Consider the following 57,671-nt stretch of genomic DNA (forward strand, 5'->3'; position numbering starts at 1 on the left):
ATTTTGAGACAGGTACCCTTACGCCAAATCAATTTAGAGACGGAATCCGTAAAGAAGCGGGAGATAATTTAATTTCAGATGAACAAATTGATGCTGCATGGAACAGTTTATTAATCGGTGTTCCTCCGGGAATTCACGAATTACTTTTAAGGGTCAAAGAAAAATATCGCACTTTTCTATTGAGTAATAACAATGAAATTCATTATCTATGGATCATGGACTATTTAAAAAGAGAGTTTAAAATGGAGTCAATTGATCATCTTTTTGAAAAGGCCTATTTCTCTCAGCAAATGTATTTGCGTAAACCGAATGTAGAGATCTTCGAACAAGTCATCAGAGAGAACAATTTGGTGCCCGCAGAGACGTTATTTATAGACGATAGTCCTCAACATATAGAAGGGGCAAAGAAAGCAGGATTGAACGCTTTATTAATGACCGCGCATCCCCAGCACCTCGAAAATTTTTTACAGGAAAACCATATTATCTAAATTTCATGCCAGATACCCGATTCAAATCATTAAAAGAATTTTATCCGTTCTATTTAACCGAACACCGGAACCTCACCAGCAGAATACTTCATTTTATTGGGACAGGTCTGGTTGGCCTTCTGTTGATAGGTGCTATACTTTTTCATGAAATGAAATTTTTGATTGCTGTTCCTTTTGTTGGTTACGGCTTTGCCTGGATTGGGCATTATTTTTTTGAGAAGAACAAACCCGCTACCTTTAAATACCCCGTCTATAGTCTGGCCAGTGATTTTATCCTTTTTTGGGATTTGTTATCAGGAAAGCAGCCATTTAGAGTAAAGGGCTAAAGCAAGGAAAAAATAAATCGTATAAAATTTATTATTTTTACTTCGAGAGCGTTAATATTGCGGAGGTAAATCAATTTGATTTCCTCCGTTTATTTTTTTGAGGATGCCTTATGACTGTAACTGTATTGCCAATTTTAGAACCTGATTCCCTTAAAACAGCCCCACTGGCCAAAGTGATGAACGAAAGACTTCAGCGTCTTGCTGTAGAATTGCAGGACACGCATTTAAAGAAGCTTCATTCTGTTGAGCCACTTTCCGAAGATATTGTGATTTACATCGGTTATACGGGCAAATATAATGTTCGTTGGAGGATCGTAAATGATGTTGCCCCGGAGATTGAGATAGAGGTGGCTAGAAAATGTGCTGACTTGGGGTACGTACTCTGGAAAACAAATACCATATTTTCGAAAAGTGATCCTTCCAAATAGCCGGATCAATACATTTGGATTTATTTTTATTTTAAAAAACAAAAGCCCTGTTTATTTGTTCATGTAAATGAGAGCGTTAATTAGGTAAGCGGGGTATTTCTACGGAGATATCCCGCTTCCGTTTTTCATAGAGGTTTACATGCCGAAAATGTGTATCATCACTGGTCAGTCTCTCCGGATAATGTAATGATGCCCATCACAGATAATTCATTCAAGACAACAGGGTCAGGAGGATTATCTGTGATTAAACAGGTAAATTGAGAAAGTGACACGGATTGTACATAAGCATTTCTTTCTATTTTGGAGGAGTCACATAGCAAATAGATCTGGTCTGCATTGAAGCAGAATGCCTTTGTTATCGAGGCCTCAAGTTCTGTATTGGAAGTCAGCCCTTTTTTGATTGAAAAGCCACCTGTTCCTATAAATGCTTTTGGAGCATGGTAATGATGAATATTTATTATTTGAAAATGCAATGGCCATGATTTCAAGCGGAGAAATTCAAGATGGCAAAACAATTATGCTGTTGCAATATCTTTCTTTGTCAAAACTCATGAATTAAAATGATGGATTGGTCTTATATTTGGCGAAAAAAAATTATGATAGCTCATCACGTTTTATTCTGGCTTAAAGCCGACACGACAGAAGATCAAAAGAAAGCATTTCGCAAAGGCCTGGAAACATTAAAGGATATAGAAGTTATAAAAAACTTTCATATTGGTACTCCAGCCGCGATTGAGCGTGCAGTAGTGGATATTACTTATACCTTTTCTTTGACTTTGTTTTTTGAAGACCTTGCAGGCCATGATGTTTACCAGGTACACGATCTGCACAAGGCTTTTCTTGATGAATTCCGTATTCTCTTTGATAGAGTAGTGATTTACGACGCAGAAGGATAGTGTTTTACCTGAAATTCTGTTAATGTTTGGATTGCCTTAACAAACATTAACAGGATTTAACACTATTTAACGAAGGTGCTTTAGATTAAAATGAATATTTGCATATTAATTTTTACTATAGTTAACCTTTAAATCTTCAATGATGAAAACCTTTACCAACATCAACTTTAAGAGATCACTATTGGTCTTTTCCTTTTCTCTACTTTTTGCAATAATTTGGAGTTCCTGTAAAAAGAGTGATAGCACAGATACAACTACTATAAGCTATCTTAGCGTGGTAAACGGATCACCTTCTACGGGTACATTTAATGTTTATGCAAATGACGTAATAATGAACAAAGCAGCCTTGCCAATGGGGGGAAGTGTTCTTCCTTATGTACAGTTGGTATCTGGCAGCAATACATTGAGATTTACGACAGCAAGCAGTTCGGATAATTTGTTAAGCAAATCAATTTCCTTGTCGGGAAGCACGGCCTATACTTATTTTTTAATCGGGCAGTCCGGACAGCTTGATGGTGTATTGGCTACAGATGTAATGACAACCGTTTCAACGGATAAGGCCTTTGTTCGCTTTGTGAATTTATCCCCCGATGCACCATCTTTAAACCTGGCTGTTACAGGGGGAAGTGTAGTGATCAATAACCAATTCTATAAGCAAGTGAGTTCTTTTGTAGCAGTGGATCCAAAAACGTACTCTTTTGATATCCAGGACCAGTCTACAGGAAATGTAAAGACAACATTGACTGGGGCTACATTTGTTGCAGGTAAGTATTATACTGTAATGGCACTTGGAATGATGGCACCAGGCGCTGCTGAAAATCCGCTGAACGCTCAGGTAATGACAAATCAATAAAAATAAAAGCCTTGACGGGGATTGAGTTCTGGCCCTGTCAAGGCTTCTGATTTTATAGATTAATGGATATTGCTATTGAACATTATTCAATGTAATATCGAAATCAAGTACAGAGTTGGCTGGGATCGATCCCTTGGTCACATTTCCATAGGCAAAATAAGAAGGGATAATCAGGCGTATCTTTCCATCTTTTTGGATTTTCTGAATACCAAACTGCCATCCGGCAATAACATTTCCCAAAGTAAAAGTTGCTGGTGTTTTTCCTGTAGTCGTGTCGAACACGGTGCCATTTAGTAATCTGCCCGTATAATCGGCAGTGATTTGAGTACTGGCAGAATAAGTAACACTTCCGCTTCCGGGAGCAATAACCTGATAAAAAATTCCTGATCCTTCATCTTTTTTCATTTCCGTAAGGTTATTGGCTTTCACAAAAGCTCTTATCGCAGTGGTATCTGCTTTGAATTGTGCTATTATTTGTGTCTGATCAACTTCTGGAACATCATTGTTACTTTTAGAACATGCAGCAAGGCATCCTGCCAGGCAAAGCATTAATAAACATTGTTTTATACTTCTTCTCATCATAAGACAAATGTAAAGATTAGAAATAATTCTTTTGTAGCCGAACCACCATCTAATTTGTAACTTTATTTTTAACTTACCCTTCTTAAATGAAACCCAAATCCTTATGAACTTAAAAAAAGCAAGCCGAACCTGCTTATTTAAACTCACTTTAACCATTGCTCCATTACTGTTTTCCAATTTTAGCGAGGCTAAAGTTGTGCTTCCTTCAGTGTTTAGTAACAATATGGTACTTCAGCAGAAGACCAGTGCGGCCATCTGGGGAAAAGCAAAACCGGGTGTTAAAATAACCGTTACTCCCAGCTGGAATCTGGAAAGATACAGTGGTGTTGCAGATGCCGATGGAAACTGGAAAATAAAGGTAGTAACGCCATCTTACGGAGGTCCATATACTTTGCGGATTTCTGATGGTGAACCTGTTGTTTTAAAAAACATACTTATTGGGGATGTATGGGTTTGTTCGGGGCAATCCAATATGGAAATGCCGCTGGCAGGCTGGGGTAAGGTACATAATTATGTACAGGAGATAGCCCTGGCCAATTATCCGTCTATACGTTTGTTGCAGGTTGAACACCTCACTGCTAACCAGATGAAGGATGATGCCAGTGTGACCAACGGAGGATGGACCGTATGTAGCCCGGCTACAGTGACGGAGTTTTCTTCAACGGCTTATTTTTTTGCCAGGGAGATTTATCAAAGAACAAAAATACCAATTGGGTTGCTTCATACTTCCTGGGGTGGTACTGTTGCTGAAGCCTGGATGAGCAGTTCTTCATTAAAAAGAATACCTGCTTTTGCGTCGGCTGTTGAAGAGATTGAAAGAACTCCTGGTGAAGATAAAAATTATGCTGACAAATTGCTGAACTGGCAGAAGGTTGTTCTGGATAAAGATTTGGGTTATCACGACCAAAAGCCTATTTGGAGTGCCGAAGACGCAGATATTTCTTCCTGGGCGGAGCTTAAAGTTCCTGGTTTGTGGGAAAATGAATTAAAAGATATAGATGGTGTTGTCTGGCTAACCAGAAAAATCACTCTTCCGGAGAATTGGGCTGGTAAATCACTGAAAGTAAATATCGGACCTGTTGATGATGATGAAATCACCTGGTTTAACGGATCGGAAATCGGAAGAACGCAGGGCTATAATCAGCCGCGGGTTTATACAATTCCAGGAAATTTGGTTAAAGCCGGTGAAAATACGATTACGGTGAGGGTGTTTGATAGTGGAGGCGGGGGTGGAATGTACGGAGAAGAGAAGGATCTTCAGTTCACAGGTCCGGATGGAAAGAAAGTGGGCCTTTTCGGTTCATGGAAATACCGTGTCGGGCTTAATTTAAAAGATGTTCCACCTATGCCTGCATCTCAGGATTCACCAAACCGTCCTTCTGTACTTTACAATGCCATGATCCATCCTTTTCTGCCTTTTTCTATTCGCGGGGTGATCTGGTATCAGGGAGAAAGCAATGCAGATCGTGCTCATCAATATCAATCTCTTTTTCCTTCTTTGATCAGAGACTGGAGATCAAAATGGAAGGAAGGTGATTTTCCGTTTTATTTCGTCCAGCTGGCGGGTTTTATGAAAAGAGAAGAAGAACCAGTACCATCGAAATGGGCGGAACTTAGAGAGGCGCAACTCAAAACACTGTCTTTACCCAATACAGGAATGGCTGTTGCTATAGATATAGGGGATGCAAACGATATACATCCGAAAAATAAGCAGGAGGTTGGACGGCGCCTGGCGCTGATTGCTCTGGCAAGAAATTATCAAAAGAAAATCAGTTATTCCGGGCCACAGATGCAATCTTTTAAAATAGAAGTGGATAAGGTGCGGATTTCCTTTGCACATGCTGATGCCGGTTTAAAAGTGCAGGATGGAAAAGTGCTGAAAGGATTTGTTATTGCCGGGGCTGATCAGAAGTTTTACCGGGCTGAAGCGGTCATCGAAGGAAATACAGTCGTGGTGAGTAGCGATCAGGTGAAACAGCCTGTTGCCGTTCGTTATGCCTGGGAAAATAATCCGGATTGCAATTTGTATAATGGAGCCGGATTACCTGCGTCTCCGTTTAGAACGGATACCTGGAAAGGGATAACAGAGTAAACAAATAAGGGAAGCAATAATGCTTCCCTTATTTGTTTATAGGGCTAGAATTTGTACGTTAAGCCTGCGCCAAAGATCTGTTTGACTTGTAGGGCTTTTTTGGTGCCCGCTGGAGTTCCATCAGCATTGAACTCCTTAATCTCGGTCTTGTCATCGTAGATCAGTTGTACCCCTGCATTCACAGTGACAAACTTGTTTACCTTCATAAACAGGTTTGCAGTGTAGTCTGTGTATATATTGCCTGGTTTATCCAGATAATTCGAATAGAGTTTCAGGATATTTTCAAAACCAATGTTTTCCATGAGGTTTATTTTGTAATAAGCATCCAATGATGCGCCGAACTCATAGCGTATTTTTTTTCCCTCATCTACTCCATACGATGTAGCAAGTGCAGTGTCTCTTACAATAATGAGGCGGGAAGCAAAAGGAGAGATGTTGATTCTAAAATTATCAGATTTTTTATAAGCAAAACCTGGTCCGAAAGTCAGATAGCCAGGAGCGAGGAAATCGGAGATTTTCTTGTCAGGGCCTGTACTATTATACTGATATCCCTTTGAAAACTGCGTCTGGAAATTTGCATAAAAAGTATACAACCAGTATTGCGCGGCCTTATAGCCCAGTAAGCTATTTAAAATGATGCGGTCATCATTTTTACGCGTACCAATTCCTTGCTGTTTACTTAAACCGTAACCAAGAATGGCCTTGTTGTCCCAACTCCATTTGTCTTTCTTATAGTTAAAATCGTAATTAAAAACCAGATTGCCAGCAACTGAGTTCACACCTCCTGCCGACCAGTTGGAAAAAGAACTTTGATTGATCAAAAAGGTGTTTTCCCCGTGAATTGTCCACCTTTTGGTGGTATCAGCTTTGGGGGCTGTATCTTGTGCATAGCCAGTAATTCCTATGACTATCAGAAGAAGAGTAAGCGTAAAATTTTTCATGAGCCTGTTTTTTGATGAATAAATAGATTAACTTTTGATGATTGAATCCATCCGGATTTTGGTTAAAAAAAAATCCCGGTCATTAGACCGGGACTTATGCTATATAGCCAATAAGGTCCGAAAATGGCAACGGTTTTCCCATCGTCAGTTGTTGGAGTTACGTTGAAATTTGTTTCCATAGGTAAGATTAAATTAGATGTATATACTTCTAAAATAACCTTTTTTAAGCTAAAAAGAAAAATATTCTTGAAAAATCGGGCAATTTTATCGCCCTTTTAGGCAGGATTAAAATACCGCTGCACAGCCTCATGAATCACTTCCGGTAATGATTCCATACTTCTGTTCTTAACCTCAAACTGGCCCGAATTGAATTTTTGAATATAGGTGCCTTCTGTTTCGCTGAATTTCAAGAAGCCTTCTACAAAGAAGCGTTCTTCCAGTACAGAAGAGGAATCTAAGGATCTGAAAGTAAGATGTTGAATTTGTTTTGTTTCCTTATTGAACAGCAGCCAATGAAAAATCTGATCTACAGTGCTGCCTGCAGGCTGGTCAAGTCTTTTAATCTCGAGAATCGAAATCTCTTTAGAATCGAGGTAATAAAGTGTATCAAAAACAATTTGCATAGGTTTCTTGTGTGGCTGCAAATTTAATATTTATGTTTAAAGACCAAATTGATAAATTAAAAAAATATGACCAGAAATAGTTACCAGTCCATTTTATAGCAATCATATCCGCATGATCTCACCAGTCTTATAATTTCACAACGTTCCAGACCGTCGGTTTCAACCCTCAATACTCTTTCTTCATCAGTAAGATCCACAGACCAGTTTTGGATTTCTATTTGTTTGTCGAAGACCTTTTTCAACTGAGAAAGATCTTCGACAGACTCAATATTGGAAACAAAAATGAAAACGTTTATCATGGAGGGTTTCTTTTACCAGTACTTAATTCCAGTTAACCTGGCCATTTCAACTTGTGCGAGGCAAAGTTGATATTCATATTGCAATCTGGTCAGTTCTGCTTTTTGAACATTTGTACTGGCACTGGTTAATTCCAGGTTTGTGCCTATACCATTCTTGTACCTGCTTTGCGCAAGTTTTTGTGCTTCTTTGGCCTCTGTAACCTGACCTCCAGCATTCACCAGGCTGGAACGATTGCTATTGATATCAGTCAATATCTGTTTAATATTACTCTTAAAAGTATTATTCAGCGTCTCCTGTGCGAACCTGGTTTGCTTCAACTGGCTTTCTGATAGTCTTTCCTGTTTTTTTGCCCGGCCTCCCTGATAGATCGGGATATTTAGCGTTACACCTGCTGTATAATTGTATCTGAAGCGGTCAATATCTGGCGCATAACCGTTGGTATATCCAGTTCCTGCATTCAACGTCAGGGAAGGTTTTCCACCGGTTTTACTTAAAGCGAGTTCCGCTTCAGCCTGGGCAATTCTGTCTTTAAGGAGCTTAAATTCAGGATTGTAATTCCACGCATGTTCCAATGATTGTTCTGCTCCGTCTTCTAATCCTTGTATTGGAAAAGTAAAGCCAAGTGGAGCTTTATCCATCTTCGTTCCTGTAGTATATTCCATCAGGATATATTGTTTGTCCAATGAAGTCTGGAGATCAATTTTTCTATTGTTTTCCTGGTCGATACTGGACTGTATAGAGAGTACATCATATTTTAATGCATCCCCATTTTTGTATTTGACCTCGGTATCCTTTTTATTTCGCTCCAGAAAATCGATCACACTGTTCTGGATTTGTATGGCAGCTTTTAAGTAAGCAATCTGAAAATAGATGTTCGATACTTGTGCTGCCATCTGATTTTTATTATAATCCAAATTGTCTTTAGCGAGCATAAGGCCTGTCTTGGCCCGATCTACACCGGCCTTTACGACACCAAAATCCCAAAGCGTATAACTGCCATTTACAGAAGTCTTATAATTGTTTTTAGGCATGATCTGAAAGCTAAGAGATTGCGCCCCGGCTGGTATAGAGATTTCGGATACCGGATTAATGTAGTTGTAAGTTCCTGTCGCCTGGAAAGAGGGAAGGCCGGCAGCTTTCGCAAGCGTGATGCGCTGCTGTTCAACATCTATAGCCTGTCCAAGTTCTTTAAACTGAGGGAAATAATTGAAAGACTGGTTGATGAGAACAGATAGATCTCCTGCAGTTTGCTGTTGTGCATATACAGAGCTACAGCTGAAGGTGATAAGGAATATATTGAATAAACGTTTCATAGTATTTATGTAATAATAATTAATGTGCTGCTGCCGCTACTTTTGCTCTGGTCTCTGCATCCATGCTTTCATTCTTAAGCAAAAGCATAAAAGGAATAGTGCACACAAAGAAGACAGCTATTAAAAGAAAACCATCCAGATAAGCCTGCATTTGTGCCTGGTTAGATAATGCATGGTCTAAAACACCGTAGGCACCTTGTTTCGCTGCTATGGGATTTACCCCTTTTGCAACCATTCCCTGGGTAATTCCATTTAGACGCTCTGTGAGTAAGGGATTATTGTTCTGCAGATTGGAAACCAGATCGGAGCGGTGTGTAGCGAAACGATTGGTGGCATAGGTATTCATAATGGCAATCCCGAAGGCACCTCCCAACTGTCTGAACATGTTGTTTAAAGAAATCCCATAGGGCATGTCCTGTGGTTTTAACCCCACAACGGCCTGACTTAAAAGAGGTACGGTTAGGCAGCCTGTTCCAACACCCCTGAAAATTTGAGGTAAGCTGAACCACCATCTTCCTGATTCTGGTGTGGCAAGTGAAGAGGTATAACCATGAAGGATAAACAGAATAAAACCTGCGATGACGAAGTAAATGGGCTTTATACCTTTGCCAAGACCAGCTCCTATAAAAGGCATAGCAAAAATGGAGACTAATGCGCCTGGAACCATTGAAAGTCCGGCTTCTGTTGGCGTATAGCCCATTACCCGCTGTACCATGACTGGAAAAAGATATACAGACCCGAAAAGGCCGAAGCCACAGACAAAGGTGAGCACATTACTGCCAATCAGGTTTCTGTTTTTCATTACCCTCAGGTTAATTGCAGGTGTTTTGGTATGCAATTCCCACCAGATAAAAAAGCCAAGTCCAAGTATGGCGGCAAGCGTCAGGTATCTTATGGATTGCGCCTGAAACCAGTCGTCAGACTGTCCCTTTTCAAGTATATATTGAAGTGCACCCACGCCAATAGTTAAAGAAAGTATACCTATATAGTCGATGGGGATGGCTTTCTTATTGATATTGTATTCGTCAGGCTTTTTGTCAATGAATTTCCAGGTCAGCAATGCTGCTGCTATACCAATTGGAATGTTGATGTCAAAAATCAGAGCCCAGTGATAATTGTCTACAATATAGCCCCCCAGAATTGGACCAATGGTTGGGCCGATGACAATGCCCATTCCAAATATACCTCCGGCAATTCCTTTTTCCTCCGGTTTGAACTGATCAAAAAGGATACCTTGAGATACAGATAGCAGGGCACCACCACCTATGCCTTGAACAAATCTCCAAAGGACCAGCATCCATAATGAAGTAGAACTGCCACACATATAAGAAGAAAGAGTAAATATGACAATCGAAGCCAGATAGTAGTTTTTTCTACCAAAGTACCGGCTTAAGAAGCCGGTCAGCGGAATAATGATCACATTGGCAATAGCATACGCTGTTACCACCCAGGAGGCATCTTCCAGTGTAGCGCCCAATGTTCCACTGATGTTGTTCAAGGCAACATTGACAATAGAAGTGTCGATCAGTTCCATCATTGCAGCAGTAATGGTGGTGATGACAATAATGATTTTAATGTATTTTGACATCTGCTTCTACACTAAGTCCTGCTTTTAAAATTCCGGTAAAAGTTTCCGGGCGATCAATCTCGATAGTTACGGGAACTCTTTGAGTCACCTTTACAAAGTTTCCTGTAGAATTATCTGGTGGAAGCAGGGAGAATTTTGCACCGGTAGCATCACTGAAGCCAGATATTTTGCCGGAGATCTTATGATCAGGATATCCATCTACCTTAATGTCTACAGGCTGTCCAACTTTCATATGCTCTATCTGCGTTTCTTTAAAGTTGGCTACAATCCAGTATTTGTCATTACTGATTAAGCTGAACAAAGGCTGGCCACCTTGTACGTATTGTCCCTTTTTTAAATTTGTTTTACCCACTTTTCCGCTTGCTGGTGCAATGATCCGGGTATAAGAAAGATTAAGCTTGGCCTTTGCCAGCGCAGTTTCTTTAGCTGCAACGCTCGCTTTGGCTTTTTCAATCTGAGCTTGCGCAGTACTGGTTTGTGTGCCTGCCTGGGTTACTTTACTGCGACTGGAGATCAGTAATTTCTGAGCGGTTTGATAGGCCGATTCACTGTTTTCAAACTGACGCTGGGTAATAGAGCCTTCTTTAAATAAAGCCTCATCTCTTGCTACGTCTCTTTTTGCTTTTTGTAAGGCAACCTCCTCCACACTCACTCCAGCAGATGCAACTTCTTTGTTAGAACCAATAGTCGGAATTTGGGACTCAGCACTGCTTAGATCTGCTCTTGCGGCCAATAGATCTGCCTCAGCTTGCTGTACCGCAAGAATATATTCTGTATCATCAATTACAGCGAGCGTATCACCTTCTTTAACCTGCTGGTAATCTAAAAGAGAGAAATGATCAATGTAACCCGCAATGCGGCTCAGTACAGGGACTGAATTGGTTTCCACCTGTGCATTATCTGTGCTTTCAAAATTCAGAGCATGATTAACCTTGCTAAAAGTGAAATAGCAAACCACAATAGCCACCACACCTAAACCTGCAATTTTTGCTGTCTTAACAGCAGGAGATTGTTTTTTTTCTTCTTTTTCCATGACATTATTTAATGCTGCAAATGTAAACTAAGTTGACTATATTTGTCAACCAAGTTTACTACTTGAAAAGAAAAAGACATTCTGTTGACAATGAGTAATTGTTAAAAAAGTACTAATTTTACCTTTATGGAAAACCGATTGAATGAAAACGACAGAGTCCTGTTCAGAATAATTTACCTTCTAAGGCGATTGACGGATAGGTGGGCCTCTGTAAATTTATCCAGAGTAGCCGCTCAGGATTTTAATGTTACCTTTTTGCCTTACTTTATGAATATTGGTGACGAAGGTGTATCCAATCACGATCTGGTCAAAACGATTAAGGTGACTAAACAGGGGGTAAGTAAAACAGTTAAGGAACTGGAAAATCTCGGCCTTGTTTACACCGAAAAGAGCGATACAGATGCAAGATCCATTATGATTTATCTTACAGAAACAGGTAGAACGCTCTTTAATGTCATTAAAGAACACTCAGATGATCTCCATAACGAATACAGGAAACTCGTTGGAACTAAAAATTTCGAACTCATGGTCGATACGCTCGTAAAAATTATAGATTTTCACGAGCGTATCGAGAAAGAAGTGCTTTAAACTTTAAAACATCAGGCAAGATCTATTTCCCTGGCCAGGTAGACATCCTGGATGGTATGTAAAAAATCAACACCCTCGTTAAAAGGTCGTTGAAAAGCTCTTCGTCCCAAAATAAGACCTGTACCGCCAGCACGTTTATTAATTACAGCATTTTTAACAGAATCTGCCAGATCAGATGAACCTTTAGATTCGCCTCCTGAATTAATCAGGCCTGCACGGCCCATATAACAATTTGCTACCTGATATCTGCAAAGATCAATTGGATGATCCGTAGTTAATTTACTATATACCAAAGGGTCTGTTTTCGAGAAGTTTATCGTAGTGAAACCTCCGTTTACATCAGGCATCTTTTGTTTGATAATATCTGCTTGTATGGTTACGCCAATATGATTGGCCTGTGCTGTAATATCGGCTGCCGACTCATAGTTAACTCCATCTTTCTTGAAATCATTGTTACGGCAATAACACCAGAGTACGGTAACCATACCCAGGTCATGTGCCTCTTCAAATGCCCTGGCTACTTCTACAATCTGCCGGTCAGATTCAGCCGAGCCGAAATAGATTGTTGCACCTACAGCCGCCGCGCCCAGGTTCCAGGCATCCCGGACCGAACCAAACATAATCTGATCATATTTGGTGGGGTAGGTGAGCAACTCATTATGATTCAATTTCACCAGAAAGGGAATTTTGTGAGCGTATTTTCTGGCTACAGCCGCCAGATTTCCAAAAGTAGTTGCTACTGCATTGGAACCACCTTCTATAGCAAGCTTTACAATATTTTCCGGATCAAAATACATCGGATTTTTTGCAAAGGAGGCTCCCGCGGTATGTTCTATTCCCTGATCTACGGGGAGAATAGAAACGTACCCTGTTCCTGCCAGTCTTCCATGATTAAAAATAGAGGCCAGATTTCTAAGGACCTGTGGATTGCGGTTACTTTGTACAAAAACCCTGTCAATAAAATCAGGCGAGGGTTGGTGAAGTAGTTTTTTATCAAATGTGGCGCAGTGGTGATTTAAGAGCGTATCGGCATTGCTGCCTAATAATTCAACAATTTTCTGAAAAGCCATAACTGTGTTTTTTTAAGAAACGAACCGGGAGGCTTTTTTGTTCTTAAAAACAATTATTTATCATCTCGCCCTTATTTCTATGGCTTATTTATAAGTTAACATTGCCTTAATAAACTCAAAGATTTCGCCTGCTACTTTTGTCGCTAAAGAGTTTCTTAGGTTAAAGCATGGCGAAGACACTGAAAGATTTACCAGATCCTATTTTATTGAAAAAATACAGCGAGGGCAATACCAGTGCCTATAATGTACTTTTCAAGAAATACTTCGATGCTCTATATGGCTATGCATTAAAGAATGTAAAAGACCGTTGCGCTGCCGAAGAACTGGTGATGGATGTGATGTTAAGTCTCTGGAAGAAAAAAGGCGACATTCAAGTAGAACAAGACCTGAAAGCCTATCTTTTCCGTTGCATTAAAAATGCGATTTATAACCATTACCGGAAAAAGATTCTCCCTACAGTGTCGATGGAGTTTATACCTGAAAATCATGGTTTAACTTCAAAAGGAGCTGACTATGAATTGGACAGTAAAGAGCTGGAAAAGATCTATCGGGAGAAACTCAGTCAGTTGAGTCCCCAGCGCCGCAAGGTCTATGAAATGAGCAGGGAAGAAGATATGACTTATTCAGAAATTGCCAAGGATATGGATCTCTCGGTAAATACCGTAGAAAACTATATGGTGGCTTCGCTCAGTTTCTTTCGCAAGCATTTGAAAGAACATGCAGATTATACCCTGGTACTGATCTTTTCCTTATTTTTTCTGTAGCCTGATCCAGGCTCATATTCCCTTAAAAAAAAATATACTGTTTTTTTATTTCGAATAGGTGGTCTTCCGTAATAATTGTGTTTTACCTATTGAACAACAATTAGAATGCAGGCGGAGAATACCCATAAAACATTAATAAGAAAATACATTCATAACGATTGTACCCCAGCAGAACTGGAAAGTATAAAAGAGTTGATGAAGCTTCCACAAGCACAGCGTCTTTTTGACGAGGTACTTAATGAGAGCTGGTCAGGGTTTGAAGCGGAGCTGGATCTGGACCAGCCCCGTTTAAACCACAAGTTACAGGAGTTTTATAACCGTTTGCAAAAAGAAGAGGCGGAGCAGGTGCAGGTTGAAGTCCCCACAGGCTTTTTCGAGAAAAGAACTTATCTTCGGTTTGCAGCGGTGCTCGCGGCAGCTATACTGAGCCTGGGAACCTACGGGTTACTCCAGTTAAAAAAAACTCCTGCCAAAGAGCAGCTCGCTATTCATGAGATAGCAAACCCGATGGGGCAGCAATCCCGGATTGTTTTGCCCGACAGTTCAGAAGTTTTTCTTGGGGCGGGAAGTAAGCTGAAATTTCCAGAGCGCTTTACTTCCAATACACGGGAGATCAGTTTGGAAGGGGAGGCCTTCTTTCAGGTCACTAAAAATCCGCACAAACCTTTTATTATTCATACCGGAACAGTTCAAACTAAAGTATTGGGTACTTCTTTTAGAATTGAAGCTTTCCGCGGATTACCATTAACAGTTTCTGTTGCAACAGGTAAAGTAAGGGTAGATGATTATAAGGGCGTTGAAGTTCATTCGCTTGCAGTCCTGCTTCCCGGGCAGAGGGTTTCCTATGATTCTGGAAAAGCCAGGCAAGGAACAGTTGATGTAGAAGAGGTGAAGGGCTGGAAAGATGGCCGTTTGGTTTTCAGAGGGGCAAGCCTTAGAGAAATTACCAATACACTCGAACGCTGGTATAATGTAAAGTTTGACTATGGGGATTCCGGGAAATCAATGGAAAAGATCAGCGTGCTTTTACAAGCCAATGTTCCTCTCTCTAAAATTATGAAGGTTTTGAGTGTAACCGGTCACTTTAAATATAAAATAGATACAAATCATGTCCGCATTCATTAACAAGATAAGCACAGAAAGGATAAATATGTAGAGGTTCTTTACTAAACAAACGTTCCCCGCCAAAAGGCGGGGAACGAATTTAATGTTATAAACCGTGTGATTTCGACGTCCTCCGGTTTATCAATCAATTTTTAACAGATCAATCGCTTTGCAGCGAATTAACCAGTAATGTTCAAAAATATGCAAAAAGGATTAAATGTATGTCCTTCAATTCGATTTATTATGAAATGCTCTTTAATTCTCATTGCGGCCCAGCTTACTTGCATAAGTATGCTGCTGGCCAGTAATGTGAAGAGTCAGGATCTCGATCATAAAGTAGACTTGCGGCTGGAAAATGTCACTGTTGCACAAGGCCTGTCGGCCCTGGGTAAACAGAGCAATATCAAATTCTCCCTGAGGGAACAGTCCGTTCAAGCCGTAAAAAGGAATGTAACCCTGGTGGCCAGTCAGATCACCATAAGGGAAGCCATCCAAAAATTGCTGGCCAATACCAATCTCCAGTATAAGCTGGTGGAAGGCTATGTAGTGGTAGACAGTAAGCCGGTACCTATCCTGGTTACAGGTACAGTTATTGATGAGAAAACAGGAGAAACCCTGATTGGTGTTGGGGTAAGAGTTAAAGGTGCGGGTACTGCGGTGTCTACCGATATGAATGGTAAATTCCGCATTTCTGTACCAGAAGGTGGTGCTACATTGGTTTTCTCTTATATCGGTTATCAAAGCAGAGAACTTAAAGTAGATGCCGGAACAAAGGATCTGCGTGTCGTATTAAAAACTTCTGCTTTCCAATTAGGCGAAGTCACTGTACAAGCCAGAAGAAAAACCAATACAGAGGTAGCAGTACTTGACGAACGTAAAAAGTCTGCCGTCGTTCAGGATGCGATTTCTGCTGCTCAAATAGAACGTACCGCGAGTATTACGACTACGCAGGCACTACAGAGGGTATCAGGAGTTACGGTGACTGATGATAAATTTGTTGCTATTCGTGGCCTGGGAGACAGGAGTGTAATTGGCCAGTTAAATGGTGTACGCTTAGCTTCCTCTGATCCAGACCGAAGTTCTATTCCTTTTGACCTGGTTCCAGCTTCGCTTTTAGACAACGTAACCATTTATAAGACTGTTACGCCCGATAAACCGGCAGATGCCGCTGCGGGTATTGTGGAGTTAAAGACAAAGTCAGTACCAGACAGTATGGTGTTTAATGTAATCCTGCAATCGGGTTTTAATTCTAATATTGGAATAGGTGGTCAGTATAACAGCTTCTTTCATAGTGATATGGGCGTTTTTGGAACAAAGATCAATCAAAAAAATCTTTCTCCAGATTTCCTGAACCTGGCTACTCAATATAAAGGTGGGTTAAATCAGATCCAGAATATGATTTCTAATAGCGGGTATAGCCCCTCAGTGAAACAGGAAGTTGGTCGTATCAATAACATTATGCAGAGTTTTGATCCGGTATTGACCACCAGGTATAAACAAGCACCGCTGAATCAACTTTACTCCGCAACTTTTGGAAATAGTTATACTTTATTTAAAAAGCATAAACTCGGTGTTATTGCCGGCGGCAATTATTATCGTCGCACTACAGACATTGCGGGAGGCGATATCCAGCAATATAGCATTTACCAGGGTGTAGTAACCGGGAACCCACAAGTGAGCAGTCCAAGGAATATCCCAAACTATATTACGCCGAACAACCTTTATATGGGTCGCTATCAGACCTATAAAGAAAACACCGGTACCGAGACATTGAATTACGGGGTGTTAGGCGGTTTAACTTATCGTTTCGATGCGCGCAACGAGATCAGTATGCAGTATTTAGGCAGTTGGGGTGGAGAAACACAGGCCACCAATATGTATGGAGCTTACGAGTATACAGGTCTACCGGGTGAAGTAAAAAGTACCATTTATTCATTAAAACAGTCTTACCGGACATTGAATACGTTTAACCTCCAGGGGGAACATAAATTTCTGGCTTCAGAATATTCTCCAAAACTGAGTTACAATGTATCGAGTTCTAAAGCGGGTCAGAATGATCCGGATTACCGATTTGTAACGCTTGCCGATTATACACCACGTGGCGGCGCTTATGTAAATTACCCAGGAACGGGACCACAAAATTCGGTAGAGCAGGGATTTACCAAGCATTTATATGCTTTGTCATCAGGTTATGTGAATGGATTTGGCGCTTATGGGATTATCCAGGCAGAGCCCAATGGCCGCAGATACAGAAACCTGAAGGAAACCAATTACAATTATAAGGCAGATTTATCTATACCATTTAAATTTCTTGGTCAGAAACAGGAGTTAAAAACGGGAGTGAATTATCTAAACCGCGACCGTACCTTTACGGAGAACGTGTTGTTCCTGCCGGGATCTAATTTCTCGTCTAACGGCGCACTTCCATTATATACTGTATCTGGTAACCTGGACCGTTTGGTTGGGCCCGAGATTATAGGTATTCATGCCCCAACGGCAGGTGTGGGAGAAGGTGCAAGTCCAATTGGCGGATTTTTATACAATAGTCAAAAATCCCCGAACAACTATACAGGCTTTTTTGAAACCAAAGCAGGCTATGCCATGCTGGATTTGAAATTAACTAAAGATTTAAGGCTTACCGGTGGGCTGCGTTTTGAATCTACCAATATCCAGTCGGCGGTAGATACTTCTGGTGTGTTCCTGGATCCTGCACTAACTGCACCTGGAACCAATATACCACTTACCCTGACCAGTCCGAACTCTGTGTATAAAGTGAAATTTAAGCCCTATTATTCCTTAAATACGACCTATAATTTCAGAGACAATATGAATTTCAGGGCAGGGTATAATACCACGCTGGCCAGACCGGAACTCCGGGAAATTACCAATGTATTTGAATTTGATGCTTTTCAAATGGGATTAGTTGTGGGTAACCCGAACCTGGTTAATCAATACACACAAAACCTGGATTTCAGGTGGGAATGGTTTCCTAATAACGGAGAGGTTATTGCAGTTTCCCTTTTTGGTAAACGCATCAAAAACCAGCTATATAAGGTGTTTAGCTTACAAACCAGTGGTTTGGCAGCTACTTATCCGGAGTATCCGACAATCAGATTTGAGAACGATCCGAATACGGGTAAAGTATGGGGTGTAGAATTAGAAGTTGTTAAAGATCTGGGCAGGATCTGGGACCCGTTACGTAATTTTTATATGGGTGCAAACCTGCTGCTTGCACAAAGCGACATTAAAAAATCACCGGAAAGACTGGAAGCCAACCGTTCGTTAGACAGACATACGCCCGAAAACAGCCCTTTATTTGAACAAGCTCCATATTCAGTGAACGGATGGTTGAATTATGATAATAAGAGATCAGGAACCAGCTTGACCGGAACTTTTAACATGGTGGGGGAACGTTTGATCCAGATCAATTTAACCGGAGAACCAGACCTGTATACCCGGCCTGTACCAGTACTGGATTTTGTATTTAGCCAACGCTTGTCTAAGCGAATCATTTTTAAAGGTTACACCAAGAATATTTTAAACCCTGCCGTTCAAACGGTATATGCCAATCCTGGTACAGGAGGAAAATGGTATGGTAACCAATATCTAAACCGCAGTTATAAAAGGGGTGCAGAATTTATGATGGGGTTCACCTATAATTTGTATTAAAGATGAAGAAATTAAAGAAATTTATACAGCATTTACCTTTGAACCTGGGCTTTTGTATGCTGCTGGCATTCAGTGCCTGTAAAAAGGATAAACAGGATTTTAGATACGATAACCGTGATATTACAGATGCCCGCAAAAATTCTGCTGTACGGATAATTAACCTGGGTAAATTTAACCAGGTAATTATGAGTGGAGACACACTTACAAATTATGTGGTGCGCACCCTTGCAGAGCCTTTGAAAATTTATCCCGGAACCAAGTTTTTCCCAAGCGACGGCCGTTTAGGGACCACCTGGAACATCCCACAGGAATTATTGAAAAATGGAAAAGCGCATCTGCTGGCAGAAGATATTTCTGAGTATGGAGTTCAGGACAGGGTTAATTTTGATATTCAGGAAGACGGGCAGCAGCCTGTAGATTATTACGCGCTGGTTTCCAACCGTACAGGCGCGACCCCGGTCCAGCAATTTATTAAAGTTCCAAGGTCTGTGGCCTCTCCATCTGACCCTGCAAAATTTAAGATCAGGATACTGAACCTTTCGTCTACCGTAGCCATAAATGGAATGGAAAATCTGGTTGGTCCAATGACCCTGACCTGGGCAGACGGTACACCAATAAGTACTAAAACCAGTAATATTCCGCCTGGTCAATATTCAGAATACGTCGAATTACCTTATACGACGGCGCAACTTAAAGTATTGACTTCGGCAGGTATCCAGGTTCCAGGCGTATCTTCCGACCTGATCTTTCCAGCTACTTCAACCATTCCGGGCAACACAGGGTGGCCACCTGTAAATACCAATCTTACCTATACACCTTTTAAAAGCTACGCACCGGGCGGGATTTATACCATTGTGATATCTCCCTATTTCTTTAGAACGCCTTATTTAGCAGGTAATCCAGGTGAAGAGAGCAAAGATTATCAAAACGGTATGCGAATTATCAGCGACATCAGTGAGCCGCTTAACAATACTTATGCAAGGGTTCAGGCCATAAATGTATTGCCTGGCGTGGACGGGGTGAAGATAACGATGAACAGCAAAGCACTGGGCAGTGCACTTGCCTATACAAGCCATACAGAATACCAGGAGTATATTGCAGGTAATTACAACATCGAAGCAAAAGACGCAACAGGCACCGTATTGGCCAGTACACAGTTGAAACTGGATGCCAATACCAATTTTAGTTTGTGGCTTTATCCAGATGCAAACGGTAAAGCGTCAATTGTTGCGGTGCCGAATGATTTAAGTAATCTGATCCCGCGCACAGATGCGACTGACGACGGAACTTATGCAAGGTATAAACTGGATTATCCTTTTGGATTGCGTTTCCTTAATTTATGTCCGGATTTACCTTATTTAACATTTACAAGGGATAACGGACAGATATTTGTAGATAAATACAACACCAATCCGAATGCCTCCAATAACATCAGGCCTGGAATTTTCCCTATAGAATATCCTTATATACAGATTCTGCCAGAAGAAGCACCTTATCAGGTGATGGCTTACCGTTCTACACCAGCGGTGGTTCCGGGCAGCTGGGCAAGTGATATTCCGGTAATCAAAGGAAAAGACCTGGTTGCCCGACCAGAATTGTATGTGCGTGGCGGACTACCAAACCATGAGCCAGGCATTTATACCATTGCACTGGTGGGGAGTACCAAGCCCTCGTCAGCTGGTGGTCAAAAAGCTAAAATGATTATCCTGAAACATACCAAATAAAACAGATGATGTTAAGATCAAAAATTCAAAATATCCTATCGTATGCTTCCCTTGCTCTGCTTTTCTTTATGGCAGGTTGTTCGAAAGTAGAGTATAAAAAGATTGATGACCCGGCCTATTTAAGGGTTTTTAATAACCTTAACTATAAGATAGGAATTGACAATAAAGATGAATTGCTGCCATTTTTAACCATGCTGATCGATCCTGAAATGGGGCAGGATGGGATTCCAATAAATGCAGCAATCAAAGGTGATTTTCTGGACCAACGAGAGCCTTATGCACCTCCTTATCCATCACACGTGGGTAGTGGAACAACTAAAAATAATCCCGAATATCCGGGCCGGGAAAATGTTCTGGTTGGTCCGGTACTAAACGGTTACGACCTGAGCAGCTGGGCCCAGGTCCCATCAGGTAAACATCGCATTGTCTTTATGTTTCGTCCAAAAAATGAGATTCCTTTTTTTGCTCTGGAAACCAAACTTAAAAAGAATGTACTGATTGATACGACCATCGTACTGGACAGTAAAGAAGTGTATACTTTACATGTTTTGCAGAAAGATTACCAATCCAGGAAAAATGGAATTTATCTGAGAAAAGAGAACTTTCAAAAGCTACCGCTTTCCGACTCGCTTATCTATGTGAATTTTTACAATATGAGCTCTAAAGGTTATTGGGAGGCAGATAATGAAGCAAAAGGTGGTACAACTTATGGTATGGGAGCCTTGGGCAACGGGATCAGAGATGAAATGAACATCTTTTTATCCCTGTATAAAAATGCAAATCCGCTTCCTGCCGGAAGAATCCCGGGCTATGGGGGGAAATATCTGACTACTTTAAAACGCAACTCGGAGGTGCTTGAAGTGAGTCCATACTATAGTTTTCCTTTATTTGCCGATGGTACTTCTGATGGCATCCATACAGAGATGTGGCAGCGTTTCGATTTTTTTGCAAAGGGAATGGACCTCACCAATAATCCTTATGGTCAATATACGCCGCTTACCGACAACAACTGGGCTTCGGTAAACTGTTTTATGTCTGGTAAAACACCCCAGCCCGGGATGGAAAATTCAGTCAGTTTGCCCAATATGATTGTCAATATCCATTCCGGCAAATATAACCCACGTTCCTTCGCAACGGTAAATACCATTGAAATTGTAAATGGGCGTGCTTACCTCACCACTATTCAAAGAAAGTATGCACCTCCAATTTATTAAGGACCTAATTAAAAGCGCAAACAAATGAACATCAAAAGAATAGGTAATACGTGTCTTTTTCTCCTTTCCATGTTACTGGTATTGAGTTTCAATTCCTGTAAACACAACGATCTGGAAATTGACAAATTAAATGATAGTTTCAGGCCTGCGGCCGACTTTGTTAAAAATAATTATGACTTGTCGCTCTTTTCAGCTGCGGTTGAAAAAGCAGGGTTGACCCAAAAATTAAATGGTACAGGGCCTTTCACTGTACTTGCTCCCAACAATGATGCTTTTCATATTATGGGGATCAATAGACCATCAGACTTTGATAAGATGAACGCCGACACCCTGAAGTTTCTGGTAGAAAGGCATATCCTTGATCGCAGATTGCTGGTTAGGGATATTCCAGCGAACGGTATTGACGTTCGGTACCATACTCTTGCCGGAACGGAGCTATATACTTCCGTCTTTAGTGGCAGCAAGCCACCCATGATCTTTTTTAACGGATCTTATGCCACCAGACAAGATGTAACCATTGCCAACGGGAACCTGTTTGTTCTGCAACGGGTAATGAAGTCGACAGCTAAGACAACGGTACAAAGCTGGCTGGCTGCACATGCGCAGTACAGTATTTTTGTAAGTGCACTAAAGAAGTTCGGATATTGGGATGAGCTGGCCACTGATGGTCCATATACCGTTTTTGCGCCTAAAAATGAGGTTTTCGAAGCGGCCGGACTTACAGCAGAGGTGATTGAAGGCTTAAATCCGGACAGGTATATACGTGCCCGTTTATTTGGAAGCTATGTATTCCGTAAAAAACATTTCTTCATTTCAGATTTCTATGTCATTGCTCAGATTAATAATGATGGTGGGTATAACCGTCCGATTGAGGACGATACCTATTATATGGCGATAGGTGGATCTGCCGGTGCTTATTATCAAAATACGACTTACGGCATGGAGGTCAGGACAGCGAAAAATTATCCTTATGAAATTGTTTCCCGGGTTGGAGGGAGCGCTCAGATCGGTATAGATAATTTAACGGATAATGGGATTGTACAGGACCTGCAGGGGCTGTTGATTCTGCCAGAGCAAGCATTAAAAAATAATTAACAGGATCTAATTGCATTAAAAAGATGAATATAAAATTATATCAAGCTGGGAATGCCTTAAAACTACTTGCCATTTGCATGTTGTTTTTATCCTTGGTTTCCTGTAGGAAAAAGGAATTCCAACCTGAGGTGGAGGGCGCAAAGATTCCTACCCAGGACATAACAATTACATTAAAAGAAGCACTGGAAGCTTCTCCATACACCCTGTTTAAAGCGGCCTGGAAAAAAAGCAATATGAACAGCATTCTGGAAAAAAAGGGAAGCAAAGCTCAGTTTACACTGCTGGTACCCACAGATGCAGCATGCGTTGCCGGTGGGCTTACCCAGGAGTTCATCAATCAAACGCCTTCTGAGCTCCTGGACAGCATCTTGTTGTACCATACATTGATCGGCGCAGTAGACGCTAAAACTTTGAGTACAAGAGGTGAAAATACCATTGGTGTATCTTTACTGACCAATCCGTACCTCCGGGTTTTTGGGTATGAGAACCTTTATTTGTCGGACGTGTATGCCTACAGACAATACCTGAATGTTTTTGGTTCCGATCTATATATCAATAACAAAAAGAGAAGCAGTGCGGTACCGACCCAGGCAAAAGATGGTACACTATGGCCCATAGATCAGCTTTTGAAAAAGCCTACCAAAACCATCTACGAGGTTTTAAAAGAAGATGGCCGTTTTGGAATGTACGTTGGTATTATGGAGAAAACTGATGAGCTCTGGGACGAAGCCATAGAGGGCATGGCCGACCGCGCTAAATTCAAGATCGGACTATCCGTTTATTCTTATTCAGATCGCAGTCCTAATATTCGTTTTACCTCTATTTTTGCGCCAACAGATGAAGCTTTTCATCAGGCTGGCTTTAAAAATATAGATGACCTGATGACCTTGAACAGCCGGGCTCCATTGCCTTATTATGACTGGGATACCTACGAAGTGGTAGGCAGTGGTTATGTAACAGATACCCTGCTGACGATGCATCGTTGGGGAAGGTTATTTGAGCCATACAGCAATATCGCGGGAAAAGGACTTCCTATGCCAGATATTTTTTATGCAAACGATTTGAACAACCGTTTGCTTGGAGATTATACGCTAACCACTTCCAATGATGGCAATCTGCCGGTTTATAAAACGCCATTGGATTTCGGTCTTGATGCCAATGGACGTGTAACTGTTAAAGCCAAAGAATCACCTTATCCGGCAGCGGCAGTGATAGAAAAGGACATCAACACACTGATGGGGCCAATCCATGTGGTTGACCGTTTGATCCCACCAAAGGATTTTAAATATTAACCGCACAACTTTTAAGAAGAAAGATGAAGAATTTTAAGTATATACTCCTGCTCCTGACCATTATTGCATTTGGCTGTAAAAAGGAGACAGTGGATGATGTAAAAGACAATAGTAAGATCAGCGCCATTATTGCAGATAACTTTAACCTGTCTGTTTTCAATACGGCGCTGGTGCGCACTGGCCTGGCTAAACAGATCGATCAGGAAGGACCATTTACAGCCATTGCACCTTCGGATGAAGCTTTCAGGTTGGCAGGTTATCCAACTACCACCAGTATTCTCTCTGCGGTTCCGGCAAGAATTTCTGCTATTATGAATTACCACATTCTAAATGGAAGCTATGAGTTTAATAAACTTCCTTTTTTGTTCAATCAGGAAATCAAATCTGCCAACGGAGGAAAGCTTTTTGTTACCCACTGGGTTAAAGGACCAGATACGGTATTGACCATCAATGGTTCAAGAGTACTCTCGCAAAATATAAAAGCCTCTAATGGACTGATCCAGGTGGTTGACCGGGTGCTGGAACCCTATACCTATAGTTATGTAACAGATGCAATCGCATCCGACCGGAACCTAACCTTGTTTTATCAGGCATTACAGCGTGCAGGATTGATAGAGACCTTAAATGGAAAGGGCCCCTATACCGTATTTGCAGCAAATAATGCGGCTATGACAGCTTTTGGATTAAGTTCCGTTGAGGCTATTAATCAAATGGAACCTGCTGTGTTGCTGCGTTTAATGCGTTATCACATCATTGCCGACCGCAGGTTTGTATATGATTATATATTGAGTACCGGAACCTCAGGTAAAAGTGAGCAGTCCATGCTGGACGGCAATTCTGTTCAGGTAAAATTAAAGCCGGATCCACAGGTATCCGGTGCCTTTAACGGGATAGAGCTTTTGGGAACCGGGAATACTGCTATGGTGCAATTGGATCGGCGAGATCAGCTCACAGGAAACGGCGTAGTACACACCATTACCAGTATGTTGAAAATCACACAGTAATTAAGATTTTAGAGATGATAGTAAAGAATATACTTCACAAAATATTTTTATTCCTGGTTCTGCTTCTGCCGTTTGCAGTGATGGGACAGGAAACCAGCGGTACTTTGAATGGTACTGTATTTGATGCCACAGGACAACCTATGCCGGGTGCAACAGTAATTGCTGTTCACCAGCCTTCGGGTACACGTTATGCCACTTCAGCAGATCAGAAAGGACGTTATTATCTGCCCAATTTGCGTATAGGCGGACCTTATTCCGTGGAAGCGACGATGATCAGCATGAATACCGATAAAAAAGAAGGGATCACCATCCGTTTAGGGGCTTCTATCTTGTTGAACTTTGCGCTGAAAGACCAGGCACAGCAACTGGGTGAAGTGGTGATTAAGGCGACCAAAAGAGGAGCGCAGGCCAGTACCTTTGGTTCCGGCAAGAACATCAGTGCCGATCAGGTGCGCCATATGGCTACCGTGTCCAGAAGCATTACCGATATCACCAGGCTTGTACCCCAGGCTACCAAGGACAACAGTTTTGGCGGAACGAATTTCCGTTACAACAACGTGACCATAGATGGGGCAATCAATAACGATGCGATCGGCTTCAGCCCTTCTCTGGGCGGACAGTCTGGAACTTCAGGCATGGCCGGAAGCTCCACCCGAACCAACCCGATCTCGCTGGATGCGATAGAAGACATGCAGGTATATCTTGCGCCCTATGATGTGAAGATCGGCAATTTTACCGGGGGATCGGTAAATGCCGTTACCCGTAGCGGAACCAATACCCTAAGTGGATCTGTATATGGCTTTGGCCGTAACGCAGCCCTGACCAGCAAGGACCGCGTGGGTACGCTAGGGAAAATGAACAGCGATTTCTATGATTACCAGAGCGGCTTTCGCATTGGCTTTCCACTGATCAAAAATAAGTTGTTCTTCTTCAGTAATGAGGAGATAACCAAAAGACAGGACCCTGCACAGCTAAAAGCCGGAGAGGCGGAGACCGTGCAGATCCTGAGCCTTGCCGATGCCAATGCGATCAGTGCTTCGGGCCTGATGAATGCCGGCACCGCAGGAGACTTCAATACCTATTCCAAGTCCCATAAATTCTTTAACCGTTTGGACTGGAACATCAATGATCACCATCAGCTGGCTGTGCGGAACAATACGATTATTTCTGAGGCAACGCATATGGACCGCGACCAGCAGGATTTCCGCTTCAGCAGCATGGGCTTTTTACAGAAGAACAACCAGAGCTCTACGGTAGCGGAGCTGAAAAGCCGTTTTGAACATGGGCTTTCAGGCAATTTATTGGTGGGCTATACCCGTGTGAACGACACCAGGGACCCATTGGGAGATCCAAGCCTTCCGCAGGTACAGATTGCCGGGCGCACCCCCGGCACCACCATTTACTTGGGCACCGACCGCGAAGCGAGCATCTTTAACATGAAGCAGCGGACATTGGAGCTTACCGCGAATTTGAGCTGGAACCTGGGCAAACATACCCTGACCATGGGCACCCATAATGAGCTGTACAAGATCAATTACGGATTTGTAAATGCCTGGAACGGCAGGGTAGACTACCTGAGTATAGAAGACTATTTAAACAACAACCCTTACCGGGTACGGGGGGCGTATAATTACACCAACAACAACCGGGAAGATATCCTGGCCAACCCGGGAGCGGTGTTCAACGTGAACATGTACAGCGCCTATTTTCAGGATGAGATCAGGGTATCCGACAAACTGAAAGTAATCCCAGGTTTAAGGGCCGATATGACCGATCTTCCGGAAAAGCCTGAACTGAGTGATAAGGTGCAGAATGCCCTGGCCGATCCTTATTTTGGCAATACCTATAGTTATACCCCTTTAAGCCGGATCCAGAACAAATACCTGAACAAGGTGCAACTTTCTCCAAGAGTAGGTTTCCGTTACGACTGGTTTGGTGATCAGAGCCTGATTCTAAGAGGGGGTGCGGGATTATTTACCGGACGTATCCCGATGGCCTGGATTGCCTATGCTTTTTACAACACTGGCAACAGTTATGGAGGTTTCGATCAGAAGGCCGATCAGAAGCCCTTTGTTCCAGGGAGCGATCCATTGAAAGGCGGTGCCAATGGCATTGGTGATTTTATTGCCGCCAACGGCGCGGTTACCGATAACCGCAACAGCGGTAAGACCCAGGCCGACCTGATTGACAATGGTTTTGTGATGCCGCAAGTGTTGCGGACGAGCCTGGGAATTGACTACAGCACGGCCAGCCAGTGTAAATTTACCCTGGAAGGCATTTACACCAAGAACATCAAAGATGTGTTGTTCCAGCAGCTCAACGTACAAGACAACCCAACCTATTATGCTTACGACAAGAACCGCCAGCAGCCGGTTTACAGTGGAACAGTAGATCCCCGTTTTTCCAATACCTATTTGCTGAGCAATACGAGCAAAGGTTACCGGTACAGTTTAACCGGGAGTATCAGTAAAAGTATTGCAGAGGTGCTTCAAGCCTCGGTATCCTATACCTATGGGGCATCCAAAGACTTGTCCAATGGGGTAAGGAACTCCATGGAGTCCAACTGGCAGCTGAACCAGTCGCTGGTGCCCAATAACCCTGCACTGGCCAACAGTAATTTCGATATCCGCAACCGGATCGTGAGTACCATTAGCTATACCAAGGCCTGGAATAAAGCGAATAAAACCAATGTTTCGCTGTTCTTCAGCGCGCAATCGGGTAGTCCGTTTACCTATGGCATTGTGAACAACAGTGTACAAGGCTTACCTCAGCAGGTGAGTCTGGCTTATATTCCTCAAAGGGAAGAAGCGGTACGTTTCTTTAGAGACCGGATTAGCGGTGGGCAGACCATTACAGCGCTTCAACAAGCGGCTGATTTTAACAAACTGATTGATGGGGATACGTATTTAAGCAGCAGAAGAGGAAACTTCACTGAACGGAACAAGGGGCGTACCCCATGGAATGTACAAGCCGATCTGCATGTTTCCCATGATCTTTTTGTGAGCACAACGGGCAAACAATTCATTACCCTTACTGCGGATGTGATGAACCTGACGAATCTGATCAGCAAAAACTGGGGCATACAGTATTTCTCGCCTAACACCTTTAATTCTACTTCCAGTGTAGGTTTAAGCCCGGTCTTGTTTCCACCTCAACAAAATACAGGAGGATATCCGGTGTATGAATTTACCTCACCAGGAAAGCCTTACAGTATAGATTATTACGGTTCCAGGACGCAGGTGCAATTGGGTGCCAGATATACTTTTTAAATCATGGATATCAACTTATATAAAAAGAACAACATGAAGAATTTCTTAAATATTTCCAGGGTCTGTCGCATATGGAGTTTCTTTGGGCTCTTTCTGCTCCTGATTGCTGCCTGTAAAAAGGACAAAACAGATATCGTGAAGGAGCCTTTGAAAGTAACCGATTATTTTCCGAACAGCGGGAACCAGGGAACCCTGGTGACCATTCAGGGTACTGGATTTGGAAACAATACAGCTGAAGTTACAGCTGCTTTTTCCGGAACCACGGCCGATATTATCAGCGTTACCCCAAACGAAATTGTGGTCAGATCACCAAAAAACGGGAGTACAGGAGATGTTGTATTAAAAGTATCTGGTGAACAAGCTGTGGTGGGAAAATATAGTTATCAGGAATTGAGTGTGCAAAGCATCAGCCCTGCCAATGGATCTGCGGGTGCACATATTCAGATCACAGGGGCTGGTTTTGGCAGTATAACCGGGCCCGCGCAGGTTTTCATTAATGGAAAACAGGCTCTGGTTGTTAGTGCAAGCGACAACCAATTGGTTGCTGAAGTACCCGAGGCGGCCGGTACAGGACCAGTAACGGTGAAAGTAAACGGTAAAGAAGCCTCAGGTCAGACCTTTAAGTTCCAGTCGATTACCAGTATTAAACCACTAACGGGTGGAAAAGGAACAAAAGTCAGGATAAATGGTTCAGGCTTTGAAGAAGTTACGACGGGTAACTATGTTGATTTTAATGGAAAACAGGCTGTTGTACTCGAAGCGGCTGCCGATCATCTGATTGTTGCAGCTCCGGACGGCGTGGCAACCGGACCCTTATCTGTTTCCATCAACAATCAAAAAACAAGCGGACCGGTATTTACAGTAGTTCCTGTACCGGTAATCCAAACCGTAAGTCCGTTAAGCGGGCCGGCGGGTGCGGTGATGACCATTGTAGGTACAACTTTTAGTACCCTAAAAGAGGAAAACAAAGTCAGCATCAATGGCAAGGATGTCTCCGTAACTTCTGCCACATCTACCGTCATTATGCTAACCCTTCCCGGAGGAACAGGTAGTGGGAAGATTGTTTTAAGTGTGAACGATCAGGTGGTTCAGGGGCCGGATTTTAAAGACCAAAATCTGGGAATTGCAAAACTGAGCCCGGACAACGGATTAACTGGGACAGAAGTGACCATCACCGGGTCAGGCTTTAGCAGCAACCCTGCTTCCAATGTTGTAACCTTTAACGGAGTTGCAGCAGTGGTGAAAAGCGCCAGTGAAAATACCCTGGTGGTTACTGCTCCGCAAGGATTGAGTACAGGATTGGTAAAAGTTGTGAATGGCAGCCAAACGGCAATATCTCCAACCAATTTTAACCGCGCAGGTGTAATCACCTTGGCAGGTGGTCCGGGTAACAAAGATATTTCGGTTTCCAGATTTGGTGGCGGCCTGGTGGTTGATAAACAAGGCAATGTATACCTGCAGGAAATTGAAAACAACCGGATTAAAAAAATTACCCCTGATGGTGTGGTTTCTTTATTCGCAGGAAGTCCTTCTTCTCAGGCAGGTAACCAGAATGGACAGGGTTCTGCTGCACTATTTAGTTTCTCTTCAAGTTCAGGCATGGTCATGGACCCCGAAGGTAACTTGTTTGTAAGTGATTACGGAAATCAAAGCGTGCGTAAAGTTACTCCTCAGGGTGTGGTGAGCACCTTTGCAGTCAACCTCGGTAACTTTACAGGTAAGATTACCATCGATCAGGAAGGAAATATCTATGTACAGAAATCCTATCTGGGCGTATGGAAAATTGATAAGAATGGAGTAAAAACGAGTTTGGCCCAGGGAACCAGCGTGAAAGAAGATTCTCAGCCAGCGGTTGTAGGCTCTGACTTTTACTGGGTAGATTATGAGGGTATCCTGCTCAGCAGACAAAATATGTCTACGGGAGTAAACATCAGAGGATGGGCAGGTGGAAATTATGGCTTCCAGGATGGAATTGGAACACGTGCAATGTTTGCCGGGCTCAGAGGAATTGTTTACGATGGAAATGGCAACTTGTATCTATCAGATTACGGAAATAACGCCATCCGTAAGGTAAACATCGCCACTCAGGAAGTCACTACTGTATTTAAATCAGAGAGAGGTTATAAAAATGGAAGTCTGGCTGAAGCACAGATGAATTTTATTGCAGATATGACCATAGATAAGGATGGCAGTGTCTATATCCTTGATCTGAATAACAATGCGATCAGAAAAGTCTTTTTGAAATAATCCAGTTTAGTTTTTAATGCGCACTAACGGGCTGGTTAACAACCAGCCCGTTTTTTTATTAAACACAGCAGTTAAAAATTTTGATTAGCTTTATCTTAAAACCAGATGCCTATCAAAAGCGCTTCATTTTTATGTTTATTTCTCCTCTGTCTGTTCACCTCCGGGCAAGCACAGCCCTACGTGAAATTAACTACCTTTACCACTAACGAAGGGCTGCCAAGCAACCATATTTATGATATCGTTGAAGACAATAAGGGGTTTCTATGGCTGGCTACAGACAATGGAGTTTCCCGCTTTGACGGCAAATATTTCCAGAATTTTTCTGTCAAGAACGGACTACCTGGCAATGACGTTCTACAGGTGGTGAAAGATGGAAATGGAGTGATTTGGGTTAACAGTTATAAACAGGTGCCAGCTTATTTTGATGAGATCACCAATCGCTTTATCACGATTACGGCAAACAAGAACCTGAATGAAATCTCAAAAACCTTGTTTCTAACCAGCTCTATGGCAAATGGAGCTGTAAAGTTTTACAATACGGTTGGCTATGTTATTTTTAAAGATAAAAAAATAATCATTTGTGAACTCACAGGAAGTTATAAGAAAAATCTACTTATTCATGGAAAAGCAAAACCCATACCTATCCCAAGAGTGGTCAATGAGGAAATGGCAAACTGTATGTATACAGATAGGTTTTATAATTTATGGTTAGGGACTCTGGATAAAGGTCTAATTTATTTTAGCCGGAATGGCTTGAACTCTATTAAGATATCGGTGGGGCTGATCAACCCTAACTTTTTAAGTATCACCATCAACGATTATGGTGAACTGTTTGCCGGTAATTACTATGGTCAGGTTTTAAAAGTCAAAGGAAATTTGTTTGAAAAACATGATAACTCCAACGCAGGCACCGCCTGGATTAGGAAAATATTCAGCACATCAAAAGGAATTTTTACGGTGAAAGACAATGGCCTTGGTGTGAACTTTGGTCCGCTTGTCTCTGTAATGAACCAGTTTAAATCGCCAGCCTCGTTAAAAGCGGCAACAGCCTTGAATGACAGTATTATTGTTCTTGGCAGTATTTGTGGCCTGATCAGTTTAAATATCAATAGCTTAACCACAAAGCCACTTCAGAGTGAATACGATAGAACATTAAGTTTGGTGAGAATGAACCACAATGTGGTTTATTATATCGGATCAAAAGGGCTATATAAATATTTTTACAATAAGGATTCATCTGGTTATATCCCGCTCAGTGGGGTGCTGAAAGATGAAAAATTATCTGTTTTGACCTTCGCACCCGACAGTACACTTTGGGCATCAACTGTATCGGGAAATTTGTTGGTCTTTAAACAGGATAAGATCATTGCAACCATTCGAAATGATGGAAGTCTGCCGGAAAACATCACTGCTATGCTTGGATTTAAGAATAAAGTCTGGATTGGCAGTAAAACAGGCATTACTATTTTAGCGTATAAAACTATAAAAACAGGCCTTCAATATACGATCCGTAATTTGTCCAAAACAGATGGGCTGCCCTCTAACACCATTAATGAGTTTGCTTATAAAAACGATACTGTTTATGCGGCCACGGAAAATGGGATTGGGATTATTCCCGCAAATTATGGAAATCCGAGATTTGAAATTGCTCCGGAACTCATCGCTATAAAAATCAATCAGGTGGATGCACCAATTGAAAAAAAGTATATCCTGGAAAGCAACCGTAACAACATTGCGCTTCAGTTTGCAGGAATAGACCTGAGCGGTCATTTTAAAAATATTCAATACAGCGTAAATAACACTGCTAATTGGAACAATCTGACAGGAAATACCTTAAATATAGAATTGGCAAGTGGTAGTAATAAAATTTACATAAGGGCACTGGATGTTAACAACCAGGTTAGCCGTAAAACTCTTCTTCTTGATTTTTATATCAAAACGCCATTTTTTAAAACCATCTGGTTCTGGACTTTGGTTGCCGCTTGTCTCACTGCATTCGTATTCTGGTGGCTGAACCAGAGAAAACTTGCCCTCCAAAGAAGTGCTTTTGAAAGACATCTGGATCTGGAGTTGCAGCGAAAAAAAATGATCGCCGATCTTCACGATGATATTGGCGCAACGCTCAGCAGTCTGCAGCTGAACAGTGCGGTGGCCAATCAGTTGATCCATAAAGATGTTAAACGGACGAGGGTTATTTTAGATAAAATCGAAAATCAATCTAAAAACCTGGCTGATAAGATTGGTGACATTATCTGGAGCATGAAGCCAGGTAAAGATGAATTTATGACCCTCAGCAGCAGGATCAAAAATTTTGCAAACGATATCCTGAGTGCCACAGATATGAATTACAAGGTCAAGATCGATCCGGTAATAGATGATCTGGTAAAGGACATTACGGCACGTAAAAACATTGTACTGATTGCCAAAGAGGCCATTAATAACGCTGCTAAATACAGCAATGCCACTGAGGTAAGCGTGAACATGGACATCTTTAACAACCAGATCTTTATCACTGTAAAAGACAATGGAACTGGTTTCGATCCGCATTTGCAAAAAGGCAATGGGTTGGATAATATGCGTAAAAGAACAGAAGAATTATCTGGTCATTTTGAAATCTGTTCTGAAAAGAAATCCGGGACCTCAGTTTTGGTAAGAATACCTCTTATCCCTTAATTTAATTACATCAGATCAAAAATTTAGTTTTTACTTTTACCTTATGGCCATCCGGATTTTTATTTACGATGATAGTATTGACAGAAGGGACAGTCTCAAGGCACTGTTGAGCCTTAACGAAAACTTTAATGTAGTTGGAGAGGCATCTGATTGCACAAACGCAATAGGGGACATGGAACGTACGTATCCGGCAATTGTGCTTATGGATATCAATATGCCAGGTGTGAACGGACTGGAAGGCCTTAAAATGATCAAAAATAAGTATCCACAGATCAAAGTCCTGATGCAAACCGCCTATGATGACAGTGAGAAAATCTTTACCAGTATTAAAAACGGCGCCAGCGGCTATATTTTAAAGAACGATAAGCCACAGCGTATTCTGCAGGCCATTGAAGAAGTGATCGAAGGGGGGGCTGCAATGAATCCTGCTATCGCTCAGAAAGTGCTTGATTATTTTAAGCCCGTAGAGCGCAAGTCACCGTTAAGTCCAAAAGAAACAGAGGTCATATCTTTACTGGCAGAAGGCCTAAGTTATAAAATGGTGGCAGATAAAATGGGGGTAAGTTATACAACCATCAACACCCATACCAAGCGGATCTATGAAAAGTTACACATTTCTTCTTTAGGCGAGGCGATTGCCTATTATTATAAGAATCTAAAACAGTAGTAATTTATGGTTCCCTAGATTTAGGGATTTCTACAATAGATTAAATATTCAACTTCATGGTATCTACAAGCGGTTATCCAGGTAACTGCGCATTGTTAATTAAATCCATGATTATGAAAAAAACAATTACTCTACTCTTTTTATTGATCTGTACCACAAGGTGTGCTATGGCCCAGGTTCCTGGACAGCCTATTAAAGGCGTCATTGTAAAAGGCGGTAAAAATCCCGGTGGTAACATGCTGCTTTCGCTCGGGGCAGGTATAAACAACCCTGGTACCAAGATAAAGGAAAGTGCTTTTATCGGGAACGGTCTTGCAGTGAACGGAAATCTCTATGTTCCTTTATTTGCCAGGGATGGGAACCTGGCCGGTAAAACAGATCATTTTTTTACCCTGGGCATAAATGCCGGGGGCGAATATTTCCGCAGTAATAAAGATTACAGCACAAGCGGATACCTGCCTTATCAAATTACAGGACAAAGCAGTGCGCCTACCATTTCCGTTCAGGATAGCGGAAGCCCTAAAAAACAGGGGTTTAAGGCCGAAGCAGGCGTTCAAGCTAATTTTTCATTTGGGGCCATTACCATTTCTCCAATATTCAACGGCGGTTATATGAGGATTGATCAGAAAGCTTTTGAAATCAATCAAAGCAATTCTGTGAATGGAAAAACAGAGGTCTATCATTTGTATCGCCAGTCTGTTGCCAAAACAAGCGGTTTTGCGGTTACTCCCAAACTCCGGCTGGCTTATTTTCCAGGTCGGATCGGCATTTATATAGAGGGTAATTACACTTTAGGTCCCGATTTGAAAAATGAAACTTCGGTGTTCACCCCTCAGGGTACGGCCGATCTGAAAACAGGGAGTTATAGTATCGACCAAATGCTAAGCGGAACCAATCGTTCGGAGGTTAAAACCAATAAGTACAGCGGACTTGGACTGAATTTCGGGATCAGCTTACCATTAGGTAAAAGCATTCGTGAAAAAGGTGTTAAAAGGACGATAGCTGACCCACAGGGCAAAAGTATTAATGAAAAAGGGATTAAAAGGACAGAAATACAAAATAACGAGGTAGCAGGAGATGGGTTTCAGTTTTTAGCAGAAAGCCTTCCGGCCAGACCGTTAAACTCCAGACAGGATCTATGCATCAATTTGATCAGTCCCAAAAACGGAAGCTCCTATTCTTCCAAACAAGATCTCGAAATTAAAGCTGATCTTTTAAATCCCAGTGGGACAGTTAAATCAAGTATCGTGCTGTATAAAATTTCCAGCGATAAAGATTTCTGGTTTAAAGCGGGGGTAAAGGCCCGTGAAAAATACCGGGCGGCTGATTTTTTGCTCCCAAATAGTTATGTAGAAGAGATCAAAAGTACCGGTTTTTCACCGATAACAACAGATGCCGGTATCAAAGGAAATCAGGTTGCTCATATGATAGAAAAGGGGAAACTGACTGAAGGGAGCTATAAATTGGTGTTTAATCCCAATAACGGATGTGCGCAAGCCATCAGTAATTTTAGCATCAACTCCAGTAATTGTACACATGCTGTACGTCTCAAATCTGTGGATTGTATTGGCAATGCCGATGCTTCCGGAAATTCCAAATACAGGGTATGTGTTGATTATACCAATACCAGTAACCCCGGATGTACCAATTGTGAAATCCTGCTAAACCATGCCAATAATTATTCCGGCGGACCAGCAATTGCCAGTTTGGCCCCAGGTACCACGGTCAGTAATATTTCGGTCGTTCCATCTTCACTGCTGGCCGGACAATCTACCGTGATCTGCTTTGACGCTGCTATAACTTCAGGAAGCAATTTGGAATTTGCTGTTTTGGCAACCTGTAAAGATGGCTTGGAAACCTCTGCCTTTCCCAATCATGAAAACGAGCTTTTTAACGAAACGGTGAAGGCCTGTATCTGCGATATCTGCAGTGAAATTGAGTTTGAACTAAAAAAACAAACTACAGCTAGTTTATCAGGTAATAGTGTCAATATCACAGAGCCAGTGAGCGTTTATGCGCCAAATCCGGCCGTTGGACAGGTGGTTGCCATAAAAGCAGAAATCATCTCTTTTGAAAGATATGTTGGAGAAGAATGCATGAGCTGCGATAAAACGAGCAGTCAATGGGGCAACTTTAACACAGGGACCTATGCTGGTCTGAACGGGGCATTGGGAATAGCCAATAATGGCGTAACCGGCAACACCACCCATTCCATGTATTGGAATACGCCTTCCGGATCAGCTTTACCTGCCTCAGGGAGTTTTAATTTGAACGTCAGCCTCCCACCACTGAGCAATTTGAACTGCTGTTGTGATCAGGTCGTGATCACCATTAGGTATACATACAGTTTTAAGGACAAGCAAACGGGGATATGTAAGATGTGCAGTTTTATCAGGAAATATACCCTGAAAAAAGGCAATTGCCCGATTATAAAAAATCCAGGCACACCGATAAAAGTAGATGTACCGAATATTAAAAACTTTTAATTTTTTAATCAGATGAAACGATTGATATATAAAATACAGCTACTGATTGCCAGCCTATTCGTTTGTAACCTGGCTATGGCACAATTACCGCTTCAATTTGGGGATGGCGTGATTACGCACAGTCCCAATTCCTATGCGGCAACAGGTCCGACCACTACCCCAGCGGTTTTAAGGGTCGTGCATACTTCAAATACCACTACTGCACCTTTAGGTGCCACATGGGACTTACCCTCAAAACCAGCGAATGATTTTTATCCAAATTGGAACGTAAATAATTTAGGTTATGTTTTCGGGATCACGCTGGACCAACAGCCCAACCCTAATATTTATGTTTCTTCCACCCAGATCTACACCAATACCACCTTGAACAAAAGACAGGTATGGCGGTTGAATGGTACCAATGGCAGTCATTCACTAGTTTATGATTTCAACAATATTTCCGGCTCTGGAAACCTCACCAGCAGCCGGTCGCTTGGAAACTTAAAATACCTTAAGGCCGGGCTTCGGGAAAATATCTATGTTTCGGATTGGGAAACCGGAAGCATTCAGCGACTGACTGGAAATTCAAGTGGCGCAGCGATATGGGTCATCCAAAATGCATTCGTTCCTCTATTTGGAAAGCCGGCAAAAGACATCAACGAAATGCCTTATGGCCTTGCGGTCAGGAGAATGGCGTCAGGTGCTTATAAGCTTTATTACGCCAAGGTTTCCACCAACAGCAATTCAAATTCTATTGGGGGGTATGGTGGAAATGAGGTCTGGTCTGTTGACCTGGATCCAAATGGCGGGTTTATTTCCGGAACGGAAACCATGTCGATCACCCCAAATATCAATAGAAACCCAAGCAGCTGGGGAGGTTATACCCCTGGAGGTGGTTATAACGGAACGATATTGCCGGTCATCTCTGATATCGCCTTCACCAGAAATGGACAAAAGATGCTGGTCGGTCAGCAGCCATGGGGTGCATTTGCTCAGCTTGCGCCTCATAACGCCGATGTCCGTGAATTTTTAAACGCACCAATGTCTTCAAGCACCTGGATCAATTCAGGAAATCAGTTTCCAGCTGGAAACTTTATAGGGGTAGGAAATTATTGCAATTCAGTTGGCGGGGTAAGTTATTCTGATAACATTTTAAAGAAAGATGGGGTTTCTTTTGCCTGTGATACGACCGTTTGGTTTATGGCAGATTATATTAATGTTCAAAATACCACTTCTTCAACAGCAGGCAATACGGTTTATGGCCTGCAGGGGATGAATGCAAATGGGGGCGCGGCCAATAATCGAAACAATTCAATTTGGATAGATGCCGATGATTTGCTCGATTTTTACGACAAGATTTTTTTGGGGGATGTGGAGATCTATAAAAATCCAAAAGCTTGTGCAGAAGAATGCGCATGTGGAACGTGGAACTCTATTGGCCTCAATGCAAATCCAAAATGGTGGGTAAACGATGCCACTGCCGGACATCAGGCATCGCCTATTCCAACACTTACTTTTAACCAGGGACAAAGCACGGGTGTAATTTTACCCAATTTCAGTTGTTCTGGCAGCTGCAGCCCTACATTTACCTATCAGATCATCAGTATTGATGGTACATCTGCAGGCAGTTGGTCGGGGCCAAACCTGGATTTAGGGCAGGATAAAATCAGGAACCTGCGCTGCGGCAGTTATAGTATCGTGATTACTCCAACCTGTGGCGAAACAACTTGCCCGGGTGTTCGCATCAACCTGGTCATTGTTTGTCCGCCGCCTTGCCCGGGTTGTAACAGTGAAAGTTCTGTCAAATTAACTGGCACACCGGTAATCACTGCTGTAAGCAACCAAAGCAATCCAAACCCGGTAAGTACTTTGAGTGCCAGCTTAACCATCACCAACAGCGTTCCGGTAACGGAAATTCGTGTTCTTGTAGATGAATTCAGGATTTATTCCGCTTCGGGAAATGACAATTGTATTTTATGTAAAAACCAGCCCAAAACCTGGGGAAGTTTTCAATCTGGAATGTTAACTGGTGTGGCATTACAAACTGGCCTAAGTACTGCTTTGACAAATGATAGCCGAGAATTGGTGTTTACCAATGGGCCAGGCACCCTGTTTAACCTATCCTCTGGTAAAACTTTAAGTTTTACATTAGGTCTGCCAGGGGTAACAGGTTTGGATTGCTGTAATTTGAAAGCCGAGATCTGTATGAAGCTCACCATCCGGGATGCCAACTGCTGTGAGAAGGAGGTGGTGAAATGCATCACTATTAATCTGCAATAATCTTATGAATTTGTTTTTTTACCACAACAGGAGCGTCAAAACTCCTGTTGTTTTTGGCATTATTTTGCTGATGTGGACCATATCTGCACAGGCACAGACTTTTTCAAAACAAAATGTAAAGCTGTACGATTATTTCAATACGTTTTTTATTCAGGAAATCCCTGTTAAGGTAAACGGATTACCTTTAAAGGCAGACTCAGTTTATGGACTGGAGAAAGTGAAATTAACGCTGCACCACAAGCGGATCAGTGACCTCAAGATCCAGCTGCAGGCACCGAATGGTACTACGGTTTGGCTGACCAATAGAAATGGCGGCCTGGAAGGAAAGGATTATATAGAAACCTGTTTTAGGCAATACGGAAAAGATGGATTGGTCAATACCGGAAAACCTCCGTTTACTGGAGAGTATATTCCCGACGGGCAAATCACTTATCTAAATAATGGAAGTGATCCAAATGGAGAATGGAAGTTGCTGGTTGAAGATCTAAAATCCGGGGAGGAAGGTTTTCTGGATTCTATAGAGATTACCTTTAGTGATAAACCTGCATTTATGAGGCAAAAAAAGTACTGTTCCCTGGAAAACCCCGGTCAATGCAGCTGCGGGATAAAAGGGTGTGAATTGTTGCCTGATTTGGTAGTGGTGCCTTACTTTACCCAAAAGCAATATCAGGAATTTGCATTCGACGATCAGGTTTACCCCGGGCAGCTGAAAATTTCAGTGGCCATTGGCAATATTGGTATGGGGCCGTTAGAAGTTAGTCCGGATACCCTGTTAACCGGTGGCTGCTGTACAATCGATTCTTCGAAAACAAAGACCGATAAAAGATATCAGCTGCTCCAAAAGATCTATTCAAAATCAGGTTCTTCATTTACGTCCAGGACACAAAAAACGGGGACGATTTATTTCGAAAATAAGCCTGGTCACCAACACTATCACGTAGACGACTGGATAGAAATGCGGTTGATTAAAATCATCAAAGGCAAGCGGAAATTAATGTGTAAAGGTTCAAAAGTAAGTTATTGCCTTTTTACAACGGGCATGCTCTATGAGGGAAACCAAAGCAGTTTAATCAATGGTAAAGTTTTTGGTTCCCACATGCTCAACTATGGGCTTGGTAATTATTACGCCTGTAGCTTAGCCAAACAAGGCATTAGTGTTGGTGGTTACGATTATTACGGACTGATGTATGAAGGTCAGTACCTGCAATTGCCAAAGGGGTTTAAAAATGGGAATTACATACTGGAGATCGAAATCGATCCTGAACATAAATATGTAGAATCCAATGTAAGAAACAATACATTTTCTATGTCCATTAAAATTGAGAAACAAAATTAAACCAAAACTATTTTTTACAGTCATAGCTATTGAAACCGATACGATACGCTTAACCAAAACCTGCTATGACTTTAAAATTCTACTCTTTTACTACGGTTACTTTACTGCTAGGCCTTTCTTATTTACCCGCATTTTCTCAAAAACTGCCTTCTGCCCAGGAAAATAGTTTAATTGCCCCGGCAAACATCAGAATTGACGGGAAAAACAAAGAATGGGGTACAGGACTCCAGGCTTACAATAAGAGTACAAACCTCCAGTATACCATCTGCAATGATGATAAAAATCTATACCTCATTGTAAAATCCACTGATGTGCTGAACAACAGGAAGATCCTTGCAGGCGGTCTTACTTTTGGTGTAAATCCTGATGGTAAAAAGAATGAAAAAGAAAGTATCCAGCTCACCTTTCCCATAATTACAGCCTCTGCAGGTTTTCGAGGCGGAAGAGGTGGGGGCGGCGGCGGCTTTGGCGGAGGAGGCGGACGTGGTCAAAGAGGCGGCGGACAAGGAAGAGGTCAGGGCAAAGCCACGCGGGAGTCTGCCAAGGAAAGGGATTCTATAATGGCTGCAGGTCAACGGAGCCAATTGCTCCAGGCCAAGGAGATCAAACTTAAGGGCTTTAAGAACACAGCCGATTCTGTAGTGTCTATCTATAATGAATTTGGTATTAAGGCGTTTGCTTCCATTGATGGAGAGAATGCCTTTTTTTATGAAGCAGCCATTCCTTTTGAAGCTCTGGGTATTACAAAAGGCTATACCGGAGTTTTGGCTTATCAGATTCTGTTGAGTGGCTTGCAATTGAAAGACTTCAACGGCGGGGGCGATCCGGAAATGACCAGCCCGACAGATTTCTGGGGTAAATACACTTTGGCTACAAAGTAACACACAGACACACAAATAAACCAAACATACCATTTTATGAACTATTCTTATGCGCTATTGCTGTGCCTTTTTTTTAGTTCCTTGTACGTCCGGGCACAGCGACCCGGCAAGCAGGAACTGCCACCCCCGCTTGCAATCAGGGAAATCAGTGGGATTGTCAAAGACTCTACAGACCTTGGAGTTATTGGGGCTACTGTAACCCTCACTTCTCCTAAAGACACTTTAAAAGTAAGCACCAATACCGATGGGATCTTTGTTTTCAAAAATGTAAAGTCTGCAACTTATACATTGATGGTGCAAAGCATAGGCTATATCCCTACTAAAGCCATGCGTTACAAACAAAATGATGCCGTTGCAAGAATTGTCATGGATCCAGTCGTCCTCCAGGAGCAGAAAAATAACCTGAATGAGGTGGTGATCAATGGCACGCCCTCCATCACCTATAAAACAGATACGGTTGAGTATAAGGCCAGCGATTATATTGTCCGGCCTAACTCAACTGTAGATGAACTGCTCAAAAAAATGGAAGGAATGGAGGTTGGCAATGATGGTACGCTGGTTCACCAGGGGCAGAATGTAACCAAGGCTAAATTAAATGGAAAGGAATACCTCGGCGGTGACATTGCCAACGCGATTAAAAATCTGCCTGCTGAAATTGTAGATAAGATCCAGATTGTAGATGATTATGGCGACCAGGCCGCCAGGACTGGAATTAAAGATGGTGATCCGGAAAAGATCCTGAATATTACTACCCGCGTAGATAAATCTGTTGGAAATATGCTGAATGTTAACGGTGGTGCGGGAAACAACAAACGCTATGATGCGGGGCTATTTGGTACCCGTATCAATGGCAATCAAACGATTGGTGTGAATGCCAAATTTAACAATACTGTCAACGGTGTAGCTTCTAGTGGAGATAACGGCGGCGGTAACGGTGGTGGTGGCGGAGGAAGAGGCCAGGGTGGAGGTGGAAACAACAGCGGCAGCAGCGGAGGTGGGAGCGGTGGTACCACCACCACAGGTAACGGCTCCTTTAGCATTAGGGAAAAACTGGGTAAAAAAGTAGAGCTGAATTTAAACTATGGCTTCTCTACCACTAAAGTAAAGTCCTTAAATGATAGTTACTCGGAGACACCTACTGTACTGAATGGTTCTACTTTTTATACCTATGCCACCTCAACAAGTGAGAGTAAAAACCTCACCAAGAACCATAATCTCCGTGCAGAAATAGAAGCAAACCTGGACAGTAATAATTTTTTACGTATCATTCCAACGTTGAAATACGGTTCGACCAGCAGCAGCAGAATGTCAAATATTGTTCAGACGGGATTTCTGCACCAGAACCGTACCGGAGTAAACAGCAGTACAAATAAAACACCCCAAATTGGAACTTCAGTATTTTACCAGCATATTTTTGCCAAACCCAGAAGGAATTTCTCCGTTCAGGCCGATCTGAACAGTAACGACCAGGACCAGGAATCTGAACAGGATACGAAGATTATCTATTTTCTGAACCAGGCTGAAACGGAACAAAGAGATTCAGCAGTGAACCGGATCATTGCCCGTAAAAACCTGCAGAAAAATTACCGGGGAAGTTTTACCTATGTGGAACCTTTAAATGCAAATACCCAGATGGAGTTAAATGCCCAGGTAAATTATAACGGTTATGACAATACCGCAACCACCAGGAATATCGTAAACGGTGGGCCAGATCATATCATAGACTCTCTGAGTAACATATACAATTACTCCTTTACCCAGGGCAGGATTGCTTTAAATTACCGTTATGGAGTTGGACCTCTATCTAAAGTACGGTTCTCTGTAGGTATAACGGCTGTACCAACCCTGCTTTCAGGAACTAAAGTAAGTTTAGGAACCACAACCAATAGAAATAGTTTTAATCTGATCCCTATTGCCCGTTTTGAGTATTTATGGTCCAGACAGGAGAAAGTGGCTATTAACTATTCCGGAAATGCTGTTGAACCTTCTTTTGACCAGATCCAGCCCGTCAGGGATGTATCAAATCCACAAAACCCTATTGTGGGTAACCCGAATCTGTTGTCTACGTTTGTACATTCTGTTAATGCAACTTATAATAACTATATCGCCAATTCGAAACTGAACTTTAATGTCAATCTAAACGGATCCATGACGGAGAATGCAGTAATCAGCAATAACGTACAGATTGTGGATCAGAGTGTAAATTTGCCTACACCAGTTTATATTACTGAAACCCGTTATCTGAATACAAATGGCGTGTACAAGATTGGCGGAAATTACTCGGTGAGCAAACAGTTGAGCGATCGCAAATATAACCTTTCCTTTAGTGGATCGGCCAGTTACGATCACCGCTTGTCTATGTATACTTCCTTAAAGAACATCAATACGGTACAGACTTTTATCGAGCGTGTCGGTCCTCGCATGAATCCGAACGACTGGTTTGAGATTAATCCGAATGTGTCTTATAATTATACCAAGTCAGACAATAGCCTTCCTAATTTCAGAGATACTAAAACCAATACCGTGGCGCTGAATGTAGATGGTAAGATTTATTTCTGGAATACCTTTTTATTTGGCTACAGTGCAAGCAAGAACTATGTAAGTGGGATCAGTTCAAATATTACCGCCAATCCTTTTGTGGTGAATATGTACCTGGAGAAGGAATTGTTTAACCGCAGGGGCAGGTTGACTTTACAGGCTTTTGACCTTCTGAACCAGAATAACTTTGTGAACCAGGATGTTAGTGCAAATGGTACGATTACACAGACAAAGTCTAATGCGCTGAGCAGGTATTTTATGCTGAGGTTTAGTATGAGGTTGCAGAAATGGAGCGGGATGAAGGGGAGAAATGGCAGAGGGGTGATGCGCAGGGGAGACGGCAGTTTTATGTAGGAGAATTTTTGAAAATTTTGTATGCTGTTTCGGGGCTGCCGATCTCAGACGGGCTGAAAAAGCCCGCAGACATCGAATGCTCCCTCAACAGCATACAAAATTTTCTGAGCAAATTGCAGAGGGAGGGGGGACCAGGAAGGTGTGTTATTAGCAGGATTGGAGTTTAATTGTAGGAAGGTGTGTTATTAGCAGGCTTGGAGTTTAATTACAGGGCGCGTTAGTAGGAAGGTGCGTTATGGGCAGGATGTATTCGTAGATTGGAGTTTAATTGCGGGGCGTGTTGGTTACGTGTAAGAGATGAAATTGTTACTTAGTTTTTCAGGTTGAGGCTTAGTTTGTTGAGGGTAGGTCACTTAAAAAAGACGTTTTTTTGACGTATTGAACACAATTCTTCAATTTTCAAGTTGTTTATTTGTCCTTTATGGACATTCATACAAAAGCTAAAAAGACCACATCTATCGTACCGCTCGTTACCATGACCCTGCTTTTCTTTATGTGGGGATTCATTACCTGCATGAATGATATTTTGATCCCGCATTTGAAGGAGCTTTTTCAGCTGAGTTTTTTTGAGTCCATGCTGGTACAGTTTGCCTTTTTTGGAGCTTATTTTATTGGGTCACTGATCTATTTTCTGATTTCACATTATAAGGGGGATCCGATTAATAAAGTAGGGTATAAAAAAGGGATTATTGCAGGTGTATTGCTTTCTGCAATTGGATGTTGCCTGTTTTATCCGGCAGCAAGTTTCTCTGTCTATGGCTTTTTTCTTTCGGCTTTGTTTGTACTGGGGCTGGGTTTTACTATTCTGCAAATTACAGCGAATGCTTATGTAACCCTGCTTGGACCTGAAGAGAGTGCCTCGAGTCGTTTGAATTTAACACAAGCTTTTAATTCATTTGGTACCACGATTGCGCCTGTACTGGGCGGTCATTTGATCTTTTCCCTGTTTCTGGATAATGGCAACGTTACAGCAGATTCAACACGGATCCCTTACCTGATCTTCGCTGGAATTTTAGTGCTTCTGGCTGTGGTGATCAATAAAGTGAAGCTCCCGTCTTTTAGTACAGAAGAATCGGAAAATCATGGTGGCCTGGGTGCACTTAAATTTCCACAACTTAAACTTGGTATACTGGGTATTTTCTGTTATGTAGGTGCGGAGGTGGGAATTGGAAGTTTATTGATTGCATTCATGAGCCAGAAAGACATCATGAACCTGCAGGAAGTGGTGAGTAAAAATTACTTGTCCCTATACTGGGGTGGTGCCATGATCGGGAGGTTCCTTGGGGCTATTTCCCTGAGTGGGCTGGATAAAACCAAGAAAATTATTTATATGGTACTTACCTCAGCGGTCGTATACCTGCTGGTGTTTAGTATCGTTGATCTGAGCTTTGCCCAGACCAGTTTCTTTATTGTGTTTATCGTACTTAATCTGCTTGCCTTCCTAGTTGGAAAATCTGCTCCGGCACGTACACTAGTGCTTTTTGCAGGAATCAATATTGCCTTAATTCTTGTTTCCGTATTTAGCACCGGACCAATGGCTTTATATCCAATCCTGGGAATCGGGTTATTCAACTCTATTATGTTTTCCAATATCTATACGCTCGCTATATCTGGCCTCGGCAAGTATGTTAGTCAGGGCTCTTCTTTATTGGTTATGGCCATCCTGGGTGGGGCTATTGTACCATTGATCCAGGGTGCCCTGGCAGATACTATTGGGATACAACATTCCTTCTTCCTGCCAGCAATTTGTTACGCCTACATTCTAATTTTCGGATGGTATTGTATGAAGAAAGTCCACACTAACCATTAATTCAAACTTATGAGAGGAAAAGTTATAACCGGGCTGTTTATGTTGATGCTCCTGTGCGTTGCAGGTAGTTTTGCTCAGACACAGCCAAAGTTGTTTACAGGAGCAAAGGCTGTACTAAAGCACTATAAAGCACTTTATGTGTTGAACAGTGGTGATGAAAAGAAAATTACAGGGACGTTAAGGAATTTAAAAAATGCATTGGACGATCCCCGGCTTAAAGGAAAGCTGGAAGTAGAGCTGATCGCCTTTAGTGATGGCGTAGCTGTTTATCGAAAAAATGGACCTTTTGAAAAAACTTTACTCGAATTGCAGGCCAGAAGTGTGATTCTCGCACAGTGTGAGAATACGATCCGGGAGAGACACATTGATAAAACGGAGCTTTTTGACTTCATCAGCTATGTTCCAAGCGGTAATGGAGAAATCATCATTCGTCAGCAACAGGGCTGGGCAGTGGTGCATCCATAAAAACGTTTGGGAAACGGATATCCGATCCTTTAAAATGAAAATCACAATATTTGTCGCTAAACAGTATAATAAATGCAACGATTCATGGGATATAGAAAAAATCCTGTAATTTTAGCGCGAAACTGAATTAGAAATTATACATGTTAACAGTAGAAAAAATTGGGGGTACCTCTATGAGTGCCCTTAACGAGGTTATAAACAATATCATCTTATTTGAACGCAGTGGCAAAGAACTTTACAACCGGGTTTTTGTAGTATCTGCATTTTCAGGCGTTACCAACATGCTCCTGGAAAACAAGAAAACAGGGGCACCTGGGGTTTACCACCGCATTGCGAAATATCAGGATTTTCACCGTCCTTTGAAGAATCTGATTGTTCAGTTAAAAGCAATAAATAAGCAGTATAAAAGTATCGGGTTGGATCTGGCACTTGCCGATCAATTCATTGAAAGTCATATCAAAGAAGCAGAAACCTATCTGGAAAACTTAGCGAATATACTGGCTTCCGGATATGTAAGTAAAACAGGTATCCTGCAGGCAGCCAGAGAAATTCTGGCTTCCATTGGAGAAAGTCATTCTGCTTTTAATTTTACCAATATCCTGCAAAACAAAGGCATTAACGCCACGCTTGTTGATTTGAGCGGCTTTGGAGATCATCATGCATTTACCATAGATCAGCGGATCAAGCATGCCTTCAAGAACATCGATCTGGAAAATACCATTTGCATCGTAACCGGTTATGCAAAAGGTACAGAAGGAATTATGCGTGAATTTGACAGGGGCTATTCCGAAGTCACTTTTAGCAAGATTGCTGGTTTCCTGAAACCAAAAGAAGCCATTATTCACAAGGAGTATCATTTATCTACAGCAGATCCTGGTTTGGTAGGCATAGAAAATTGCATACCGGTAGGCTATACCAATTATGATATAGCAGACCAGCTGGCCGATGTAGGTATGGAGGCCATTCATCCAAAAGCCTCAAAACCCCTTGAAATTGGAGGGATCAACCTGCGGATTAAGAATACCTTTGAACCGGCACATCCTGGTACGCTGATCACCAGAGAGTTTGTTTGCGAACACAAACGTGTGGAGGTCATTACAGGTACAGATAAACTCCTGATCATCGATATTTATGATCCATCTATGGTAGGCAGTGTTGGAAGTGATCTGCATATTATGCAAACTTTCTATAAACACAATGTCAGCTATACCTTTAAAGCCACCAGCGCCAACAGCATCTCTATTGTAATCTGGGAACAGGACTTTAATAAAAAACTGATCAGCGATCTGGAAGATGATTTTGAAAAGATAACCGTAGAAAAGGTGGCCATGGTATGTTTGCTGGGCTCAAATATGGACGAACCAGGTTTACTTGGAAAGAGTGCATTGGCACTTACCGAAAGGGGAATAAATATTAAGAGTGCGGGTTTTGCCCTAAGAAAAGTCAATATCCAGTTCTTAATTGCCCGTGAAGATTTTAAAACCGCCATTATTGCATTGAACAAGGTCATGAGCCAGGCATAATGACGCCCATAAAGACAGGCCGGCGTTGTGAAGATTGCCGGCCTGTATCCTTAAACAACCCGAATTACTTTAAGGTCTCTTTGATCGTTCCGCAGGTGAGCATACTTTCTCCAAAATAAGGATTTTTGATTTCGCGGGAGCTGGTTACCCAATCTGCGCCCTTGTCGTTAGATGCCATAGGGCAATGGGCGATATACAGTTCTCCTCCACCCATTCCTGCCTTTTTAAGTAAGGCAATGAAATGGGTACTCAATGCTGCAAATTCTATTCTCTGTGCATCGATATCGTTGGTGGCTGCAATTTTGGAAGCCAGGCTGCTTATGGATTCCGCTCCCGGGATCTCCTGCGCACCGAGCTCAATGGCCGCTGCAGCTACCTTTGCTTCTGTAGCATCCGCCTCAACAAGAGCGGTGGTAAGATGCTGATAATAGGGGTAGATGGCATTCAGCTGATCATCTTTTAAACTGGCTGTCTGACTTGTCTTTGGGCTTGCCGGACTTTCTTTGACTTCCTCTTTCTGGTCTTTTACCGGACTGGTACAAGCAGCAGCAGCAAATAAGGCTACCCATGTCAATGCAAATAGAGATTTAGTTCTTGTTCTCATTTTCTAATTTTTTACTGTATCGGTTCCGTTTACATTTTCATACCCGCCATAGGGTTTTTTCCTTTTTTGAGGATATATTCGCTATAGAGCAGATACGCGCCTGTAACCACCACCTGATCTCCTTCGACTAAACCCTCTTTAATCTCTACCTGATCTGCACTTTCTACACCTGTTTTGACCATTCTGGGTTCAAACTTACCCTTTGAAGATTCTACCCATACATGCATACCTTTTCCTTCCCGGATCACAGCATCAACAGGAATGCTCAGAACTCCTGTCTTATTTGTGTTGGAGGGTACAAATATATTGGCTTGCAGGCCTGGCTGCCATTGACCTGAGGGATTTGGAATTGCACCTCTTATCTGTGCCAGCTGGCTGTTTTCCTGTAAAGCCGGACTGGAAAATTGAATGGTAGTGAGCTGAGGTTCATTTTCCCATCCGGGGATAACAACCTTTACCCGTTCGCCGTTCTTAATGCTTCCCGCTTCTGAGGGATAAATATCCGCCTCTACCCATAAGGAATGATAACCTTCCATGCGCATAATCGGACTGCCTTCTGAAACATATTGACCTTCACTTACAGACAGTTCAGCTACTGTACCATCTGTAAGAGCAGAATAAGTTACATAAGGATCGGTTTTTTTTGCGCTTTCCAGTCTTTGTACCTGTGCGTTTGACTGTCCATAGAGAAAAAGCTTGGCCTTTGCAGATTTTAAGATCTCTCCAAAAGTTTTGTCTGCCGGGAACTGCGTTGCCTGAGCTTTAGCCAGCAGGTATTCCTGTTGCAAAGCCGCCAGTTGTTCGGAGTAAATCTTATAAATGGGCTGGCCTTTACGTACTTTCTCTCCAGTTTGGCGTACATATAATTTTTCCAGACGACCTGCCACACGGCTGGACAGGAATGCGGTTTGGTCTGGGTTCACCACCAGCCGGCCGTTCAATTGTTTATAGGTTTGCAGCCCGTTCAAGCCAACCGCCATCGTGGTAATATTGGCCAGGGCCATCTGATCGTCGTTTAAATTCAAACCTGCCTCTGCGGCATTCTTTTCAAAGGGCACTAAATCCATTGCGCAGATGGGGCAGGTACCTGGTTTGTCCTGCACAATCTGCGGGTGCATCGGGCAGGTATAGGTTTGTACTTTAAGCCCGGCCTTTTTCTTGTCTTTACCCTTTTCGGAGTTGCACGCACTTAAGAATATAGCAGGTGCGAGCGCGGCGATGACAAAGTTTCTTATAAATGCTTTCCTTTCCATACGATTATACTCCTTCATTTCTAGTCTTGATGAAACTTTCACTATCAATTAAGTAATAGGCGTTTTTAGCCACTTGCCATTGTCCAATCTCCTCCAATACCTGTATCTCCTTGTCCTGCTGAATACCTGTTTTTACCATTTTTGGAACAAAAACCTGGCCTTCTTTTTTGAAAACCACCATTTGATTCCCCAATGATACCACAGCTTCTTTAGGTAGCCAAAACCCTTTTGAAGCCAGCATAGGCAATTGTCCGGTCAGCAATTCGCCAACCTGCAGATTGTTGTTTTTGAGGTATACCCTGGCCAGTACAAAATTTTCTCCCGCGTTAAATACCGGTTGTACCAATCCAATTTTACCTGTAAAACTTTGTGTTTTATCGGCTGTTCTTTGAACGATCACTTTGCCTTGCTTGCTGAGGTTTGCAGCTACTGCAGGTCTCAGGGAAAACTCTGCAACCAGCTCGCCCGCCTGATAAACTGTAAAGATATTTTGCCCTGCACTGAGGTACTGCCCTTCACGAAGCAGAACAGCAGTTGGGGCAGTGGCTTGTGGCGCTGCGCTGCTGGCTGCCGGACTTTCAGGAGCCCCCATAGCATCCATACCACCAGCTGCAGCAGGAGCACTCTGCGGAGCCGATACAGGCGATGAACTACCTTGCTTTTCAAGAATATAACCCGAAGCATTACTGTATAAAGGAATGCGGTAAGAGACCTTCCCGGTTTTCAATACATTTTGTATCCCAGCCTCGGTCATGCCCAGTAAACGAAGCCTTTGTTTAGCCGGCTGCAGCATATGTTCGGAATCGCCAGAGCGCTGAATCAACAATAATTCTCTTTGGGCGGCCGCCAGATCTGGAGAATAGATCTCCAGAATAAGCTGGCCTTTTTTTACCGGCTGATAATTGTATTTGATGTATAATTTCTCGATCCGGCCGCTTACCCGACTGGAAATACTCACCTGGTTTCTGGTGTCATAGGTTGCACGACCCTGCACCTGGTCAATATAAATTCTGGAACCCGAACTGGCCTGTATCACCGGAATTCTGGCAATTACCTGTTCGTTGACGGGCTTAAGCAGGTAATTCAGGCTCGTATCCCTTCGGTCATGGTCCATTGCCATTGCTTTTTTCTGATGATGATCCGGGTCTGGAGCAGGCTTATTCTGGCGGCAGGCTGTAAAACCGGCCACGGCTATAGCCAGTACCAGCAGTCTAGCGATATAATTCCTTTTCATAATCAATAATCATTTGATATAATTTCATTTTTTCATCCAGCACATTGTTCTGCATCATAGTCAAAGCCTCCCAGGAGCCCATTACAGCCGTAATTTGCAACTTGTTTTCCTGATAATTGGCAAAATCTGCATCCATGGTCTTCTTCAGTGCAGGAACAATTTTGTCTTCCATAGCAGCAATTCTTTTTTCCATACTCTGGATCTCGTACTGCATACCGTAAAGCATTCCCTGGCTTTCCTGCAGCATGCCGGAGCGTTCTTTCTCCATGGCCTGTATTTCGTAATTCATAGCCTTCACTTCCGATTTATACATTCTGGAAGCCCAGGGTGCAATCGGAATACTGATCATACCCATCACACTATAGGCCTTAGGCATCATTCCCCCCAAAGGAGACATGTGGTCAAAACGAAGTTTGAAATCTGGCTTTGCCTGTGCCTTCATTGCACCCACACCCAGTTTCATCGAGCGGATATTTTGTTCCATTTGCAAAATGTCCTTACGCTGACGAGCCAATAATGTGGTATCCAAGCCTGATTCAGGAATAAATTTAGGTGTAAAGTTCGTGTCTATTTCCAGTTCCTGGTTTCCCGGCAGGTTCATCAGACTGTTGAGCCAGGCTTTTGCTTTAGCAATATCACCCTGCTGCATGCGGATCATGTTCTGGTTTTCTTCAATTTTTGCACTTGCTTTATACACCCCCGACAGCTGACTCTGGTTATACGGATAGCGGATCTGCTCAATCTTTTTCATCATCTGCATGATCTTGTCGTTTTCCTGTAGGATCTGAATACGCTGACTGGCTACAATCCAGGTATAATATAAACTTTTTGCCTGAGCCTTAAAGGTATTCATGGCTATAGCCCGGCCAGCCATTTCCACATCGCCTTTAGACTCTATATAACGTTTCTGGGCATTTTGCTTCGCCGGATTTGGGATATCCTGTTCCAGCTGGAGCATCACAGAGCCTTTATCCCTGTCGTCCATTACCGTTTGCCCAGGGTAGGGTGTCATAAACGTTCCCACACCGACCATTGGTGCCATCCATGCTGTACCAGCCTTGGCCTTGTATTTATAGCTTTCTGCTTTTAGAGCATAAGTCTGTAACAGTAAATTATTTTTTTCAATCCGGTTTAAAATGGTGTCCAGTTTAACCGGAGTTTGCTGTGCCAGTAAAGAAACAGGCAAGAGCAACAACAAAAAGGTCCATTTATTAATGCTGAACATCGTGTACCTCCAATTTTCCATATTTTTTCAATTCATATTCTTTAGCCATCAAAAAGATCAGTGGGGTAACCAGCAGGATATGGGTAGAGGAAGTAAGCACCCCACCAATCATAGGCAAGACAATGGGCTGCATCACATCTGTACCGACACCAGTTGCCCATAATACCGGGATCAAACCAAATAGAGATACGCAGACTGTCATCAGTTTAGGACGTAATCTTTTCGCTGCACCCCGCACCACAAATTCCCGCAGGTCTTCTTTCGTAATCGTTTCACTGGAGTTGCCTTTCAGTTTGATCAGCTGCCCCATGGCGTCATTCAAATAAATCACCATTACAATTCCGGTTTCTACCGCAATACCAAATAAGGCAATAAAGCCAACGGCAACAGCTACTGATAAATTGACACCCCAGAAATAGATGATATAAGCACCACCAATTAAGGCAAACGGAACCGTGATCAGACTTAAGAATGCCTCTCTCAGTGATTTAAAAGCAAAATAAAGAGAGAAGAAAATGATCAGCAGTACGATAGGAGCAATCCACAGCAAGGTTTGCTGTCCACGGATCAGGTTCTCATATTGTCCGCTCCACTCTAAAAAGTAACCCTCCGGTAAAATACCCCGGGAGCTGTTGATCTTGTCTATAGCTTCTTTTACCGTGCTGCCCAAATCCCGGTCACGCACGTTAAACATCACAGCACCTCTGAGTAAAGCATTTTCGGAATTGATCATTGGCGGTCCATCTTCAAAACGCACATCTGCAACGGCAGATAAAGGGATTTCTCCCATACTGGCCGACTGGACAGGAATACGTCTGATCCTTTCTACACTATTCCTGAATTCCTGAGCCAAACGCACACTGATGGAAAATCGTTGGCGGCCTTCAATGGTATTGCCAATATTGGCTCCGCCCAGTGCCGATTCTATCGTTTCATTGATCTGGTCTATGCTTAAACCATATCTGGCCAGTTCTCCCCGGCGTATGTCAATAGAGAGGTATTTACCACCGGTAACCGGATCTACGTAGAGGTCACTGATGCCTTTTGTACCTTCCAGTGCCAGTTTTACCCTTTCAGAAACGGCTGCCAGGGTATCCAGATTTTGTCCGTATACCTTAATACCTACATCTGTTCGTATACCGGTAGCCAGCATATTGATGCGGTTAATGATGGGCTGGGTCCAGCCGTTCACAACACCTGGTATCTGTAATTTTTTGTCCAGTTCATTGATGATGTCTTTTTTGGTCATCCCTTTCCGCCACTGTGCTTTTGGCTTCAGCATAATAATCGTTTCAATCATGCTGATCGGAGAGTTATCTGTGGCTGTACTGGCACGTCCAGCCTTCCCCAAAACTTTATCCACTTCCGGAACAGATTTAATGATCTTGTCCTGAACTTGAAGGATGCGTTTGGCCTCTCCATTAGAAACATCAGGTAAAGTAACCGGCATAAACAGGATGCTTTGTTCGTCCAAAGGCGGCATAAATTCGCTGCCCAGATTTTTGAGCAGGGGAATAGTAATCAATAAAGCGATCACATTGATGGCAATGGTTGTCTTTCTCCATTTCAGTACAGTCCTGATTACCGGTTCATAAAACCGTTCAAGTACCCGGTTAATGGGGTTGGCGTTATCGGGGCGGAATTTACCCTTCATAAAAAAGGAGATCAGTACGGGGGCCAGCGTAAGCACCAGTAAGGCATCTACAATCATAATGAAGGTTTTTGTATAAGCCAGTGGATGGAACAATTTTCCTTCCTGCCCAGTGAGCATAAATACAGGCAAAAAGGAAGTGATGATAATGATGGTGGCAAAGAACACCCCCCTGGAAACCTGCTTGCTCGATTTCTCTATAATCTGTAACCGTTCCTCTTCTGAGATCCAGTCCGGACTTTTCTTGAATAAATTTTTAAACCAGGTCATCATAATTCTTTTGTTTTTTGCTGTTCATTCTGCCATTGTGCATAGCGTTCTGAAAGGTGTTTATAGGCATTTTCACTCATGACAATGCCGTTATCTACAATCACCCCAATGGCCAGGGCAATACCGGTTAACGACATGATATTGGAAGAAATACCAAAAGCATTTAATAAAATAAAACTTGCGGCAATGGTAATCGGGATCTGAATAATGATGCTCAGTGCACTGCGCCAGTGGAAAAGGAAAATGATCACCACCAGTGAAACGACAATCATCTCTTCAATCAAGGTGTTTTTAATAGAATCTACCGATTCCTGAATCAAATGACCACGGTCATAGACAATATCAAATTTTACCCCTTTAGGAAGCCCTTTGGAGACCTCTTTCATCTTGGCTTTGACCCTGTCAATTACTGCAGCCGCATTTTCGCCATAGCGCATCACCACAATACCGCCAACACGTTCTCCTTTTCCATCCTGATCAAAAATGCCCAGCCGGGTTTCTCCGGTCATTTGAACAGCCGCTACATCTGAAACCTTTATTGGGATACCCCTTTGGTTTTTAATCGGGATATTACCAATCTCCTCCATTGATTTCAGATAGCCCGAGGTTTTGATGATGTAACCGATGTCACTCATTTCAAACTTCCGGCCGCCGGATTCGTTGTTATTGGCCCGTACAGCGGCGATAACCTCTGGTACGGTTAACTTGTAATACAATAATTTATTTGGATCTACGGCAATCTGGTATTGCTTTTGAAAGCCACCAAAAGAAGCGATTTCACTTACACCAGGTACGTTTTGCAAGGCAAATTTAACATACCAGTCCTGGATCGCACGCTGCTCACCGAGATCGGTGTTTGGAGCATCCAGGGTATACCATAAGATATGACCAACGCCGGTACCATCCGGCCCCAGTTGCGGTGCAACACCGGTAGGAAGGGAGCGGGTAACGGTACTGAGCCGTTCCAGGACACGTTCACGTGCCCAGTAAATATCTACATTGTCTTCAAAGATCACATAGATAAAGCTCATTCCAAACATAGAAGAACCACGTACATATTTGATTTTTGGGATGCCCTGAAGGTTTGTGACCAAAGGGTAGGTGATCTGGTCTTCGATGAGCTGCGGAGACCTGCCCATCCATTCTGTAAATACGATAACCTGGTTTTCTGACAAATCGGGTATGGCATCTATTGGGTTCTTTTTTACTGAAATCGCACCCCAAACAAACAGACCTGCGGCAAGGAGCAAGACTATCCAGCGATTTCTTAAAGACCATTCTATAATTCTGTGTACCATTTTTTGTTTTTTTCAAAAAGAGACTGTCTGAAAAGATGCGCTTGTTTAAAGCGCTCGTTTAGTGCGTTCGTTTAAACGACCGATTTAGACAAGCGAGCTAAAACAACTCTATTCAGGCAGTCTCCGCTGTTAATGTTTGTTCGCTTTTTTCGAAGTTTTGCTACCTGCACGGTCATACTGACAGCAAGTTGGCAATGCAGAATAAGCGGCTTCTGAAGCTTTGAACTTTGGCGTGTCGTAGCCTGCATTGGCCACTTTTTGCTGCACATCGTCCAGACTTACTTTAGAAGCATCATAACTTACAGCAAGCATTTTGGAATCTTTATTCCAGTTTGCTGAACTTACACCAGGTACCTTTAAGGCTTTTTCTATGGTTTTTTTGCACATACCACAGTTGCCGGAAACTTTGATGCTGTCTGTTTTAGACTGTGCAGATACAGCACCGCCAAGGAAGACCAATAGGGCCACCGATAAAAATCTCAATGATTTCATTGTTTTAAAATTTGGGTTTGAAAAAAATGGTTATATAAAATGTGGCCAGAGGAATGCTATGGCCTGTACACGAATGTGCAGAGAATTAGAAGGGTAATTTTATATTCTGAAGGTACAGTTGCGGATAAAAACAGGTGTATCACCTATTAATGGAGGCGCATGGCTTAAGGAAGCTTTACCTGTTTCCAGAGGTACAGGAATATAGGCTAAATTCCAGTTTGTTCTATCCGGTTGTAGTACTGGCAGGGGTTGAAACTGATAAACCGCTGTTGATGTTTTCTGCGATTTGTCAACCTTTGCCTGTTTGTAGTCGTCTTTGCAGCAGGATTTACCGGAGCTTTTTTTAGGCGCCTTGCAAATCTTACACATGGCGCTTTCAGGTTGGGTAAACCCCCAGCTGGCTAATTTTCCCATGCAATAATGAAAATGCACAGTCATCCCGCTGGTTGTACCCAGGTAAAAGAGGATGAGTAAAGTGAGCAGTGATCTTTTCATTATAAAGCAAATGTAAAACAAATGGATTAATTAAATTTATATAATTTTTAAAACATGTTATATAATTTCGTAAATCACATATATGCTAAGAAATACTAAAGGTGACAGGTCCCTTAAAGATAATGTGATGCTGGCAGCGTCTACTGCCTTCGTTGCAGGTGTGATTAATGTAGCTGGGCTTATCGCCTTTTTTGCTTTCTCTTCCAATATCACAGGGCATGTTGCCAATCTGGCAAAACATATTGTATCTCTGGATTTAAATGACATTACGACGCTTGTTTTTTGGTTGCTGGCTTTTTTCTTCGGGGCTTTTCTATCCAGTTATATTATTAAATCCCATAAGAAGGGGAGTCCGTACAGAACCCACTCTGTACCAATCATGATAGAAATGCTGGTGCTATTTGGGGTCGCTCTCTACAGTGATTTGTTTTACCATGGAGATCCTCTAGAAAGTGAAATCATTATTGGCTGCATTTTGTTTTCCATGGGTTTGCAGAATAGTGTAGTCAGTATTATTTCTGGTGGATTGGTTAAATCTGCGCATTTAACAGGTTTAATGACCGATATGGGCGCTGAAACGGCAGAATATTTACATCCTAAAACAAACGACCGCGTTGTTATCAAGCATAAACTCTATGTGAGATGTGCTGTTTTCTTCTTCCATATTTTTGGCGGATTGGTAGGGGCGTATTTCTTCTATTTATACAAATTCGAGGTTTTTTATGCTGTTCCTTTGATCTTGCTGGTTATTATTTACTATGACTTGTTCCCTTTGTGGATGCATAAGTTTATGCACAGGTTTAAAAGAACCAGTCCTTAACAGGTTCTTGTTGTGGGCAAATGTATACTTGTCTTGGGGCAAATTCATAGGAGCTTCGCAAAATTAGTTGTTTTGCGAAGTGAATCTTTCAGATTCTGAGGTTCGCCTCAGTAAAACATATTTTCTTGGGTGCAGACCGGCGGATTCATTGTTATGATACTTCTGGTTTCGAAAGTGCATTTTGATCGCGGAGCTTAATGGCTAAATAGCTTCCTATTATAATTCCTAAGATCATGGCGGAAACAAAATAGACCGTGTAATATGTGTCTCCTCGTTCAGTATCTGCTATAAAACCAACACCTGTCTCCATAAGAAGGCCAAATAACATGCTTATTGCAAGGTACTTTCTAATGCTGTCCTTTTTGTTATAAAATGCGATGAGAAAAGAAGCGGCCATGTATACTAGTCCAAATACAATAGCACTTCCCGCAATGTTATCTATTCGAATTGATCTCGTCGATGCGGCAAATAGTTCTATAACAACACCAAATGAAAATAAAAATGACACGGATGGTTTTTGAAAGAGCGTACTTATTGTTAAGTTTTCTGTCTTATTTATGCTGAAGATTAAGCTTAATGTTCCCGCAATGATACTCATTATCGCTATATAAAAGCTAAATTCAGAAATACTACTGTTAAATGCATAAACAGGGTATCGAAGTGCAACGGATTGCTCTATTTTGCTAAAATACCTGAAAGGAATTGCATTTAGCAAGAATGGTATAAAAGAGATGCACACAAAACGGAGGTTATTCTGCTTCACTTGCTTTTCAATAAACCCCGAAATTTCTTTCTTGTTTTTCACTATATACCAGACAAAAGCAGTAAATACCA

At 42.3% G+C, this 57,671-nt stretch carries 46 protein-coding genes (2 of these 46 running past the window's edge); 28 read left to right on the forward strand and 18 right to left on the reverse strand.

Annotated elements, in window-relative coordinates:
• The 3 genes from R2S08_RS01040 to R2S08_RS01050 all read left to right on the forward strand — a co-directional run.
• Nucleotides 1-488, forward strand: the 3' portion of a protein-coding gene (locus R2S08_RS01040; protein WP_316833458.1) for an HAD family phosphatase. It extends 148 nt beyond the left edge of the window; only the last 488 of its 636 coding nucleotides appear in the window; its start codon lies beyond the left edge, outside the window; it ends in the stop codon at nucleotides 486-488.
• A 5-nt stretch (nucleotides 489-493) separates the two neighbouring features.
• A complete protein-coding gene (locus tag R2S08_RS01045) occupies nucleotides 494-814 on the forward strand; it encodes an Mpo1-like protein (RefSeq protein WP_133777623.1) in 321 nt (106 codons plus the stop codon).
• Nucleotides 815-924: 110 nt separating this feature from the next.
• The gene (locus tag R2S08_RS01050) at nucleotides 925-1,242 is read left to right on the forward strand and encodes a hypothetical protein (protein ID WP_316833459.1); all 318 of its coding nucleotides are present in this window, start codon (nucleotides 925-927) and stop codon (nucleotides 1,240-1,242) included.
• Between the two features lie 158 nt (nucleotides 1,243-1,400).
• On the opposite strand, the gene R2S08_RS01055 is transcribed toward R2S08_RS01050, so the two are convergent.
• On the reverse strand, nucleotides 1,401-1,715 hold the full coding sequence (locus R2S08_RS01055; protein WP_316833460.1) for a hypothetical protein: 315 nt from the start codon (nucleotides 1,713-1,715) through the stop codon (nucleotides 1,401-1,403).
• Between the two features lie 123 nt (nucleotides 1,716-1,838).
• Between R2S08_RS01055 and R2S08_RS01060 the strand changes: the two genes are divergently transcribed.
• Together R2S08_RS01060 and R2S08_RS01065 are read left to right on the forward strand one after the other, a co-directional pair.
• Nucleotides 1,839-2,138: a Dabb family protein gene (locus tag R2S08_RS01060; RefSeq protein WP_316833461.1), complete on the forward strand. Its 300-nt coding sequence runs from the start codon at nucleotides 1,839-1,841 to the stop codon at nucleotides 2,136-2,138.
• Between the two features lie 139 nt (nucleotides 2,139-2,277).
• The gene (locus R2S08_RS01065) at nucleotides 2,278-2,991 is read left to right on the forward strand and encodes a DUF4397 domain-containing protein (protein WP_316833462.1); all 714 of its coding nucleotides are present in this window, start codon (nucleotides 2,278-2,280) and stop codon (nucleotides 2,989-2,991) included.
• Nucleotides 2,992-3,063: 72 nt separating this feature from the next.
• Here R2S08_RS01065 and R2S08_RS01070 read toward each other — a convergent pair whose 3' ends face one another.
• The gene (locus R2S08_RS01070; protein WP_316833463.1) at nucleotides 3,064-3,573 is read right to left on the reverse strand and encodes an FKBP-type peptidyl-prolyl cis-trans isomerase; all 510 of its coding nucleotides are present in this window, start codon (nucleotides 3,571-3,573) and stop codon (nucleotides 3,064-3,066) included.
• A 103-nt stretch (nucleotides 3,574-3,676) separates the two neighbouring features.
• Between R2S08_RS01070 and R2S08_RS01075 the strand changes: the two genes are divergently transcribed.
• Nucleotides 3,677-5,665, forward strand: coding sequence for a sialate O-acetylesterase (locus R2S08_RS01075; protein WP_316833464.1), 1,989 nt, complete (start codon nucleotides 3,677-3,679; stop codon nucleotides 5,663-5,665).
• 44 nt (nucleotides 5,666-5,709) lie between these two features.
• Here R2S08_RS01075 and R2S08_RS01080 read toward each other — a convergent pair whose 3' ends face one another.
• The 6 genes from R2S08_RS01080 to R2S08_RS01105 form a co-directional block, all read right to left on the reverse strand.
• A complete protein-coding gene (locus R2S08_RS01080; protein WP_316833465.1) occupies nucleotides 5,710-6,606 on the reverse strand; it encodes a DUF3078 domain-containing protein in 897 nt (298 codons plus the stop codon).
• Nucleotides 6,607-6,881: 275 nt separating this feature from the next.
• Entirely contained in the window at nucleotides 6,882-7,229 is a 348-nt protein-coding gene (locus R2S08_RS01085) for a hypothetical protein (protein WP_316833466.1), read from the reverse strand.
• A gap of 80 nt (nucleotides 7,230-7,309) precedes the next feature.
• A complete protein-coding gene (locus R2S08_RS01090; RefSeq protein WP_316833467.1) occupies nucleotides 7,310-7,528 on the reverse strand; it encodes a hypothetical protein in 219 nt (72 codons plus the stop codon).
• Nucleotides 7,529-7,540: 12 nt separating this feature from the next.
• Nucleotides 7,541-8,842: a TolC family protein gene (locus R2S08_RS01095; protein ID WP_316833468.1), complete on the reverse strand. Its 1,302-nt coding sequence runs from the start codon at nucleotides 8,840-8,842 to the stop codon at nucleotides 7,541-7,543.
• Nucleotides 8,843-8,861: 19 nt separating this feature from the next.
• Entirely contained in the window at nucleotides 8,862-10,430 is a 1,569-nt protein-coding gene (locus R2S08_RS01100) for a DHA2 family efflux MFS transporter permease subunit (RefSeq protein WP_316833469.1), read from the reverse strand.
• Complete coding sequence (locus tag R2S08_RS01105) at nucleotides 10,414-11,463, reverse strand: HlyD family secretion protein (RefSeq protein WP_316833470.1); 1,050 nt, start codon at nucleotides 11,461-11,463, stop codon at nucleotides 10,414-10,416. The genes R2S08_RS01100 and R2S08_RS01105 overlap by 17 nt, the downstream gene beginning before the upstream one ends.
• A gap of 126 nt (nucleotides 11,464-11,589) precedes the next feature.
• On the opposite strand from R2S08_RS01105, the gene R2S08_RS01110 reads away from it, so the two are divergent.
• A complete protein-coding gene (locus R2S08_RS01110; RefSeq protein WP_316833471.1) occupies nucleotides 11,590-12,051 on the forward strand; it encodes a MarR family transcriptional regulator in 462 nt (153 codons plus the stop codon).
• An 11-nt stretch (nucleotides 12,052-12,062) separates the two neighbouring features.
• Here the strand turns inward: R2S08_RS01110 and R2S08_RS01115 are convergent, their stop codons facing one another.
• Complete coding sequence (locus R2S08_RS01115; protein ID WP_316833472.1) at nucleotides 12,063-13,121, reverse strand: class I fructose-bisphosphate aldolase; 1,059 nt, start codon at nucleotides 13,119-13,121, stop codon at nucleotides 12,063-12,065.
• A 167-nt stretch (nucleotides 13,122-13,288) separates the two neighbouring features.
• Here R2S08_RS01115 and R2S08_RS01120 point away from each other — a divergent pair, with 167 nt between their 5' ends.
• From R2S08_RS01120 to R2S08_RS01215, 20 genes are all read left to right on the forward strand, one after another.
• Complete coding sequence (locus tag R2S08_RS01120; RefSeq protein ID WP_316833473.1) at nucleotides 13,289-13,885, forward strand: RNA polymerase sigma-70 factor; 597 nt, start codon at nucleotides 13,289-13,291, stop codon at nucleotides 13,883-13,885.
• Nucleotides 13,886-13,990: 105 nt separating this feature from the next.
• The gene (locus R2S08_RS01125; protein ID WP_316833474.1) at nucleotides 13,991-15,010 is read left to right on the forward strand and encodes a FecR family protein; all 1,020 of its coding nucleotides are present in this window, start codon (nucleotides 13,991-13,993) and stop codon (nucleotides 15,008-15,010) included.
• A 222-nt stretch (nucleotides 15,011-15,232) separates the two neighbouring features.
• Nucleotides 15,233-18,658: a TonB-dependent receptor gene (locus R2S08_RS01130; RefSeq protein WP_316833475.1), complete on the forward strand. Its 3,426-nt coding sequence runs from the start codon at nucleotides 15,233-15,235 to the stop codon at nucleotides 18,656-18,658.
• 2 nt (nucleotides 18,659-18,660) lie between these two features.
• Nucleotides 18,661-20,382 (forward strand): DUF4397 domain-containing protein, encoded by a 1,722-nt coding sequence (locus tag R2S08_RS01135; RefSeq protein WP_316833476.1) that lies wholly within the window; start codon nucleotides 18,661-18,663, stop codon nucleotides 20,380-20,382.
• A 5-nt stretch (nucleotides 20,383-20,387) separates the two neighbouring features.
• Nucleotides 20,388-21,596, forward strand: coding sequence for a hypothetical protein (locus R2S08_RS01140; protein WP_316833477.1), 1,209 nt, complete (start codon nucleotides 20,388-20,390; stop codon nucleotides 21,594-21,596).
• A 24-nt stretch (nucleotides 21,597-21,620) separates the two neighbouring features.
• Nucleotides 21,621-22,691, forward strand: coding sequence for a fasciclin domain-containing protein (locus tag R2S08_RS01145; protein WP_316833478.1), 1,071 nt, complete (start codon nucleotides 21,621-21,623; stop codon nucleotides 22,689-22,691).
• Nucleotides 22,692-22,714: 23 nt separating this feature from the next.
• On the forward strand, nucleotides 22,715-23,983 hold the full coding sequence (locus tag R2S08_RS01150; protein ID WP_316833479.1) for a fasciclin domain-containing protein: 1,269 nt from the start codon (nucleotides 22,715-22,717) through the stop codon (nucleotides 23,981-23,983).
• A gap of 23 nt (nucleotides 23,984-24,006) precedes the next feature.
• The gene (locus R2S08_RS01155; RefSeq protein ID WP_316833480.1) at nucleotides 24,007-24,987 is read left to right on the forward strand and encodes a fasciclin domain-containing protein; all 981 of its coding nucleotides are present in this window, start codon (nucleotides 24,007-24,009) and stop codon (nucleotides 24,985-24,987) included.
• Between the two features lie 14 nt (nucleotides 24,988-25,001).
• Nucleotides 25,002-28,256 (forward strand): carboxypeptidase regulatory-like domain-containing protein, encoded by a 3,255-nt coding sequence (locus tag R2S08_RS01160; RefSeq protein WP_316833481.1) that lies wholly within the window; start codon nucleotides 25,002-25,004, stop codon nucleotides 28,254-28,256.
• 3 nt (nucleotides 28,257-28,259) lie between these two features.
• Entirely contained in the window at nucleotides 28,260-30,503 is a 2,244-nt protein-coding gene (locus R2S08_RS01165; RefSeq protein WP_316833482.1) for an IPT/TIG domain-containing protein, read from the forward strand.
• Between the two features lie 105 nt (nucleotides 30,504-30,608).
• Nucleotides 30,609-33,176 carry a two-component regulator propeller domain-containing protein gene (locus R2S08_RS01170; protein ID WP_316833483.1) on the forward strand — a complete coding sequence of 856 codons (2,568 nt, stop codon included), beginning with the start codon at nucleotides 30,609-30,611 and terminating at the stop codon, nucleotides 33,174-33,176.
• A gap of 43 nt (nucleotides 33,177-33,219) precedes the next feature.
• Nucleotides 33,220-33,843, forward strand: a complete 624-nt coding sequence (locus R2S08_RS01175) for a response regulator (protein WP_133777598.1) — start codon at nucleotides 33,220-33,222, stop codon at nucleotides 33,841-33,843.
• A 113-nt stretch (nucleotides 33,844-33,956) separates the two neighbouring features.
• Nucleotides 33,957-36,329, forward strand: a complete 2,373-nt coding sequence (locus R2S08_RS01180) for a hypothetical protein (protein WP_316833484.1) — start codon at nucleotides 33,957-33,959, stop codon at nucleotides 36,327-36,329.
• Nucleotides 36,330-36,341: 12 nt separating this feature from the next.
• Nucleotides 36,342-38,588, forward strand: a complete 2,247-nt coding sequence (locus tag R2S08_RS01185; protein WP_316833485.1) for a hypothetical protein — start codon at nucleotides 36,342-36,344, stop codon at nucleotides 38,586-38,588.
• Between the two features lie 4 nt (nucleotides 38,589-38,592).
• The gene (locus R2S08_RS01190; protein WP_316833486.1) at nucleotides 38,593-39,924 is read left to right on the forward strand and encodes a lysyl oxidase family protein; all 1,332 of its coding nucleotides are present in this window, start codon (nucleotides 38,593-38,595) and stop codon (nucleotides 39,922-39,924) included.
• A 65-nt stretch (nucleotides 39,925-39,989) separates the two neighbouring features.
• The gene (locus R2S08_RS01195) at nucleotides 39,990-40,805 is read left to right on the forward strand and encodes a hypothetical protein (protein WP_316833487.1); all 816 of its coding nucleotides are present in this window, start codon (nucleotides 39,990-39,992) and stop codon (nucleotides 40,803-40,805) included.
• A gap of 36 nt (nucleotides 40,806-40,841) precedes the next feature.
• Nucleotides 40,842-43,697: an outer membrane beta-barrel protein gene (locus R2S08_RS01200; protein ID WP_316833488.1), complete on the forward strand. Its 2,856-nt coding sequence runs from the start codon at nucleotides 40,842-40,844 to the stop codon at nucleotides 43,695-43,697.
• Nucleotides 43,698-44,118: 421 nt separating this feature from the next.
• Complete coding sequence (locus R2S08_RS01205; protein ID WP_316833489.1) at nucleotides 44,119-45,507, forward strand: sugar MFS transporter; 1,389 nt, start codon at nucleotides 44,119-44,121, stop codon at nucleotides 45,505-45,507.
• Between the two features lie 9 nt (nucleotides 45,508-45,516).
• Nucleotides 45,517-45,972 carry a DsrE family protein gene (locus tag R2S08_RS01210; protein ID WP_316833490.1) on the forward strand — a complete coding sequence of 152 codons (456 nt, stop codon included), beginning with the start codon at nucleotides 45,517-45,519 and terminating at the stop codon, nucleotides 45,970-45,972.
• A gap of 140 nt (nucleotides 45,973-46,112) precedes the next feature.
• Entirely contained in the window at nucleotides 46,113-47,495 is a 1,383-nt protein-coding gene (locus R2S08_RS01215) for an aspartate kinase (protein ID WP_316833491.1), read from the forward strand.
• A 64-nt stretch (nucleotides 47,496-47,559) separates the two neighbouring features.
• Here the strand turns inward: R2S08_RS01215 and R2S08_RS01220 are convergent, their stop codons facing one another.
• The 8 genes from R2S08_RS01220 to R2S08_RS01255 form a co-directional block, all read right to left on the reverse strand.
• On the reverse strand, nucleotides 47,560-48,099 hold the full coding sequence (locus tag R2S08_RS01220) for a DUF3347 domain-containing protein (RefSeq protein ID WP_316833492.1): 540 nt from the start codon (nucleotides 48,097-48,099) through the stop codon (nucleotides 47,560-47,562).
• 29 nt (nucleotides 48,100-48,128) lie between these two features.
• Nucleotides 48,129-49,352: an efflux RND transporter periplasmic adaptor subunit gene (locus R2S08_RS01225; RefSeq protein WP_316833493.1), complete on the reverse strand. Its 1,224-nt coding sequence runs from the start codon at nucleotides 49,350-49,352 to the stop codon at nucleotides 48,129-48,131.
• Nucleotides 49,353-49,356: 4 nt separating this feature from the next.
• A complete protein-coding gene (locus R2S08_RS01230) occupies nucleotides 49,357-50,586 on the reverse strand; it encodes an efflux RND transporter periplasmic adaptor subunit (RefSeq protein WP_316833494.1) in 1,230 nt (409 codons plus the stop codon).
• Nucleotides 50,564-51,832: a TolC family protein gene (locus tag R2S08_RS01235; protein WP_316833495.1), complete on the reverse strand. Its 1,269-nt coding sequence runs from the start codon at nucleotides 51,830-51,832 to the stop codon at nucleotides 50,564-50,566. The genes R2S08_RS01230 and R2S08_RS01235 overlap by 23 nt, the downstream gene beginning before the upstream one ends.
• Nucleotides 51,798-53,735 (reverse strand): efflux RND transporter permease subunit, encoded by a 1,938-nt coding sequence (locus R2S08_RS01240; RefSeq protein WP_316833496.1) that lies wholly within the window; start codon nucleotides 53,733-53,735, stop codon nucleotides 51,798-51,800. The genes R2S08_RS01235 and R2S08_RS01240 overlap by 35 nt, the downstream gene beginning before the upstream one ends.
• Nucleotides 53,732-55,030, reverse strand: coding sequence for an efflux RND transporter permease subunit (locus tag R2S08_RS01245; protein ID WP_133777586.1), 1,299 nt, complete (start codon nucleotides 55,028-55,030; stop codon nucleotides 53,732-53,734). The genes R2S08_RS01240 and R2S08_RS01245 overlap by 4 nt, the downstream gene beginning before the upstream one ends.
• 129 nt (nucleotides 55,031-55,159) lie before the next feature.
• On the reverse strand, nucleotides 55,160-55,522 hold the full coding sequence (locus R2S08_RS01250; protein ID WP_316833497.1) for a heavy-metal-associated domain-containing protein: 363 nt from the start codon (nucleotides 55,520-55,522) through the stop codon (nucleotides 55,160-55,162).
• 99 nt (nucleotides 55,523-55,621) lie between these two features.
• Nucleotides 55,622-56,017, reverse strand: a complete 396-nt coding sequence (locus R2S08_RS01255) for an HYC_CC_PP family protein (RefSeq protein ID WP_316833498.1) — start codon at nucleotides 56,015-56,017, stop codon at nucleotides 55,622-55,624.
• Nucleotides 56,018-56,099: 82 nt separating this feature from the next.
• Here R2S08_RS01255 and R2S08_RS01260 point away from each other — a divergent pair, with 82 nt between their 5' ends.
• Nucleotides 56,100-56,837: a YoaK family protein gene (locus R2S08_RS01260; protein ID WP_316833499.1), complete on the forward strand. Its 738-nt coding sequence runs from the start codon at nucleotides 56,100-56,102 to the stop codon at nucleotides 56,835-56,837.
• 151 nt (nucleotides 56,838-56,988) lie between these two features.
• On the opposite strand, the gene R2S08_RS01265 is transcribed toward R2S08_RS01260, so the two are convergent.
• On the reverse strand, nucleotides 56,989-57,671 hold the 3' portion of the coding sequence (locus R2S08_RS01265; protein WP_316833500.1) for a permease prefix domain 1-containing protein. It continues 343 nt past the right edge of the window; only the last 683 of its 1,026 coding nucleotides appear in the window; its start codon lies off the right edge, out of view; its stop codon occupies nucleotides 56,989-56,991.

Source organism: Pedobacter nutrimenti (assembly GCF_032678445.1).
GTDB lineage: Bacteria > Bacteroidota > Bacteroidia > Sphingobacteriales > Sphingobacteriaceae > Pedobacter > Pedobacter nutrimenti_A.

Coding starts and splice junctions, on each gene's coding strand:
- R2S08_RS01045 (WP_133777623.1), top strand. CDS start 494: ATGCCAGATACCCGATTCAAATCATTAAAAGAATTTTATCCGTTCTAT.
- R2S08_RS01050 (WP_316833459.1), top strand. CDS start 925: ATGACTGTAACTGTATTGCCAATTTTAGAACCTGATTCCCTTAAAACA.
- R2S08_RS01060 (WP_316833461.1), top strand. CDS start 1,839: ATGATAGCTCATCACGTTTTATTCTGGCTTAAAGCCGACACGACAGAA.
- R2S08_RS01065 (WP_316833462.1), top strand. CDS start 2,278: ATGATGAAAACCTTTACCAACATCAACTTTAAGAGATCACTATTGGTC.
- R2S08_RS01070 (WP_316833463.1), bottom strand. CDS start 3,573: ATGATGAGAAGAAGTATAAAACAATGTTTATTAATGCTTTGCCTGGCA.
- R2S08_RS01075 (WP_316833464.1), top strand. CDS start 3,677: ATGAACTTAAAAAAAGCAAGCCGAACCTGCTTATTTAAACTCACTTTA.
- R2S08_RS01080 (WP_316833465.1), bottom strand. CDS start 6,606: ATGAAAAATTTTACGCTTACTCTTCTTCTGATAGTCATAGGAATTACT.
- R2S08_RS01085 (WP_316833466.1), bottom strand. CDS start 7,229: ATGCAAATTGTTTTTGATACACTTTATTACCTCGATTCTAAAGAGATT.
- R2S08_RS01090 (WP_316833467.1), bottom strand. CDS start 7,528: ATGATAAACGTTTTCATTTTTGTTTCCAATATTGAGTCTGTCGAAGAT.
- R2S08_RS01095 (WP_316833468.1), bottom strand. CDS start 8,842: ATGAAACGTTTATTCAATATATTCCTTATCACCTTCAGCTGTAGCTCT.
- R2S08_RS01100 (WP_316833469.1), bottom strand. CDS start 10,430: ATGTCAAAATACATTAAAATCATTATTGTCATCACCACCATTACTGCT.
- R2S08_RS01105 (WP_316833470.1), bottom strand. CDS start 11,463: ATGGAAAAAGAAGAAAAAAAACAATCTCCTGCTGTTAAGACAGCAAAA.
- R2S08_RS01110 (WP_316833471.1), top strand. CDS start 11,590: ATGGAAAACCGATTGAATGAAAACGACAGAGTCCTGTTCAGAATAATT.
- R2S08_RS01115 (WP_316833472.1), bottom strand. CDS start 13,121: ATGGCTTTTCAGAAAATTGTTGAATTATTAGGCAGCAATGCCGATACG.
- R2S08_RS01120 (WP_316833473.1), top strand. CDS start 13,289: ATGGCGAAGACACTGAAAGATTTACCAGATCCTATTTTATTGAAAAAA.
- R2S08_RS01125 (WP_316833474.1), top strand. CDS start 13,991: ATGCAGGCGGAGAATACCCATAAAACATTAATAAGAAAATACATTCAT.
- R2S08_RS01130 (WP_316833475.1), top strand. CDS start 15,233: ATGAAATGCTCTTTAATTCTCATTGCGGCCCAGCTTACTTGCATAAGT.
- R2S08_RS01135 (WP_316833476.1), top strand. CDS start 18,661: ATGAAGAAATTAAAGAAATTTATACAGCATTTACCTTTGAACCTGGGC.
- R2S08_RS01140 (WP_316833477.1), top strand. CDS start 20,388: ATGATGTTAAGATCAAAAATTCAAAATATCCTATCGTATGCTTCCCTT.
- R2S08_RS01145 (WP_316833478.1), top strand. CDS start 21,621: ATGAACATCAAAAGAATAGGTAATACGTGTCTTTTTCTCCTTTCCATG.
- R2S08_RS01150 (WP_316833479.1), top strand. CDS start 22,715: ATGAATATAAAATTATATCAAGCTGGGAATGCCTTAAAACTACTTGCC.
- R2S08_RS01155 (WP_316833480.1), top strand. CDS start 24,007: ATGAAGAATTTTAAGTATATACTCCTGCTCCTGACCATTATTGCATTT.
- R2S08_RS01160 (WP_316833481.1), top strand. CDS start 25,002: ATGATAGTAAAGAATATACTTCACAAAATATTTTTATTCCTGGTTCTG.
- R2S08_RS01165 (WP_316833482.1), top strand. CDS start 28,260: ATGGATATCAACTTATATAAAAAGAACAACATGAAGAATTTCTTAAAT.
- R2S08_RS01170 (WP_316833483.1), top strand. CDS start 30,609: ATGCCTATCAAAAGCGCTTCATTTTTATGTTTATTTCTCCTCTGTCTG.
- R2S08_RS01175 (WP_133777598.1), top strand. CDS start 33,220: ATGGCCATCCGGATTTTTATTTACGATGATAGTATTGACAGAAGGGAC.
- R2S08_RS01180 (WP_316833484.1), top strand. CDS start 33,957: ATGAAAAAAACAATTACTCTACTCTTTTTATTGATCTGTACCACAAGG.
- R2S08_RS01185 (WP_316833485.1), top strand. CDS start 36,342: ATGAAACGATTGATATATAAAATACAGCTACTGATTGCCAGCCTATTC.
- R2S08_RS01190 (WP_316833486.1), top strand. CDS start 38,593: ATGAATTTGTTTTTTTACCACAACAGGAGCGTCAAAACTCCTGTTGTT.
- R2S08_RS01195 (WP_316833487.1), top strand. CDS start 39,990: ATGACTTTAAAATTCTACTCTTTTACTACGGTTACTTTACTGCTAGGC.
- R2S08_RS01200 (WP_316833488.1), top strand. CDS start 40,842: ATGAACTATTCTTATGCGCTATTGCTGTGCCTTTTTTTTAGTTCCTTG.
- R2S08_RS01205 (WP_316833489.1), top strand. CDS start 44,119: ATGGACATTCATACAAAAGCTAAAAAGACCACATCTATCGTACCGCTC.
- R2S08_RS01210 (WP_316833490.1), top strand. CDS start 45,517: ATGAGAGGAAAAGTTATAACCGGGCTGTTTATGTTGATGCTCCTGTGC.
- R2S08_RS01215 (WP_316833491.1), top strand. CDS start 46,113: ATGTTAACAGTAGAAAAAATTGGGGGTACCTCTATGAGTGCCCTTAAC.
- R2S08_RS01220 (WP_316833492.1), bottom strand. CDS start 48,099: ATGAGAACAAGAACTAAATCTCTATTTGCATTGACATGGGTAGCCTTA.
- R2S08_RS01225 (WP_316833493.1), bottom strand. CDS start 49,352: ATGGAAAGGAAAGCATTTATAAGAAACTTTGTCATCGCCGCGCTCGCA.
- R2S08_RS01230 (WP_316833494.1), bottom strand. CDS start 50,586: ATGAAAAGGAATTATATCGCTAGACTGCTGGTACTGGCTATAGCCGTG.
- R2S08_RS01235 (WP_316833495.1), bottom strand. CDS start 51,832: ATGGAAAATTGGAGGTACACGATGTTCAGCATTAATAAATGGACCTTT.
- R2S08_RS01240 (WP_316833496.1), bottom strand. CDS start 53,735: ATGATGACCTGGTTTAAAAATTTATTCAAGAAAAGTCCGGACTGGATC.
- R2S08_RS01245 (WP_133777586.1), bottom strand. CDS start 55,030: ATGGTACACAGAATTATAGAATGGTCTTTAAGAAATCGCTGGATAGTC.
- R2S08_RS01250 (WP_316833497.1), bottom strand. CDS start 55,522: ATGAAATCATTGAGATTTTTATCGGTGGCCCTATTGGTCTTCCTTGGC.
- R2S08_RS01255 (WP_316833498.1), bottom strand. CDS start 56,017: ATGAAAAGATCACTGCTCACTTTACTCATCCTCTTTTACCTGGGTACA.
- R2S08_RS01260 (WP_316833499.1), top strand. CDS start 56,100: ATGCTAAGAAATACTAAAGGTGACAGGTCCCTTAAAGATAATGTGATG.